General features: G+C 58.5%; 53 protein-coding genes and 1 pseudogene (1 of these 54 running past the window's edge). 25 read left to right on the top strand and 29 right to left on the bottom strand.

What is annotated here, in order from left to right:
* The 3 genes in view from ggpS to TR36_RS10510 are tightly spaced (each overlapping or abutting the next) and all read right to left on the bottom strand, a layout consistent with a single transcriptional unit that may run on beyond the window.
* On the bottom strand, nucleotides 1–1277 hold the 5' portion of the coding sequence (gene ggpS, locus TR36_RS10520) for a glucosylglycerol-phosphate synthase (RefSeq protein WP_045392164.1). The gene continues 244 nt to the left of window position 1, outside the view; the window shows 1277 of its 1521 coding nt (coding positions 1–1277); its start codon is at nucleotides 1275–1277; its stop codon lies off the left edge, out of view.
* Nucleotides 1274–2047, bottom strand: coding sequence for an HAD family hydrolase (locus tag TR36_RS10515; protein WP_045392167.1), 774 nt, complete (start codon nucleotides 2045–2047; stop codon nucleotides 1274–1276). Before TR36_RS10515 ends, ggpS begins: the two co-directional genes overlap by 4 nt.
* Complete coding sequence (locus TR36_RS10510; RefSeq protein WP_082714927.1) at nucleotides 2044–3225, bottom strand: NAD(P)H-dependent glycerol-3-phosphate dehydrogenase; 1182 nt, start codon at nucleotides 3223–3225, stop codon at nucleotides 2044–2046. Before TR36_RS10510 ends, TR36_RS10515 begins: the two co-directional genes overlap by 4 nt.
* A gap of 225 nt (nucleotides 3226–3450) precedes the next feature.
* Here TR36_RS10510 and TR36_RS10505 point away from each other — a divergent pair, with 225 nt between their 5' ends.
* Nucleotides 3451–4020 carry a DNA-3-methyladenine glycosylase gene (locus TR36_RS10505; protein WP_202814403.1) on the top strand — a complete coding sequence of 190 codons (570 nt, stop codon included), beginning with the start codon at nucleotides 3451–3453 and terminating at the stop codon, nucleotides 4018–4020.
* Here the strand turns inward: TR36_RS10505 and TR36_RS10500 are convergent.
* From TR36_RS10500 to TR36_RS10490, 3 genes are all read right to left on the bottom strand, one after another.
* The gene (locus TR36_RS10500) at nucleotides 3999–4490 is read right to left on the bottom strand and encodes a methylated-DNA--[protein]-cysteine S-methyltransferase (RefSeq protein ID WP_045392173.1); all 492 of its coding nucleotides are present in this window, start codon (nucleotides 4488–4490) and stop codon (nucleotides 3999–4001) included. The genes TR36_RS10505 and TR36_RS10500 overlap by 22 nt on opposite strands.
* Nucleotides 4490–5770: a solute carrier family 23 protein gene (locus TR36_RS10495; RefSeq protein ID WP_062763194.1), complete on the bottom strand. Its 1281-nt coding sequence runs from the start codon at nucleotides 5768–5770 to the stop codon at nucleotides 4490–4492. The genes TR36_RS10500 and TR36_RS10495 overlap by 1 nt, the downstream gene beginning before the upstream one ends.
* Before the next feature lie 86 nt (nucleotides 5771–5856).
* Nucleotides 5857–7281, bottom strand: a complete 1425-nt coding sequence (locus TR36_RS10490) for an aminotransferase class V-fold PLP-dependent enzyme (RefSeq protein ID WP_062763307.1) — start codon at nucleotides 7279–7281, stop codon at nucleotides 5857–5859.
* A 125-nt stretch (nucleotides 7282–7406) separates the two neighbouring features.
* Between TR36_RS10490 and TR36_RS10485 the strand changes: the two genes are divergently transcribed.
* Complete coding sequence (locus tag TR36_RS10485; RefSeq protein ID WP_237763561.1) at nucleotides 7407–7847, top strand: Lrp/AsnC family transcriptional regulator; 441 nt, start codon at nucleotides 7407–7409, stop codon at nucleotides 7845–7847.
* A 7-nt stretch (nucleotides 7848–7854) separates the two neighbouring features.
* On the opposite strand, the gene TR36_RS10480 is transcribed toward TR36_RS10485, so the two are convergent.
* Entirely contained in the window at nucleotides 7855–9486 is a 1632-nt protein-coding gene (locus tag TR36_RS10480; RefSeq protein ID WP_153010541.1) for a phospholipase D family protein, read from the bottom strand.
* Nucleotides 9487–9503: 17 nt separating this feature from the next.
* The gene (locus TR36_RS10475) at nucleotides 9504–12746 is read right to left on the bottom strand and encodes an L-glutamate gamma-semialdehyde dehydrogenase (protein WP_062763192.1); all 3243 of its coding nucleotides are present in this window, start codon (nucleotides 12744–12746) and stop codon (nucleotides 9504–9506) included.
* Between the two features lie 108 nt (nucleotides 12747–12854).
* Here TR36_RS10475 and TR36_RS10470 point away from each other — a divergent pair, with 108 nt between their 5' ends.
* From TR36_RS10470 to TR36_RS10460, 3 genes are all read left to right on the top strand, one after another.
* Nucleotides 12855–13322: an Lrp/AsnC family transcriptional regulator gene (locus TR36_RS10470; RefSeq protein ID WP_045392187.1), complete on the top strand. Its 468-nt coding sequence runs from the start codon at nucleotides 12855–12857 to the stop codon at nucleotides 13320–13322.
* 68 nt (nucleotides 13323–13390) lie between these two features.
* Nucleotides 13391–14632, top strand: coding sequence for an Hsp70 family protein (locus TR36_RS10465; RefSeq protein WP_045392190.1), 1242 nt, complete (start codon nucleotides 13391–13393; stop codon nucleotides 14630–14632).
* 68 nt (nucleotides 14633–14700) lie between these two features.
* Nucleotides 14701–16200 carry a CoA-acylating methylmalonate-semialdehyde dehydrogenase gene (locus tag TR36_RS10460; protein WP_062763190.1) on the top strand — a complete coding sequence of 500 codons (1500 nt, stop codon included), beginning with the start codon at nucleotides 14701–14703 and terminating at the stop codon, nucleotides 16198–16200.
* A 39-nt stretch (nucleotides 16201–16239) separates the two neighbouring features.
* Here the strand turns inward: TR36_RS10460 and TR36_RS10455 are convergent, their stop codons facing one another.
* Both TR36_RS10455 and TR36_RS10450 read right to left on the bottom strand, forming a co-directional pair.
* A complete protein-coding gene (locus TR36_RS10455; protein WP_062763188.1) occupies nucleotides 16240–18306 on the bottom strand; it encodes a TRAP transporter permease in 2067 nt (688 codons plus the stop codon).
* Between the two features lie 72 nt (nucleotides 18307–18378).
* Entirely contained in the window at nucleotides 18379–19386 is a 1008-nt protein-coding gene (locus tag TR36_RS10450; protein ID WP_045392199.1) for a TAXI family TRAP transporter solute-binding subunit, read from the bottom strand.
* Between the two features lie 290 nt (nucleotides 19387–19676).
* On the opposite strand from TR36_RS10450, the gene TR36_RS10445 reads away from it, so the two are divergent.
* From TR36_RS10445 to TR36_RS10425, 5 genes are read left to right on the top strand one after another with little or no spacing between them, the layout of a single operon-like run.
* Complete coding sequence (locus TR36_RS10445; RefSeq protein WP_062763186.1) at nucleotides 19677–20036, top strand: hypothetical protein; 360 nt, start codon at nucleotides 19677–19679, stop codon at nucleotides 20034–20036.
* A complete protein-coding gene (locus TR36_RS10440; protein ID WP_045392205.1) occupies nucleotides 20033–20644 on the top strand; it encodes a DedA family protein in 612 nt (203 codons plus the stop codon). Before TR36_RS10445 ends, TR36_RS10440 begins: the two co-directional genes overlap by 4 nt.
* A gap of 35 nt (nucleotides 20645–20679) precedes the next feature.
* Nucleotides 20680–21978 (top strand): sulfatase-like hydrolase/transferase, encoded by a 1299-nt coding sequence (locus tag TR36_RS10435; protein WP_192841345.1) that lies wholly within the window; start codon nucleotides 20680–20682, stop codon nucleotides 21976–21978.
* An 11-nt stretch (nucleotides 21979–21989) separates the two neighbouring features.
* The gene (locus TR36_RS10430) at nucleotides 21990–22586 is read left to right on the top strand and encodes a cytochrome b (RefSeq protein WP_045392208.1); all 597 of its coding nucleotides are present in this window, start codon (nucleotides 21990–21992) and stop codon (nucleotides 22584–22586) included.
* Nucleotides 22587–22607: 21 nt separating this feature from the next.
* Nucleotides 22608–23603 (top strand): YHYH protein, encoded by a 996-nt coding sequence (locus TR36_RS10425; protein ID WP_062763184.1) that lies wholly within the window; start codon nucleotides 22608–22610, stop codon nucleotides 23601–23603.
* A 30-nt stretch (nucleotides 23604–23633) separates the two neighbouring features.
* Here the strand turns inward: TR36_RS10425 and TR36_RS10420 are convergent, their stop codons facing one another.
* From TR36_RS10420 to TR36_RS10405, 5 genes and pseudogenes are all read right to left on the bottom strand, one after another.
* A complete protein-coding gene (locus TR36_RS10420) occupies nucleotides 23634–24479 on the bottom strand; it encodes an asparaginase domain-containing protein (protein ID WP_082714925.1) in 846 nt (281 codons plus the stop codon).
* 49 nt (nucleotides 24480–24528) lie between these two features.
* Nucleotides 24529–25236: pseudogene (locus TR36_RS15930) on the bottom strand (aldehyde dehydrogenase family protein); the annotation flags it as partial.
* A 62-nt stretch (nucleotides 25237–25298) separates the two neighbouring features.
* The gene (locus TR36_RS10415) at nucleotides 25299–26522 is read right to left on the bottom strand and encodes an aminopeptidase (RefSeq protein WP_062763182.1); all 1224 of its coding nucleotides are present in this window, start codon (nucleotides 26520–26522) and stop codon (nucleotides 25299–25301) included.
* Between the two features lie 52 nt (nucleotides 26523–26574).
* Nucleotides 26575–27657: a ParB N-terminal domain-containing protein gene (locus tag TR36_RS10410; RefSeq protein ID WP_045392217.1), complete on the bottom strand. Its 1083-nt coding sequence runs from the start codon at nucleotides 27655–27657 to the stop codon at nucleotides 26575–26577.
* Nucleotides 27654–28958, bottom strand: a complete 1305-nt coding sequence (locus TR36_RS10405; protein WP_045392220.1) for an AAA family ATPase — start codon at nucleotides 28956–28958, stop codon at nucleotides 27654–27656. The genes TR36_RS10410 and TR36_RS10405 overlap by 4 nt, the downstream gene beginning before the upstream one ends.
* 431 nt (nucleotides 28959–29389) lie before the next feature.
* Here TR36_RS10405 and TR36_RS10400 point away from each other — a divergent pair, with 431 nt between their 5' ends.
* From TR36_RS10400 to TR36_RS10380, 5 genes are all read left to right on the top strand, one after another.
* Nucleotides 29390–30055 carry a hypothetical protein gene (locus TR36_RS10400; protein WP_370553400.1) on the top strand — a complete coding sequence of 222 codons (666 nt, stop codon included), beginning with the start codon at nucleotides 29390–29392 and terminating at the stop codon, nucleotides 30053–30055.
* Between the two features lie 79 nt (nucleotides 30056–30134).
* On the top strand, nucleotides 30135–31040 hold the full coding sequence (locus TR36_RS10395; protein ID WP_045392226.1) for an ABC transporter substrate-binding protein: 906 nt from the start codon (nucleotides 30135–30137) through the stop codon (nucleotides 31038–31040).
* 209 nt (nucleotides 31041–31249) lie between these two features.
* Nucleotides 31250–32173, top strand: a complete 924-nt coding sequence (locus TR36_RS10390; RefSeq protein WP_237763560.1) for an ABC transporter permease — start codon at nucleotides 31250–31252, stop codon at nucleotides 32171–32173.
* Complete coding sequence (locus TR36_RS10385; RefSeq protein ID WP_045392232.1) at nucleotides 32166–33110, top strand: ABC transporter ATP-binding protein; 945 nt, start codon at nucleotides 32166–32168, stop codon at nucleotides 33108–33110. Before TR36_RS10390 ends, TR36_RS10385 begins: the two co-directional genes overlap by 8 nt.
* Complete coding sequence (locus tag TR36_RS10380) at nucleotides 33107–33841, top strand: ABC transporter permease (RefSeq protein WP_045392235.1); 735 nt, start codon at nucleotides 33107–33109, stop codon at nucleotides 33839–33841. The genes TR36_RS10385 and TR36_RS10380 overlap by 4 nt, the downstream gene beginning before the upstream one ends.
* On the opposite strand, the gene TR36_RS10375 is transcribed toward TR36_RS10380, so the two are convergent.
* Nucleotides 33826–34470 carry a TetR/AcrR family transcriptional regulator gene (locus TR36_RS10375; RefSeq protein WP_045392238.1) on the bottom strand — a complete coding sequence of 215 codons (645 nt, stop codon included), beginning with the start codon at nucleotides 34468–34470 and terminating at the stop codon, nucleotides 33826–33828. The genes TR36_RS10380 and TR36_RS10375 overlap by 16 nt on opposite strands.
* Before the next feature lie 110 nt (nucleotides 34471–34580).
* On the opposite strand from TR36_RS10375, the gene TR36_RS10370 reads away from it, so the two are divergent.
* The gene (locus TR36_RS10370) at nucleotides 34581–35663 is read left to right on the top strand and encodes an HlyD family secretion protein (RefSeq protein WP_045392242.1); all 1083 of its coding nucleotides are present in this window, start codon (nucleotides 34581–34583) and stop codon (nucleotides 35661–35663) included.
* Nucleotides 35660–37219, top strand: a complete 1560-nt coding sequence (locus TR36_RS10365) for a DHA2 family efflux MFS transporter permease subunit (RefSeq protein ID WP_062763180.1) — start codon at nucleotides 35660–35662, stop codon at nucleotides 37217–37219. Before TR36_RS10370 ends, TR36_RS10365 begins: the two co-directional genes overlap by 4 nt.
* Here the strand turns inward: TR36_RS10365 and TR36_RS10360 are convergent.
* Nucleotides 37216–37782 (bottom strand): DUF1190 domain-containing protein, encoded by a 567-nt coding sequence (locus TR36_RS10360; RefSeq protein ID WP_045392245.1) that lies wholly within the window; start codon nucleotides 37780–37782, stop codon nucleotides 37216–37218. The genes TR36_RS10365 and TR36_RS10360 overlap by 4 nt on opposite strands.
* A gap of 69 nt (nucleotides 37783–37851) precedes the next feature.
* Nucleotides 37852–39066, bottom strand: a complete 1215-nt coding sequence (locus tag TR36_RS10355) for a glutathionylspermidine synthase family protein (RefSeq protein WP_045392248.1) — start codon at nucleotides 39064–39066, stop codon at nucleotides 37852–37854.
* Between the two features lie 129 nt (nucleotides 39067–39195).
* Between TR36_RS10355 and TR36_RS10350 the strand changes: the two genes are divergently transcribed.
* Entirely contained in the window at nucleotides 39196–41364 is a 2169-nt protein-coding gene (locus tag TR36_RS10350; protein WP_045392251.1) for an esterase-like activity of phytase family protein, read from the top strand.
* 10 nt (nucleotides 41365–41374) lie between these two features.
* Here TR36_RS10350 and TR36_RS10345 read toward each other — a convergent pair whose 3' ends face one another.
* A complete protein-coding gene (locus TR36_RS10345; RefSeq protein WP_045392254.1) occupies nucleotides 41375–42076 on the bottom strand; it encodes an anti-sigma factor domain-containing protein in 702 nt (233 codons plus the stop codon).
* Entirely contained in the window at nucleotides 42073–42660 is a 588-nt protein-coding gene (locus TR36_RS10340; protein ID WP_237763559.1) for a sigma-70 family RNA polymerase sigma factor, read from the bottom strand. Before TR36_RS10340 ends, TR36_RS10345 begins: the two co-directional genes overlap by 4 nt.
* Nucleotides 42661–42830: 170 nt before the next feature.
* On the opposite strand from TR36_RS10340, the gene TR36_RS10335 reads away from it, so the two are divergent.
* From TR36_RS10335 to TR36_RS10310, 6 genes are all read left to right on the top strand, one after another.
* Nucleotides 42831–43616: a DUF4394 domain-containing protein gene (locus tag TR36_RS10335; protein WP_045392257.1), complete on the top strand. Its 786-nt coding sequence runs from the start codon at nucleotides 42831–42833 to the stop codon at nucleotides 43614–43616.
* A 93-nt stretch (nucleotides 43617–43709) separates the two neighbouring features.
* Nucleotides 43710–44405 (top strand): 7-cyano-7-deazaguanine synthase QueC, encoded by a 696-nt coding sequence (gene queC, locus TR36_RS10330; protein WP_045392260.1) that lies wholly within the window; start codon nucleotides 43710–43712, stop codon nucleotides 44403–44405.
* Complete coding sequence (locus TR36_RS10325; protein ID WP_045392264.1) at nucleotides 44405–44761, top strand: 6-pyruvoyl tetrahydropterin synthase family protein; 357 nt, start codon at nucleotides 44405–44407, stop codon at nucleotides 44759–44761. The genes queC and TR36_RS10325 overlap by 1 nt, the downstream gene beginning before the upstream one ends.
* Entirely contained in the window at nucleotides 44758–45453 is a 696-nt protein-coding gene (queE, locus tag TR36_RS10320; protein ID WP_062763178.1) for a 7-carboxy-7-deazaguanine synthase QueE, read from the top strand. Before TR36_RS10325 ends, queE begins: the two co-directional genes overlap by 4 nt.
* Nucleotides 45453–45914 (top strand): preQ(1) synthase, encoded by a 462-nt coding sequence (queF, locus tag TR36_RS10315; protein WP_045392267.1) that lies wholly within the window; start codon nucleotides 45453–45455, stop codon nucleotides 45912–45914. The genes queE and queF overlap by 1 nt, the downstream gene beginning before the upstream one ends.
* A gap of 28 nt (nucleotides 45915–45942) precedes the next feature.
* Nucleotides 45943–46338 carry a DoxX family protein gene (locus TR36_RS10310; RefSeq protein WP_237763558.1) on the top strand — a complete coding sequence of 132 codons (396 nt, stop codon included), beginning with the start codon at nucleotides 45943–45945 and terminating at the stop codon, nucleotides 46336–46338.
* Here TR36_RS10310 and TR36_RS10305 read toward each other — a convergent pair.
* From TR36_RS10305 to TR36_RS10270, 8 genes are all read right to left on the bottom strand, one after another.
* Nucleotides 46335–47153: a sugar phosphate isomerase/epimerase gene (locus tag TR36_RS10305; protein WP_045392270.1), complete on the bottom strand. Its 819-nt coding sequence runs from the start codon at nucleotides 47151–47153 to the stop codon at nucleotides 46335–46337. The two genes, TR36_RS10310 and TR36_RS10305, sit on opposite strands and share 4 nt — an antisense overlap.
* Before the next feature lie 2 nt (nucleotides 47154–47155).
* Nucleotides 47156–47914 carry a glycerophosphodiester phosphodiesterase family protein gene (locus TR36_RS10300; protein ID WP_062763176.1) on the bottom strand — a complete coding sequence of 253 codons (759 nt, stop codon included), beginning with the start codon at nucleotides 47912–47914 and terminating at the stop codon, nucleotides 47156–47158.
* A gap of 9 nt (nucleotides 47915–47923) precedes the next feature.
* The gene (locus TR36_RS10295; RefSeq protein ID WP_045392274.1) at nucleotides 47924–48775 is read right to left on the bottom strand and encodes an ABC transporter permease; all 852 of its coding nucleotides are present in this window, start codon (nucleotides 48773–48775) and stop codon (nucleotides 47924–47926) included.
* 10 nt (nucleotides 48776–48785) lie between these two features.
* Nucleotides 48786–49715, bottom strand: a complete 930-nt coding sequence (locus TR36_RS10290) for an ABC transporter permease (protein ID WP_045392276.1) — start codon at nucleotides 49713–49715, stop codon at nucleotides 48786–48788.
* Between the two features lie 20 nt (nucleotides 49716–49735).
* Nucleotides 49736–50695: an ABC transporter ATP-binding protein gene (locus TR36_RS10285; RefSeq protein WP_062763174.1), complete on the bottom strand. Its 960-nt coding sequence runs from the start codon at nucleotides 50693–50695 to the stop codon at nucleotides 49736–49738.
* Complete coding sequence (locus tag TR36_RS10280; protein ID WP_045392279.1) at nucleotides 50692–51675, bottom strand: ABC transporter ATP-binding protein; 984 nt, start codon at nucleotides 51673–51675, stop codon at nucleotides 50692–50694. The genes TR36_RS10285 and TR36_RS10280 overlap by 4 nt, the downstream gene beginning before the upstream one ends.
* Before the next feature lie 53 nt (nucleotides 51676–51728).
* Nucleotides 51729–53360, bottom strand: a complete 1632-nt coding sequence (locus tag TR36_RS10275) for an ABC transporter substrate-binding protein (RefSeq protein ID WP_237763557.1) — start codon at nucleotides 53358–53360, stop codon at nucleotides 51729–51731.
* A 167-nt stretch (nucleotides 53361–53527) separates the two neighbouring features.
* On the bottom strand, nucleotides 53528–54241 hold the full coding sequence (locus TR36_RS10270) for a FadR/GntR family transcriptional regulator (RefSeq protein WP_045392281.1): 714 nt from the start codon (nucleotides 54239–54241) through the stop codon (nucleotides 53528–53530).
* Nucleotides 54242–54382: 141 nt separating this feature from the next.
* Here TR36_RS10270 and TR36_RS10265 point away from each other — a divergent pair, with 141 nt between their 5' ends.
* Entirely contained in the window at nucleotides 54383–55090 is a 708-nt protein-coding gene (locus TR36_RS10265; protein WP_062763172.1) for a fumarylacetoacetate hydrolase family protein, read from the top strand.
* 68 nt (nucleotides 55091–55158) lie between these two features.
* Here TR36_RS10265 and TR36_RS10260 read toward each other — a convergent pair whose 3' ends face one another.
* Nucleotides 55159–56748, bottom strand: a complete 1590-nt coding sequence (locus TR36_RS10260; protein WP_062763170.1) for a gamma-glutamyltransferase family protein — start codon at nucleotides 56746–56748, stop codon at nucleotides 55159–55161.
* Between the last annotated feature and the right edge of the window lie 371 nt (nucleotides 56749–57119).

Genomic DNA, 57119 nt, shown 5'->3' with positions numbered 1-57119 from the left:
AGGATCAGGGCACCCTTGGTATCCCCCTCCTGCTTTGCCAGGCAATATTCGGCAGCCACAAGGTTGAGGCCATCGGCTAGCGGCGTGATCGAGGCCACATCCGCGGCGCGATAATAGGCAACCAGCTCGGCCAGCGGAATTGCCGTGGAAATCAACGAGACAGGCTGCCATTCAAAACTGCCATAGGTACCGTTGATCCGGCCGGTCAGTTCCTCGATCCGTTGCTGTACCTCTTCATAGGCCACCATCGCCCGGTTCGCCCCGACCGACACGAGCATCAGGCGGACCTTGCCGTGTAGATCTTCACGGCGGGCCATAAGCCGCTCGAACGCTTCAAGTTGTTCAATATTGCCCTTGGTGTAATCTGTACGGCTGACGGAAACCACAAGCTGGGCATCACCCAACCACTCGCGGATCGCCTCGACCTTCTCATCTACCTCGGGCGTGCTTGCCAGTTCGTCGATAAAGTCGGAGTTGACGCCGACGGGGTTCACCTCGATGCGAACCTTGCGACCGCGATGTTCCATCGTCACAGGGGTGAATCGCTCGGACAAGGCTGCACCGCGCGGCGTCATCGTATCGGCGGTCAGTTCATCCGTTGTAGTCCGGGCGCGGGTCAGAGAGTGCGCGACCGAGGCGAAATTCTGCGCATACCGCGGAATGTGGAAGCCTACGGAATCGCACGCCAAAAGGCTTCGCACGATTTCCTCGCGCCAAGGCAACACGTTGAACATGTCGGCAGAAGGGAACGGTGTATGGTGGAAGAAGGCGATTTTCACATCAGGGCGCAACTGACGAAGATAGCCAGGCACCAGCCACAGGTTGTAATCATGCACCCAGACGACGCCGCCTTCGGCCACCTCATGGGATGCGGCCTCGGCGAAGGCCCAGTTCACCTCGCGGAAGGTAGGCCAGTCAACCGGATCGTAATTATAACGCTCCTTGAACCCATGCAGGATTGGCCAGAACGCTTCTTTCGAGGTGACGTGATAGAAGCTGGATACCTGCGCCGGCGTCAGCGGCAAGCGGCTAACCTTATATTTTCCATAGCTGTCGTTGATCTCGATAACACGCTCGAAATCCGGGTGGGCAGGGTCGTCAGCATGCTTCCACGCCACCCAGGCCGCATTTCCCATGCGGCCCATAATCCCTTTCAAGGTCGGCACGATCCCGTTCGGAGATTTGTTCTCCTGCAATTCGGTGGTGCCATCCTCATGTTCCACCTCTTCATAGGGTTGGCGGTGATACACAACAACGAGGGCTGATTTCTCGGTCATTCTGTTACCTCTACCGGCGGGGTCGCATGGAGTTTGAAAGCACGGATGGATTCTGCAATCCCGCCGGTTCCGGGCAGTTTGCAGTGGCGTGCACGCGGCAGATCTGCGGTGGCATCCAGCAGACCCTGCTCGCTTTCACCCACAACCGCGCCGTGCAGGCCGGTCTGGAACATCGACAAGTCATTGAGGGTATCACCTGCCACCAGAACCCGCTCGGCATCAATGCCAAGCTGAGCCAGCAGCCGCAGCAGGGATGGGCCCTTGCTGACGCCCTTCGGTAGCACGTCCAGATAGCACCCATGGGAAATCAGGATATCGAAATCCGCTTTCAGCGGCTCTACGGGTGCCGGATCATAGGTTTCAGGATCCCAATGGTAGCTCACGCGGTGACGGAACGGCGTGTCCTGTTCGCTCAGGCCACCTGCGTCTTTCAGCGCGGCACGCACCGCATCTCCGCGACCACCCCAAGCCTCACGAATATGCCCTTCGAGATCATCCAGAGGGGTTACCCGGCCATTGACGATACCGGCGATCGTCGTGCCGACATCCCCGACAACATAGTCGGGCCAAGGCGCATCTCCCGAATTGCACAGGTTTTCGATGAAGGCAGGATCGCGCCCAGTCACAAAGATCAAACCGACATCTTCGCGGCGGGCCTCAATCCAGTCATACAGCTCTTTCCGCATGGCGGGCGTTCCGCCAAGGAATGTGCCGTCCAGATCGGTGGCCAGAACAAAGCTCCAGTTTTTCGGGTTCTTGGTATCGCTCATTGAAACTTGTCCTCAAAGTGGCGGGTAACGGCCTCGACAGCCGGGTGGTCGAACTCCATATCCAGCGCGCGGGGTTCGCCGCGGATGGGTCCGGCCCAATAATTTGCAAAAGCGATGGCAATTGGCTGGCCATCAGCAGTGATGGCGCGCACCATTTCGCAAATGGGCATTTCCAACCCAAGTTTGCGCGCCAGATCCGTGACGGTGACGGCGTTGTGCCGCCCCTCTACAACCACGGGTCTGCCATCAAACACGGCATCATCTCCGATACCCTGCCCGCGCTGGAACCCGTAGGAAAAATTGCGCGACTGGCGGGAAGAACATGTCAGGATCAGATCACCCAAACCGCCCAAGCCGGTTACGGTTTCACGACGGCCACCAAGGCGTACTGCCAGTTCCTTCATCTCATCCAGCCCGCGGGTAATGATGGCTGCACGGCTGTTGTCGCCGAAACCTGCCCCGGCGAGTATCCCGCAAGCAATCGCGATCACGTTTTTCACCGCACCGCCAACCTCGACCCCGGCCATATCGTCCGAGACATAGGGACGGAAACTGCCGGTTGTCAGCGCCAGTGCCATGCGGACCGCCGCACGTGAATGATGCGGAGTCTGGGCGCCGGAGGTACAGGCCACAGTTACAGCGGTCGGATGTCCTGCAGCCGTTTCGGTGGCAAAGGTCGGGCCGGTCACCGTTCCGATCGCACGTCCCGGCGCTGCTTCCTCTACAACGGCGGACATCAACAGCCCGCTTCCCGCCTCGATGCCCTTGGCACATACGAAAATCGGCACGCCGGGGGCCGCAAGCTCTCCGATCCGGCCTGCCATTTCGCGGATGGTGACCGAAGGCGTCACGAGCAGAACGGCCTCAACCCCATCAAGCGCCTCGGCAAGATCGGTCATGGGCCGGATACCGCGCGGAAGCGGCAATTCCCCAAGATATCGTTTGTTGGTACGTGTTTCTGCCATTTCGGCAGCCTGTTCAGCGTTCCGCATCCACAGGCGCACATCACGCCCCGCCCGTGCGGCAACCACAGCAAGTGCTGTACCCCAAGCACCACCCCCGACAACAGCGATGTGCTGATAGGGGCGAACGGAAAGGGCCTGTTGCGAAAGACCGGATGAATCCAGCCCCGATGATACCCCGGATGACGCCGGGGCGCGTTCTTTTTGGTTTTGCATATGTTCTTTACTATAGGCTGAATGACGCCGAAAATCTACACCTTTGCGCAGAAATTACCCATATACCCCCTTCATGCAGCCCAAGCGGTCCAGCGCTCACGATCGAAATATCGATCGCCAAACTGATAACGCACCTTCCGGGATCCGGTTCCCATGAAAGAAGATTACCTGTAAATGAGCCTTCATCCAGATAGAATTATCGAGAGTTGTAGGGCGTTGTCCCGAATGGACCCACGCTTTGCGGAAACTGTCACACGGATCGGATTTCCCCCGCCGCATGGTATCGAACGCGGGCAGTCGGCATTGCTCCGGATCATTCTGGGCCAGCAGGTCAGTGTCGCCTCGGCGCAGGCGGTGTTTCTGCGATTGCAGGCAGCACGGGGCGATCTGGACAATCCGTCATCCATCCTGCAGGCAGATGACCAGACCCTTCGCGAAACAGGCTTTTCCCGCCAGAAGATCTCGCATGCCCGCAGCCTTGCAGAGGCTATCGCATCAGGGGCGCTACCCTTGAACCATCTTCCCGCTTCGGACGAAGAGGCAATTTCCGCGCTTATGGCGGTTAAGGGGATCGGACGATGGACCGCGGAAATATATCTTCTGATGGCTGAAGGGCGAGCAGACATCTGGCCTGCGGGGGATCTGGCAGTCCGTATCGGTATTTCGCGCATTCTACAGATGAACGATCCGCGGCCACCCGAAGCCCTTTTGCGCCTGATGGCAAAGGAATGGCGCCCGCATCGCAGCACGGCCGCCCTTTTGGCATGGCATCTTTATCTGACAGCGCCGATCTGACGCTCAAGATCCAGCAGATATTGCTTGGTGGACAGGGGGCCTGCAAAACCGCCCAACCGTCCACCTGTTGCCAGAACCCTGTGGCACGGCACGATAATTGACAACGGGTTGCGGCCATTTGCCGAACCGACCGCCCGAAATGCCCTCACCCTGCCGATCTGTCGCGCAATGTCGCCATAGCTGCGGGTTTCTCCATGCGGGATACCGGCCAGTGCAGCCCAGACGGTTTTTTGGAACGGCGTTCCCTTCACATCTGTCGGCAGATCGAAACTGCGCCGCCTGCCCGCAAAGTATTCACCCAACTGGCGTTCGGCTTCATCCAGCACCGGATGCGTTTCCACGTCTTGTACCGCACCCAAGCGAATTCTCGAACCATCCTCTTCCGACCAGAGAACCGCAGACAGCCCCTGATCGCTTGCGACCAGCTGCAACCGCCCAACCGGAGAATCGTATGTCTTGCGATACAGCATCAGCGCCGGTTTTCCTTGCGGCCCAATATGCGATACAAGACCACTGCCGCAATCGTGGCCGTACCGATCCCCCCGATGGAAAATCCGCCGAAGGTCACCTCGAAGTTTCCGGCACCCAGCACCAGCGTCACCCCCACGGTGATCAGATTCCGAGGGTCGGAAAAATCCACGCGATTATCAACCCACAACCGCACCATTGCTGCGGCAATCAGGCCAAAGACCACCACAGACAATCCGCCCAGCACCGGCCCGGGGATTGTTTGCAACAGAGCCCCGAACTTCGGGCTGAAGCCGAGCGCGATGGCTGCAAATGCCGCCACGACGAACACCAGCGTGGAAAATACCCGGGTAACCGCCATGACTCCCATATTCTCTGCATAGGTGGTGACGCCCGTACCGCCACCGGCGCCCGATACCATTGTCGCAATCCCGTCACCGATGAACCCCGGACCGATCTGACGGTTCATATCGCGGCCCGTCATGGCCCCGATCGCCTTGATATGGGCCAGATTCTCGGCCACTAGAATAACCGCGACCGAGGCAATCAACGCTATTGCACCGGTGTGGAATACCGGCGTGACAAAGCTGGGCATTCCGATCCATGCGGCATCTAGAAGCGGCGCATAATCAATTGCCGGCATCAGGCCCAATCCGTTCCCAAGCAACAATACCAGAACATAACCCGATGCGATTCCGGCCAGAATGGATAGGCGGCGCAATCCGGGGCTGCCATGTGCGGCCACCAATGCCGTGATCAGGATCGTTGCTAGGGCCACGGTCATATGTGCGCCGGACCCCTGAATGCCGGATACGGCAATCGGGGCGAGGTTCAGGCCGATCGCCGCCCCCACTGCCGCCGTGACCACCGGTGGCATCCACCGCTCTATCCAATCGGTTCCTGTAGCCATAACCAAGGCGCCGATAGCGGCATAGACCGCGCCACAGGCGACGATACCACCCAGGGCGATCGCGATATTCGGGTTCGGCCCCGACCCTGCATATCCCGTTGCTGCAATGACAACGGCAATAAAAGCAAAGGATGAGCCGAGATAGCTGGGCATCCGTCCTCGCGTAGCCACAAAGAAAATCAGCGTGCCGATCCCTGAAAACAGGATCGCGAGATTCGGGTCGAACCCCATCAAAAGCGGTGCCAAGATGGTCGAGCCGGACATCGCCAGCAGATGCTGCACGCCAAGCGTAGCCGTCGAACCTGCATCCAACCGTTCATCGGGCTGGACAACAGGCCCTGTGGCGCGCTGCCAGCGGGGAAATAAGCTCATAGCACTACCTCATTCTTCTGCGCTTGCGCGGGGTGTCCTCCCGATACAGCGCATCATGAGGTTCCGCACCAATTTTTCGCAGCGTGTCAGGCGGCGGGACGGAACCGTGCGGTGCTTGCATCACAGATATACTGACGGGCAAGATCCGGGGCACGGTCTGCCAGATCGGCTACACCCGCCAGAATGCGGGCGACCTGCCCCTCATCGTGCAGATAGGACAGGTTCAGCCGGACCCAGCCGGGTTTCTCCACCTCATGTCCTTGCTGAAGACGGTTTACGATCTCGCTTGAGGCAGCCTTGTCTATCCCCATCAGCCGATGGGCATAGGGACCAGCACAAGCGCACCCCCCGCGCGCCTGGATGCCCAGATGATCCGAGAGCATCCGGCAGAACAATTGCTGATGGACCCAAGCGCCCTGCCCGTCGCGGATACGGAACGAAAAGATCGGCAGCGCCGGCGCATCGATATTTCCCAACATCTGCAAACGTGGATGATCACGCCACGCCGTCAGCGCCCGTTCCCGAAGAGACATATCGATCTGGTGCAGATAATCTGCCCCCACCGCATCCTTCACCAGCATGACCAGTGCGGCGCGAATGTCCCCCACGACATTCGGAGTGCCCCCCTCCTCACGCGCTTCAACACTGGTGGAATAGACATGCGCCCAAGGCGAAACGAAGCTGACCGTTCCCCCACCCGGGGCCGTGGGGCGCGATAGGGCGCAGACCGTATCGCGTACGACAAGCACCCCGGATGCACCCGGACCGCCCGGAAATTTATGCGCGGACACCACGATCGCATCGATCGGGGCATCGGGCGCAGGTGTCATGTTCATGGATAGGTACGGGCCGCCGCCTGCATAATCCCATATGGCCAGCGCCCCGTGCCGTTTCAGCAACCGTGTTACCGCAACTACATCCGTCAGAATGCCGGTAACATTGGAAGCGGCGGAGAAGGCTCCGACCACCAGCCCCCCAGCGGCCAGCAGTTCCGCCTGCAGCACGGCCATATCAGGGCCACCCTCCGGAGCCTCGGCAATCTCTACAACCCGCGCACCGGATTCGCGCCATGGCAGAATGTTCGAATGATGCTCATAGGGTCCGATCAGAACCGTCACATCCCGACGCGAGGGGATATCCAGCAGCCGGACGATCCGGTTGATTCCGGCCGTGGCCCCTGCCCCGGCGAAAATAACGTGCGCATCCGCCCCTGCCCCCGTAAGCCGTGCAATCGTGGCTCTGGCTTCGTCGCGCATTCGCGTCATCGTCGCCCCGACATACGAAGCTTCCGTATGGCTGTTGGCGTAATAGGGCAGAACCTCGGTCATCACGAAATGCTCAACCTGCGCCAAAGCGCGCCCCGAGGCGACGTAATCGGCGTAAAGCATCTTGCGAATGCCGAACGGCGTCTCAATTTCGAAATCGTTGCCGATCAGGCCCACCCGAAGATGCTCTACAACGTCCGGCCGGTCAAGCTTGGCGCGGAATTTCTGCAGGGCGGTGGCGGTCATAATTGTACTCCTGTGATCCTTCGTTCCATTCTGGATGATCAGCAACGCGGATTTGATCTTTTCTTCCCGCGACATCCAACGCATTTTCATGAAATGAACGAAGGATACCCATGAAGTTGGATCATATGAACCAAAAGATCCTGCAAGCTATGCAGGATGACCCAAACGCGTCGCAGCGCGATCTGGCCGTACGGGTTGGAATGTCGCAGAATGCGTGCTGGCGCCGCATCCGTCAGATGGAAGAGGCAGGTATCATCCGCGGATCCGCGCTACAGCTGGATCGCCATCAGCTGGGGCTGGGGCTGGTGGTTTTCACGCTGATCCGCACGCGTAACCATTCTGCCGCATGGCTGCGGGAATTCCGTCGCCATGTTCTGGCCATTCCTGATGTGGTGGATTTCTATCGTATCGGCGGGGATTTCGATTACATGCTGCGTATCGTTACGGAAAACATGCAAAGCTATGATCGCGTCTACCAGAAGTTGATCGAGGGGGCAGATCTGGATGCCGTCACATCGTATTTTGCGATGGAAGGTATTGCAGAAAATCGCCCGCTGCCGATCTGACGGGTGGTCATAACAACCACTGAAGCCGTAGCAGCCGGACAGTGCCCAACACCGCACGCGCGGGCAGGCGCAAGCCGGGCTCATGCTGCAACCGTTCGAAATCGGTACTGCTTCGACGCAGCCATTGCATGCGTCCATGATGCAGTTGCACTTCATACGCGCATTGGGGAATGGCCGATTCAAATGCATCGGCCACACGAGCGGCCAAAGCGGGGCTGTCGACTACAAATCCGATTTCGGTATTCAATTCCCAGGAACGTGGATCGAAATTGAATGACCCGATGAACAGCCGTTTCCGATCCACTGTGAAGGTCTTGGCATGTAGCGTGGAAATCCGGCTGCGCAGCCGTGCGGTGGAGCCTTGGCCGGTGCCTCGCCAGATACTGCCGATACCGCGGTGGCTATTCCCGGCATTCACTCCCGCATACTGATAGGCCCGCATCTCGAACAGGCGCACCCCTGCCCGCAGCAATTGACGGCGCGCGGGGGCGTATCCGGCATGCACAATGCCGGTATCCGTGGCCTCATACCCGTTTGTCATGACCGAGACATTCACACCGTTGCGCGCAAGCTCTGTCAGATGGCGGATTCCCATGTGTCCCGGCACGAAATAACCTGCGACAATGCCCAGTTCCGTCTCCGGACGGCCCATTGCTGTGAACAGCCGCCCGCCAAGCGGACTGTCTTTGGCCTTGCCCAATACCTTATCCGGGTCATCAGCCATCACGCGAACACGACCCCACTCCAGATCCAGATTTCCTGTCAGGAACCGCGCGATGATCGGCTGTGCGGCGATACGCTGGATGAATTCCATTGCGCCCGGATCAGCCGCGATTTTCGCAGCACGTCGATGCAGGCGCTTCAGCATCCGCTTCGGGCCGCGCCCGAGGATGCTTTGTGCGGGATAGGCGGAATCTGCCGACCAATAGGCATCAAAGCTATGGCTGACATCCTGCACGACCGGCCCGATTGCCAGTGCATCAAGATCGGTAAACAGTCCGCCATCGCCCGCCCCGAAGTATTCGTCCCCAATATTTCGCCCACCGACAATGGCCACCGCATTGTCCGCGATCATGCATTTATTATGCATCCGACGGTTCAGGCGTTTGAAATCCAGCAGAAACCCCAATGACTTGGGAAAACGCGGAAGAAACGGGTTGAAGATACGTATTTCAATCAACGGATGCCGGTTCATGGCCGATAGAATGCGGTCCATCCCGGAAACTCCGTTGTCATCCAGCAACAGGCGCACCCGCACGCCGCGCTCGGCGGCCCGCAACACCTCATCCAGCATCAGGGTGCCTGTCAGGTCCCCGTGCCAGATATAATATTGCATATCGAGCGTGCGCTCGGCTTGCCGCGCCATAAGAACCCTAGCGGCGAATGCATCCTGTGCATCTGTCAAAAGGTGGATGCCGGATTTACGCCCCCGATAGGCAACACGCGCCTTGGCCGCTCGACCAAGGCGCGTATCGTCCGGTTTGGGGCGTGATGGCGGGGCCGTGCACAGCCCTCGCGCTGGCAGACGCGTGGACCGGCGCAGCGCCAGCAGGGCAGTTCCTGCCACCAGCGCCACCATCAGACGTTTCCGTCGCCCCATTTGCGCCCCCAGCTTTGGCACCCCAACGTTGCGCGGCACCGTGCTGTTCCCGCAAATCAGCCGGCCAGAAGCGCGGCATTACCTCCTGCAGCCGTGGTGTCAATGCACAGATGGCGTTCATGCAGCACATAGCCGGCATCCGGCATGGCTGTTACCAGTGCCACGATCGGCCCTTCACGCCGGGCCAGAGCCTGCGCAAAGCTTCGCGCATCAGGTCCCCAATACAGAACGCAGGCCACATAGGGCATCGTTACCAATGCCTCGGGGGGAACAGCACCATCGGCGATCACCGCATGCCCACCAAGGGCACGGACAGCCTCTGCCTGCTGTTTTGCCACCCCTTCCCCCGGTCCAAGACACAGGATAGGGCCGCGCGGCAGAATTGTCAGGCGGTTCTCCTCGCCCGTCGGACCCGGCATTTGACGGCTGGTCGTCCTACCTGCGACAGGGGCACCCAATGCCCGCTCCAGCGCGGCAAGATCGGCAGGTTTTTCCCATACACCCTGTGCCGATACAGGTTCGGGTTTGCGAAAGCGGCCAAGGTAGAGTGGTCCGCCCGCCTTTGGCCCCGTACCCGAAAGCCCCTCACCGCCAAAGGGCTGACTGCCGACGACAGCGCCGATCTGGTTGCGGTTTACATACAGGTTCCCGGCGTCCACGCGGCCGCCGACGGTATCGATACGCCCCGTGATACGGCTGTGCAGCCCGAAAGTAAGCCCGTATCCCGCCTCGTTGACCGCATCGACCACGCGGTTGATATCCTTGGCGGCAAAGGTTGCAACATGCAGAACCGGGCCGAAAATTTCTTCCTTGAGGTCGGCAATACCGTTTACGCCGATCATCGTAGGCGCAATGAAGATGCCGTCCTTTGGCGCCACGATCTGGTGCAGGATACGCCCCTCGGCGCGGGCAATTGCGATATGATCGGCAATGCCGCCTTGTGCCTCCGTATCGATGACGGGGCCAACGTCTGTGGACAGGTTCGCAGGATCGCCGACAACGAGCTCGTCCATCGCGCCGCGGATCATCTCCAGCATATGGGGGGCGATATCTTCCTGCAGGTACAGGCAGCGCAAGGCCGAGCACCGCTGCCCTGCCGAGCGGAAAGCCGATCCCACAATATCTCGGACCGCCTGTTCCGGCAGCGCGGTAGAATCCACGATCATCGCATTCAGACCACCGGTTTCGGCAATCAGCGGCGCGCCGGGATCCAGTGACGCGGCCATGGCACGGCGGATCAGATGCGCCGTGCCGGTCGATCCGGTAAAGACCACCCCGGCCACCCGAGGATCGGTGGTCAGCGCAACGCCCACGGTCGGACCGTCTCCCGGCACCAGTTGCAGGGCGGTTTCGGGGACACCTGCCTTATGCATCAAGGCGAGCGAAAGCGCCGCGATGCGGGGGGTCTGCTCGGCGGGCTTTGCCAGCACCGCATTGCCGGTTGCCAAGGCGGCGCAGACTTGCCCCAGGAAAATGGCCAAGGGAAAATTCCATGGAGAGATTGCCGTTATGATACCGCGTGGCGCATTCTCACCGGCCGTCTCGGCCTCAGTGGCGTAGTAGCGCAGGAAATCGACAGCTTCGCGCAGTTCGCCGATGGCATCAGGCCAGGTCTTACCACCTTCGCGCATCAGCAATTCGATGATCGGAGCGACAGCGGCCTCATGCAGATCGGCTGCGGCACGCAGGACGCGGGCGCGTTCGGCAACAGGCGCATCCCAGGTCCGCGCGGCGTTCAGCGCCGTGGCCGGATCCGTTCCGGCAGCCTCGGGCATGGTTTCAGCACGCGCGGTGGCCAGCGCGGCCAGCACGCCCTCCTCGGTCAGATCCCAACCCCTGGAGTTCCGGCGAGCAGCACCGAACAGATCGGCAGGTTCGCGCAGCACAGCGGGCGCAGGTTCATGCAGGGACAACGCCGGATCGCCGGCCATCGCGGAGGGCGGCACCGCCGGATCAGCCATCTGGTTCACGAAGGAAGAGTTTGCGCCGTTTTCCAGCAATCGCCGCACAAGATACGCCAGCAGGTCACGATGCGCGCCGACCGGCGCATAGATGCGGCACCGTCCGCCGGTTTCCTTCAATACCAGATCGTGCAATCCTTCGCCCATACCATGCAAACGCTGGAATTCATAGGGGCGCCCGGCAGCCATTTCCAGAACAGCGGCAACGGTGTGCGCGTTATGCGTTGCAAATTGCGGATAGATGCAGTCGGAATATCCGAAAAGCTTCCGTGCAAGGGTCAGGTAATTCACATCGGTTGCGGCCTTGCGCGTGAACAGGGGAAAGCCCTCATGGCCATCCACTTGCGCCCGCTTCATTTCCGTATCCCAATAGGCCCCCTTGACCAGGCGCACCATAAGGCGACGGTCCAGCCGTTTGGCCGTTTCCGCCAGCCAGTCGATCACGGCCCCCGAACGCTTGCCATAGGCCTGCACGACCACGCCGAAGCCGTCCCATCCGGCAAGGGCCGGATCGGCCAGAACATCCTCGATCACGCGTAGTGACAGGACAAGACGGTCCTGCTCCTCGGCATCAATGTTGAAGCCGATACCAGCGGCCGCTGCCTGACGGGCAAGAGATGCCACCACGGGGACCAGTTCGGCCATGACACGGTCCTGCTGCGCCACCTCGTATCGTGGATGCAGGGCCGACAATTTCACCGAAATGCCGGGCCGGTCGGCGACACCACCTTCGCCGCCATGCTCGGCCAAGGTGGCGATCGCGTCGGAATAGGAACGGGCGTAGCGTTTGGCATCGGCTGCGGTCATCGCCGCCTCTCCCAGCATATCGTAGCTGTAGGTGTAGCCTTTCGCCTCGGCCTTGCGGGCCCGCTGCAGGGCCGCCCGGATATTTTCGCCCAATACGAACTGTCGGCCCATCTCCTTCATCGCCCGGATTGCCGCATGGCGCACGACCGGGCGCACGACCGGTGCACGAGGCAACAGCCATTGCGCCACCATCAGCCCGCGGGTGGCTGCATTGATCAGCATGTCATCGGATTGCCCCGCATGGCTTTTCCAGTCCGCCGGAACGATGCGATCCGCGATCAGGGCGTCTGCTGTTGCAGAATCCGGCACCCGCAACAGTGCCTCTGCCAATGTCATCAGCGCCACACCTTCGGCAGTCGAAAGGCCGTACTCCCCCAGGAAACGCTCCATCAAGCCGGGACGCCCCTCACGCGCGCGGCGGATGAGATCGGTTGCCCGTGCTGCCACTGCCTCACTACAACGATACGGATTATTCAGCAGACTGCCCTCGGGGGCTGTTTTTGCGGCGGGGGTAAAGGCGGAAAATGTCATCTGCGAACTCCGGGCAGGCTTGTACGCGAACATACCGCATGGTTGATAGGCGATGTGACCAAAGATATATGGTCCGATAGGCTTTTTCACATAATTTACGAGGATGTTTTGGCACAACCGCACATCGATACCCTCGATCGCAAGATCCTGACCGAATTGCAGCGCAATGCGCGGATCACTGTCGCCGAACTTGCGCGCCGGATCGGCCTGTCAAAAACGCCGGTTGCCGCGCGCATCAAGGCGCTGGAAGACAGCGGTGTCATCTCGGCCTATCGAGCAATTCTGTCGCCCATCCGTCTGGGTCTGACACATATCACGTATGTCGAGGTGAAGATGGAGGATACGCGCGAAGCTGCCCTTTCCCGCTTCAATGCCGCCGTCAAACAGATCGGCGAGGTAGAAGAATGCTACATGATCGCGGGCGGCTGCGATTATCTTCTGAAAGTGCGATCGGTGGACATGGCCGATTATCGTCGCATCATGAGCGAGCATATCTCAGGCCTTCCCTTTGTCCATTCAACCTCCAGCCATGTCTCGATGGAGGCGGTTGTGGAACAGTCGGTGATCGCGCTCTGACCAACGGCCTTGCACCTACGGGGGATTGCGCATAACCGGTCCGGTCCCACCATCCGGCAGGCCTTGGCATGAACACTGATACCCTCGCAATCGACTTTGGCACCTCGAATTCCGCAGCCGCCGTGGCTTCGCCTGAGGGGATATTCCGTATCCAGCTGGAACCGGGCCATGAAACCCTTCCGACCGCAATTTTCCTACCCAAGGGGGAGGCATTGCGGATCGGTTCTGCCGCAGGCGCGGCGCTGATCGCCGGTGACGAAGGGCGGTACATGCGTGCCCTGAAATCCGTATTGGGAACGCCGCTTCTGCATGAATCGCGATTGATCGGGGGGAAGCGCCGGACACTGGCCGACATCATCACCGACTTTCTGGTCGAAATCCGCACACGCGCCGAAACGGCGACAGGCATGACCTTTCATCATGCGCTGTCAGGGCGCCCCGCAAGGTTTCACCATGATCCAGCGCGGGATAAGCAGGCCGAAGACGACCTGCGCGCCTGCTACATCGCCGCAGGATTTCATTCGGCGGCATTCCTTCCGGAACCGGAGGCCGCGGCAATTGCCTGTGGCGCGATGGGGCAGCGCGGCGGGCTGGGACTGGTGGTCGATATTGGCGGCGGGACGTCGGACTTTTCGGTGTTCCGCACCGGTGATCATGGTGTGGAAATATTGGCAAGCCACGGCATCCGGTTGGGTGGAACGGATTTCGACCATGTCGTGTCCATGGCCCACGCCATGCCGGCTCTGGGACATGGCGGCGCCCTGAAGCGGGATATGGGGGCGGGCCTGTTGCCGGTTCCGAATGCGGTCTATGTAGAGCTATCGACATGGGCCAAGATACCCTTTGTCTATACCCCCGAAACGCGCCGGAGCGTTGCGCGGATGGTACGGCAGGCAACGCCCGAAACACGCATGGACCGCCTTGAGACGGTGCTGGCAGAAGAGCTGGGGCACGAACTCGCCTTTGCGGTGGAACGGGGCAAGATCGTTGCCAACTCCGGCCAAGATGGCGCGATAGAGATGGGCTTCGTTGAGGCGGGCCTTGCACCGGTCATATCAAGAACCAGCCTAGATGTCTCCCTATCAGGATATCGCGCCGATCTGGCCGATGCCGCGCAGGAAACAATCAACCGTGCCGGAATACGTGCCGGCGATATTGACCGCGTTGTGCTTGTAGGCGGGTCCAGCCTGATGCGTATGGTCGAAGATATCGCGACAGAACTGTGCCCGAAGGCGGAATTGCTGCGAAGCGAGGTATTTACAGCCGTTGTGGACGGGCTGGCACTGGCAGCGCAGAATACGCGGGGGTAAATGTCGACGTAGGGGAGATCGCGTGGTTATATGCCTCAAGAATGATGCGAACCGCAAAAGGATACCCTATGACCGAGATTGGCCATTTCATTGCCAACGCCCCGCTGGCTGGCACATCGGGGCGCAGCCAGCCCGTTTACAACCCTGCTACGGGGCAAAGCAATTCATCGGTCGCGCTGGCATCGGCGGCCGAGGTCGATCATGCCGTAGCCTTGGCTGTCGCCGCCTTTCCGGCATGGGGCCGGACCCCGCCGCTGCGCCGCGCCCGCATTCTGGGCAAGTTCAAGACGATGCTGGAAACGCGGGCAGATGATCTGGCCAAAGTCATTTCTGCCGAACATGGCAAGACGCATGATGATGCCTTGGGCGAAATCACCCGCGGTCTGGAAGTGGTGGAATTCGCCATCGGCGCCCCGACCTTGCTGAAGGGCGAGATCACGGAAAACGTCGGCACAGGCGTGGATAGCCATTCCATGCGGCAGGCTCTTGGCGTTGTGGCGGGTATCACCCCGTTCAACTTTCCGGCGATGGTGCCGATGTGGATGTTCCCTGTGGCATTGGCCTGCGGCAACTGCTTTGTGCTGAAACCGTCAGAGCGCACCCCGTCGGCCGCCCTGATGATGGCGGAATGGCTGGCAGAGGCTGGCTTGCCAGAGGGCGTATTCAGCGTCGTTCAGGGCGACCGGGAGGCCGTCGACCGCCTGTTGGCGCATCCTGATGTCAAGGCAATCAGCTTCGTAGGTTCCACCCCCATCGCACGGCATGTCTACACGACGGGCACGGCAAACGGAAAACGCGTGCAGGCCCTTGGCGGCGCAAAGAACCATGCGATCATCATGCCGGACGCGGATCTTGACATGGCCACAGATGCCTTGATGGGGGCGGCCTATGGTTCGGCCGGCGAGCGATGCATGGCAATTTCGGTTGCGGTGCCGGTGGGCGAAGAAACAGCCAACCGCCTGATCGAGAAGCTGGTCCCGAAAATCGAAGCGCTGAAAATTGGCCCGGCGTCAGATACTGCCACGGAAATGGGGCCTCTGGTAACGGCAGCACATCTGGAGAAGGTCCGGTCGCTGGTAGACAAGGGTGAGGCCGAAGGTGCCAAGCTGGTCGTGGACGGACGCGGGTTTGCTGCGCCACAGGGATACGAGGGCGGATATTTCATTGGCGGTACGCTGTTGGACAACGTGACCCCTGATATGACCGTATGGAAAGACGAGATTTTCGGACCGGTGCTATCCGTGGTGCGGGCTGGCGATTACAAAGAGGCCGCCGACATTGTGGCACAGCATGAATATGGGAACGGGGTCGCCATCTTCACCCGCGACGGCAATGCAGCCCGGACCTTTGCCCAGGAAGTAGAGGTCGGGATGGTTGGCATCAACGTGCCGATCCCGGTTCCGATGGCATTTCACTCATTCGGGGGGTGGAAGGCATCGCTGTTCGGAGATCATCACATGCATGGCCCTGAAGGCGTGCGGTTCTATACCCGGTTGAAAACCATCACTACGCGCTGGCCTTCCGGTGTGCCCACGGCTGCAGAATTCGTGATGCCGACGATGGGATAGAATATATCCGGCCCCGTGCAAACGGGGCCGGATATCGTATCATGCTGTGGCAGGCCGGCGGCGTGCCGCAACCTGACGCAGGAAGGGTATGGCCAGAATTGCGCACCCGATGATCGTCGGAACCAACGCAGGCGCGATCAGCAGCAGCGCTGCAATGACAAGTAGTGCACGTTCCCACGCATAAAGCGGGGCCAGCATCCAGTTTGAGATAGCTGCCGACAACGCGAAGATGCCAAGCATCGCCCCACCGGCTGCCAGAATGAATGCGGGCACGGTGAATTCGGGCGTGACCAGCAGCAATGCAGGGGAAAAGACAAATACGAAAGGCACAAGCGCCTTGCCCATCGAAAGACGGAACGCCGTATTGCCAGCCTTGAACGCATTTGCCCCCGCAATACCCGAAGCGGCATAGGCAGCCAATGCCACAGGCGGTGTCACATCTGCCAGAACCCCGTAATAGAATACGAAGAAGTGGGCAACGATAGGTTCTACCCCCAGCAGGCCGAGAATTGGTGCAGCTACAGCAACCATGATGATATAATTGGCTGTTGTCGGAATGCCGCAGCCCATCAGGATGCAGACGATTGCTGTCATGATCAGCGTGAACAGCAGCGTCAGCGATGCAACGCTCATAACCTCGAACGGGAGAACCGACAGCATGGACGAGACGTCCGTCGCCCAGCCCGTTGCAAGGCCCGTCACCATATAGGCGATCTTGAAACCTACGCCCGTCAGTGTGACCACACCGATTACGATACCGACCAATGCCGCCGCCGCCGTGACCGAAAGCGATTGCTTTGCGCCCATGACGAAACCTTCGAAAACACCGACCGCTGCATCCTTCAGGCCATCCAGAAGGCCGTGTTTCATGACCGACTGGATGACCAGCACGGCAATACAGGAGACGATTGCCCAGAAAGCCGCGAGGAAAGGCGTCCGACCGCTCATCAGCATGGCAATAAGCAGGAGGAGAGGCACGACCGACAGCCAGCCTTCACGGATGACCTTCATGGCATTCGGCAACTCCTCTTTCGTCAGGCCACGCAGTCCAAGACGGCGAGCCTCCAGATGCACCTGAAGCAGCACACCGAAGAAATGCATGAATGCGGGTACGATCGCAGCCAGAAGGATCGTTGTCAGCGGCAGGCCCAGATAGTCGATCATCAGGAAGGCAACAGCCCCCATAACCGGCGGGGTGATCTGGCCGCCGGTGGAGGAAGCCGCCTCGACCGCTGCCGCGAAGTGGCGCTGGTATCCCACACGGACCATGGCAGGGATGGTCAACGCGCCCGTGGTCACCGTATTGGCGATTGAAGAACCGGAGATAGAGCCGAGCAAGGCAGACGAGACGACTGACACCTTGGCCGGACCGCCCGCAAAGCGTCCGGTCAGGGCCGAGGCCACATCAATGAACAATTGGCCCAAACCGATCCGCGTGGCCAGCACCCCGAACAGGACGAAGTGAAACACGTAAGTAGCAATCACGCCGAGCGCGGTGCCGTAGATGCCTTGTGATGTCAGATACAGATGGTTGACGATGACCGGCCAGCTTGCGCCTGGATGCACCAGAATCCCCGGCATGGACTGCCCGAAATAGGCATAGGCCATGAACAGGATCGCGATAACGGGCAGCGGCCACCCCATGGAACGGCGAACCCCCTCCAGCAGCGTCACGATCAACGTCGTGCCCATAACCAGATCAAGGGTGGTGGGATTGCCTACGCGGAATGCCAGCTGTTCGTAGATCCATGGCACATAAAGGGCCGCGACAGCACCGGCGATCCCCAAAATCCAATCAGCCAGAGGCAAACCGAAGGGGGCTAGAATACCCGGCTTCGTATCTCGGCGCCCGAATGCGGAGAAGCTGACAAACACGAGAAACAGCGTTGTCGCCATGTGGATGCCGCGATGGGTCGCCGTACGCGGCAGGCCGAAACCGGCAGTATAGAAATGGTAACAGGACAGCAGGAAAAGGAGCAGTCCCGACAGGATCGTCAGCGCCTGCCCCAGATTCCGGAAACGGAGTTCGGGGTCGAACTTTTCTTCCAGTTCCTTAAGCTCTTCCGCACTTAACGCGCGTGTTTGTGTTGCGGTATCAGGGGGCATGACAATCTCCCATGGTCATAAAAAACGGGGCCGCGCGAAGCTGCCCCGTAACAGAAATCTATGTCGTCAATATTATTGCAGGATACCGACTTCGCGGTAGAAACGCTCAGCGCCCGGGTGGAACGGGATGCCTACACCTGCCGTTGCATTTTCCAGAACGATCTGCTTGCCTTTGGAATGGCCGGCATCGAACATCTTGCGGGTGTTGTCGTTCCACATCGCCTTTGTCACGTTGTAGATCAGCTCTTCAGGTTGTTTGGAGCTGGTGACCATCTGTGCGCCAACCGAAAGCGTGGTGACATCAGTGTCCTGACCTTCGTATGTGCCGGCGGGAACGGTATTGGCCGAGAAGAAGGGATATTCGGCACGGATCGCATCCGCACCTTCACCATCGATCGGGATTAGGCGGATATCTTCCTGGCTGGCCAGTTCGGCAATTGCACCGGCCGGGAAGCCGCCAACGAAGAAGAACGCATCCATAGCGCCGTCGCGCATCCGGTCCGACGCCTGATCGGGCTTCAGGTATTCCGCTTTGACATCGGATTCCGACAGGCCATAGCCGGCCAGAATGATCCGCGCGTCAACGAGCGTGCCTGAGCCAGGCTCATCCATCGAGACGCGTTTGCCGGCCAGATCTGCCACGGATTGGATGCCGGATTCAGCACTTGCGACAAGATGAAGGCTCTCTGGGTAGAGGTTGGCGATCATGCGCAGCTCTTCAACTGCGGGTTGGCCTTCCCACATGCCCGTACCGGTTTGCGCCCATGTGGCAACGTCTGCTTGGGTGAAGCCGCTTTCCATGGCGCCGGATTTGATGGCGTTGATATTGCCAACCGATCCGTTCGACGCAACAGCCGTGGCGATCAGGCCGGGTACACCGCAGGAGCCGCCGTCTTCGCAGGCGCGCGAACCGGGGGGATTGGACAGTGCATTCGCGATCAGGCCACCGATCGGGTAATAGGTACCCGCAGTACCGCCTGTACCGATACGGAAAAACGACATGTTCTGAGCAATTGCGCCGGTGGTCAGGACTGCTGCGGCAACAGCCACTGCAACCAGCGGTTTGAAACGGATCGCCATGAAGGTTCACTCCCCTTGAATTTTGTTCCCTTCTAAGCGATCACGCTATGGTGAGACAATGGAATAAAAGCCATCAACGATTTTGTCATAACGGGTGGTTATAGGGTTTTGCCCCGATAATCCGGCGTAAGGTGGTGAAAACACCGCCGTTCAGCATTTCACATGCCCTAAAGATCATTTTGAAAGAACGGCTCATATCCGCGACGGAAACCCAATTGATAACCGTATGGGATATAACTCATCGCGTGATAGGCTGCCGATCACAGGATAATACGAAACATTGAGGGTTCATGAAACGCCGATCATCCGCCGTGATACGTTTTGGCCGAGAGAACTGGTTACCGTTGGTCGTTTTTGTGGCCACGACCATTCTGGCGCTGTGGTTCGGAACGCATTTCCTGAAGGATCTGATCTATTTCAATGATCCGCGCAATGTCGATGTGGATCTGAAAGGCTGGATGACGCCGAAGTTCATCGTCATGACCTATGATCTGCCAAGACCGCTTGTTTTCGATTTTCTGCATCTTGAACCCGGTGCGGATGACCGCCGCCATTTGCGGCAGGTGGCGCAGGATCTTGGCATATCAATGGAGGAGTTGACGGCAGCCATTCGCGAACGCGCCGCAATCTATCGCGAGGGCCAGCCATGACCGAAACGATCCTTGCGCTGGTCCCAGAGTACGGGTTGACCCTGATTTTCGCCGTCGTTTCACTGGCGTGTCTGGCGGTTCCTGTACCGGCGTCGATCCTTGTCTTGACGGCAGGCAGCTTTGCGGCTTCCGATGATCTGTCGTTGATTGCGGTCTTCATGACAGCGTTCATGGCTTTTGTGATGGGCGACCAGCTTGCCTATGCCCTTGCCCGCACAGCAGGGCCGCGCCTCATGGCCTTTATGGGGCGATCGTCCCGTATGGCAAACGCGATGGGCCGTGGTGAGGAACTGCTGCAGCAACGCGGCACGGTTGCGGTGCTGCTGAGCCATACTATCCTGAGCCCGATTTGTCCGTATGTCAGTTATCTATGCGGGGCCGGCGGACTGGCGTGGGGTCGCTTTTCGTTCACCGCCATACCCGGAGCCGCCATCTGGACCTTTGCCTACGTTGGTCTTGGATATGTATTCGCAACCCAGCTTGAACAGCTTGCAAATATCCTTGGCCAGTTTTTCGGCGTGGTTCTGGCAGCAGCCGTGGCCATAGGGACGCTGTTACATCTGCATGGCAGATGGCGTGCAGCCGCCGATATGGAAAAACGATCATGATCTTTGCCGATTTATTGACCCGGAGAACAATCCAGATGAAAGCCAGCCTGACCGCAACCGCATTGGCAATAGGGCTGTGTCCCGCCGCAACCATGGCCGCACCCAACGTCATGCTGATCATTGCGGATGATATGGGGATCGATGCATCCAATTGCTATTCGCTAGGGGACCAGCAGGCGCCGATGCCGAATATCGAGGCGATGTGCCAAAGCGGTATGGTCTTTGACAACGCCTATTCAGCACCTGTCTGTTCACCGACACGCGCCACGATGTTGACGGGGCAATATGGCATTAAAACAGGTGTTGGCGGGGTTGTGGCGATAAGGGGAGATAACGGGCTGGACCCGGACACGCCCAGCTTGTTCGATGCGCTGGCGGGGACAGGCTATAGTGCGAACCTGATCGGAAAATGGCATCTTGCCGGCGCTGGCATGGGCTATGACCACCCACGTCAATTGGGCGTGCCTGATTATTTCGGCATATTCCGTGGCGGTGTGCCCGACTATTTCCACTGGACCGCGATAGAGGATGAGCATGAGGTAAAGGTCGACACCTATGCCACCACCGAGTTCACGGATCGCGCAATTCAATGGACCGGTGCACAGGATAAACCGTGGTTCCTGTGGCTTGCGTATAACGCCCCGCATGCGCCGTTTCATCTGCCGCCCGAAAATCTTCACAGCTTTCATGATCTGACGGATGACCATAAGGCGATCGATGCAAATCCGCTTCCCTATTACAATGCGATGCTACAGGCGCTGGATACCGAGATCGGACGGATGCTGGCGTCGATGGACGCAGAAACGCGGGACAATACTGTTTTCATCTTTGTTGGCGACAACGGAACACCTGCGCAGGTGGCCCGCAATATCTATGGCCGACACGGCGCCAAGGGCAGCATCTACGAAGGCGGTATCCATGTTCCGCTGATCATCTGGGGTAAGGATGTACAGCCCGGGCGCACGTCCGCCCTTGTGAATACCACGGATATTTTTGCCACCGTGGCCGAGATCACTGGCGCCAAAACAGATGTGGCCGACAGCATCAGCTTTCTGCCTGTCCTGCATGGGGGCCAATCCGGACGTACCTACATTTATTCCGAGCAGTTTTCCGATGACCCACCAAGGCGGGCTGACGTGTACGGCTGGATCGTGCGTCAGGGAGATCGGAAACTGGTCGTATTGCCGGATGGAACGACCGAACTTTATGACCTGGCTACCGACCCCCGAGAGCAGCAAAACCTGCTGGCAGACGGCATCAATGCATCCGAACAGCAGGAAATTGATACCCTAAGCGAAATTCATGCCAGACTGGCTACACAACAGGCCGGATAGAGGGGGCAGGAATGTTCAGGAACACCGAACACGGATACGGGCTAATCGCGATCACGCTGCACTGGATCGTCGCCTTCGCCTTTATTGCGAATTATGCGCTGATCTTCGGCCGCGAATGGTTTTTAGCGCCGAGAAGTGATCTGGGCCGCACCCTGATTTCCACGCACATGGCGATTGGCGTTTCGGTGATCGTATTTGTGGCACTGCGGATCATCTGGAAACTGGTCGATCGACAGCCGTCTCCGCCCAAGGGATCACGATTGGAGCATCTGGCCGCAAGCACGGTTCACCTGATCCTTTATGCTGTGATGATCGTTATTCCGCTGACCGGATATCTGGGTACGGGCGGCTCGGCACGACTGTTCTTCCTGTTCGACCTGCCCCCGTTCCGTGAAACCTGGATTTTCACGACAATCGTGGAGGGGTGGTTCGGCATTACATGGGAAAGTTTTGAAAGTGTGATGGACTTCATCCACAAAACGGGCGGCGCTCGTGTGGTTTGGGTCCTGATTGCCCTGCATATCAGTGCCGCCCTTTATCACCAGTTTGTTCGCCGGGATAACATCCTGCGCCGCATGACCAATCCTCGTACTTCCAGATTTGATTGAACCAACCATCAGGAGTTTATCATGTTTCGACCCTCTGCCATTGCCATGATTGGCGCCACGCTTTTGCCAATGGCCGCATTCGCGCAGGATGGCACCACAACCGACATCACCGATGCCGTACTGCATAGCCGTGCACCGGATTGCGGGGCCTACGTCGGCAATTATACCTCCAGTATGACGGATGTATCGACGGGCAACAAATTCGACGGAAAGTTTGATATCGAAGCCGACGCCGATACATGCACGATGCACGTCAACCAGATCCCCAGTCATGATGCGGGTGAAGGGGTTCATTGGCCAAACCAAATGGGCGTTTATGACGAAACGCTGACCGTGACACGGCACCCCGAAATCGCGGACGAACCAAGCAGCCTCGGGCTCGGGGCAACAGCCGTGATGTTGAACGGTGTGATGTGGGAAGCCTATCCCGCCGCGTGCTTTGGTGAGGGCCAGCAACCTGCCGGCCGGGAAATGATCGGCTGCGGTGGTGGCCCAAGTGTGATCAACCATCCATGGCGCTACAACGTCGGATCGCCGCTGAATTCGAGCTTCCGGTTCGATACGCATTACGCGCATGTTCAGGCAACAGGCGTCTACCATTACCACTCGACCCCGCGGGTTCTTTATACACCGACGGTGGATCTGGAAAAAAGCCTGGACTGCAAGGCGAATGGTGTGTCACCGGTTATCGGTTTCGCAAGCGACGGTTTTCCGCTGTACGGCCCTTGCTTTACCGATGCCGACGGCACGGTCCGCGCTGCCAAAAGCAGCTATGTGCTGCGTGAAGGCAAACGCCAAGATGTGGAGGGGTATGAGACGCCCTATAAAACCGGCAACGTATTGACCGACGATTATAATGGCCAGTTTATCGGCGATTATCGTTATGCCGAAGGATCGGGCGATCTGGATGCCTGCAACGGGATGACGATCGATGGTCAGTACGGCTACTATGTGACCGCCGATTACCCCTATGCGGTCAAATGCCTTTCGGGAACACCCAGCCCGATGTTTCCATGATATGCATGAGGGACCGGGCTGCCCGGTTCCTCATGTGCATAGCCACAGATGCATCAAGGCGGCCTCGGGTGTTTCCTTACCCCCCGAGGTCACCCCGCATTTCCATAAGGCAGCCCCCGATGCATAAGTGCCCGGCGCGATACCGCCCCCTTCGCACATGCTGACAGCCCGTATTGGTTTGCCTGCCGAGACTGCTTCTTCCAGCGCTTGATGAATGGCAGGGTCCGACATCGCGCCGCCTGCTCCGAACACACGCAATACAGCTCCGTCCAGCTCCGACAATGCAGCGCGCAATGCAGCGGCCGGGATCCCCGGGGTCAGGGTGAGAATGGCCAGACGCCGCGCATCGAAACGGGCCCGTATCGGCCGGGATAGCGGGTCCTGTTCTACCGACGCAAACGCCTCATTGGCACTGCTATGCCGTTTGACCAACCCCGCTGCAGGCCAAAGCCTACCCGCAAATGCTAGATATACACCGGGCTCGGTCTGGGCGGCGGCATTCAGCGCCAGATCCAGATTACCTTCGGCATCCCCCCCCTGCCCTAGCGGATGCATGGACCCACATAGAATGACGCGATGCCCCGTCCCCGCCAGCGCCTGAGCGATTGCAGCCGCCGTGAACGGCATCGTATCGGTGCCATGGGTGACAAGCGCAACACGATCGGGTGCGGCGGTTATGGCATCCAGAATATCGTTCCATTCGGCAGGGCCCATTTCCGCGCTATCCACCAGCGGATCGAATGTAACACGGCGCAGATCAATGCCTTGCGTGCGGTGCGCAATGGCCCGATCCAGCAAACCGGCTACGGGTGCCAGACCATCGGGACCGGGCGCCATCACTATGGTGCCCCCCGTTTCGATCAGTAGCAACTTCATATGGTCCGCCCCCGGCGTAATATGGATAGTGCCCGAAGGCGGAGCTGAATCAGATATCGAACACAACACCCTGTGCCAAGAGAAGTTCACGGGAATAGTTTATCTTGTTCGTTGCCCTGCGTATGTAGCTTCGCCACGCATCGGAGCCACTTCCCCTCCCCNGCCGGTTTCCTTTTCACCGCCAAAGGCACTGACGATTTCCGCGCCCGATGTGCCAATATTTACGTTGGCTATGCCGCAGTCGGACCCTGCCTCCGACAGGAACATCTCCATTTCGCGTAGATCTGTTGTGAAGATGGAAGACAAGAGCCGTGCACCAAAATCATTGTGCAGGGCGATGACGTCATCAAAATCCGCCCCCCCATGACATAGAGGATCGGCACAACAGTTTCCTCTTGTACCGGCCCGATCACACCCGGCATATCTACCAGCGCAAGACGGACGTAATAGGCCATATTAGCATCGGTTTCGTATCGACCGCCGCCATGAACCACCCCCCACAGCCGCTGCGGCACGAAGCGCACATTCCAACACAGCGAGCTATGCCAATGCCGTCAGCCGCGTTTTTCTAAAGGCATCCATACAACGGCATTGCCGCATACCAATGCCAAGTAGTATTCCATGCCCATACGACCACTGGAAAGCTGAATGCGGATATAACACCCACCACGCCACGCGGATGCCATATTTCCATCATCCGGTGTCCCGGCCGTTCAGGTGGGATGATCGCCTCGTACAGTTGACGGGACAGACCTACCGGTCGACTTCGGTCAATGTTATGTCTGCCCGCAGGCTACGGGCAGACGTGATAAGTCAGCTCTAGGCCCATTCGCCCTTACGCATTACGGCAACACGTTCGCCACTATGTGTAATTCCATCAATATCGATTTGATCTGATCCAATCATCCAGTCCACATGGATCAAGCTGCTATTTCCGCCCCGCCCCGCAATTTCATCAGGGCTAAGGTTTTCACGAAAACACTTCGCGTAGCATTGACCGAAGGCAATATGGGATGCCGCATTTTCATCGTAGAGCGTATTAAAGAACAACAATCCAGATTTTGAAATGGGTGAACTGTGGGCTACCAAAGCCACTTCACCCAAACGGGCAGCCCCCTCATCTGTGGCGATCATACGTTGCAGAACGGCTTCGCCCTTTGTTGCCGTTGCGCTGATGGCCCGGCCGTTCTCAAAGGTCACCTGAATGCCTTCAATCAGCGTTCCTTGGTGCGCAAGAGGCTTGGTTGCCGCGACGGTGCCGGACACGCGATGAGCATGTGGGGTCGTGAAAACCTCTTCAGTCGGGATGTTGGGGTTGCAGGTAATACCGTTTTTGGCTACCGATGCCCCGCCCTGCCAAAGATGGCCATCGGCCAAACCGACAGTAAGGTCTGTGCCCGGCCCCGTATAGTGCAACTCCCTGAAATTATGGCTATTTAGCCAATCACATCGGGCTTGAAGCGTCGAATTGTGCTCGGCCCATGCGCCAACGGGATCGGGCTGATCTACACGTGATGCCGCAAAGATGGCATCGGCAAGCCGCGTGACCGCTTCATGCTCTGGCAACTCAGGGAACATGTGTTTCGCCCAAGATGCATTTGGGTAGCTGACGATGTTCCAGTTGATATCAAAGCCCGCAATTTTTTCCAATGCTGGCTTATATGCCTGAGACTGTGACCGGTTTGCACGCGCTACTTTTTCTGCATCTTCATTTGCCAAAAGCATGGGGTTGTCCCCCGATACAGCAAGCCGGGCCGTGTTGGCATCGAATGCCTGAGCCATGCCGTCGAACAGCCAAGAAGGAGCTTTATCAAAGCTGGCATCTGACGCGTGTTCATAACGCGCAAGCATCATTTCCTCGTCCGAAAATAACGGCGTTACATTTCCGGCCCCTGCTTTATAGGCGTGTACCGCAATCCGACGCACTAATGGCAGCGCCGCAATTGGGGCGGTCAAAAGCAGATCCTGCCCCGGCTGCAGATTAAGGCCGACCTTCACTGCAACCTCAGCCAAGCGATCAAGCTTCATAGGGTCAATAGGCATTCATTTCCTCCACGGAATAGCGACGTTAATCGGTTCGGCGCCCGACATTTATTCAGGATCTTTCATCGAGTGCTTCGAGGAACGCCTCGATTGCTTGCTCCAGCCGGTGTCGGTCAATCACACTGAAATCGCGTTCCATCCTCAGTTCGACGCGGCCATGCGTTGCGACGCACCGTGCTACATCCTCACCTCGTGCGACGCGTAGCGTAGTTTTTGCACCCGGGTTTCCCGGACCCCGCGGCGTACGGGCGGGTGCCGCTTTCCCTGCCCCGGCGGCAAAATCCCGAAGAATGCGCAATTCATCTGCTTCCGTCTTTTCGACATTCTGCGTCAAAAGACGTGCGAGCATATTTGCAGCACCAGGCTCACGCTCCATCCGCTTTAGAACATCCAGGCCCAAGGCCCGCGGCATAGCGTGCGGAAACGACAGGTGCATTCCTATGCGATCAAGCAACGTTGCGAAGTTCCGGATGTAGATCCTTTTCTGCCGCCCCGCCGACTGGAACAATGTTGCAATCGCCTGATCCAGCGACGTCGCCGCAGTGCCAACATCAGTCACGTAGTTTTTTGCTAAAACTGCCATTTCCGAAAAACTGATATCCCGGCGAACAAGGTTTTCATCAACCATCCGCCGATACAGAGATTCCAATGTCTCACCCGCAGTGATGAGTCCTGCCGGGATCGTTGCGAACCGATCTTCGCCAGTATCCTCGTACAACTCGCGATAAGCCGCCAATCGCCGGAACCCTTGGACGAGTTCGTATCCACCCTTTCCATCAGCCTCCACCCGAATTGGGTTCGACAGGCCAACAGCAAGAATTGAATTCTTGAGTTCATCCAAGTCCGGGTCACGCTCGACTGCGCGATCTCTGGTCAGTTTTTCCGCATGGATAAGGTCTAGTGATATCAGATCTGTTATAAGGCCAAGCTTTTTGAGGCGCACCAATTCATGCGCCAAACGGTCGTTTTCTGCCCGGATTTTCGCTTCCGCGACCTGCCGCTCGCGCAGTGCATCTGCGTTTTCGGTAATGGCAGTTGCCATGGGGCCCCGTCGCACATCGCGATCCTTGGCCACATCTGTCCCCGCGGGGACAGACGGTTCCGGGAAATCTATGTCGAATGTGCGTCGTTTCATGCTTCATCCTCCAGTTTATCCCATGCGGTGACGAGATTATCGCGGAACTCTAGATATGCACGATCAAACGAAGCTCGTGCGCGTCGCCAGGTCTCGCGGGTCATTTCTCGGTAGTCAGTTTCATAGATTGAAGCGAGGAAACGGCCCGACTGCTCGACCGCACGGGTCATCTCAATCGGATGCTCGGCCACGCGGCCCTCGAATACCTTGCGGAATGCCTGGTGCATGGCGCGATGCAGATCGTTGTTGGGTTCGAACCGTGTGAGAAGGAAACGCAAATCAAGAAACGTTTTTGGCAAAGTCATTGTCCCCGCGGGGACAATCCCTTGGAATTGGCTCAGGTCAGCCAACGCCTCAGCTAGCTGTCCGATAAATGACGTTGTGGAATCATACTCCCAATAGCCAGGGCCTGACGGGACATAGAGAACGTCCGCCGCAAAAACGGCGTTCATGGACTGGTAGCCAATGGCAGGTGGGCAATCAAAGATGACGAGGTCATAATCATCGGCAGGGATGGTATCGAGATACCGCGAGACCGCAGCAAAAAATGACCACTCTGGGTTAAGGTTACGATACTGGGCGCTTGCAAACTCGACAAATGCAGCATTCGCACAAGAGGGGATCACATCAACCGTTGGCCAAGACGTTGGCTTGATGAAGTCCTTGGTCCTCAACTCGGTCAGGCCCATGCCAGTAATAGAGCTTGGCAATTTACGCTCGGGCAGGGCCACGCCACTTTCCGCGCCGCGCGCGGCATTATTCATACGCTCTGTTTCGCGAATGAGATCGCGCGCCATGATACCCCAGACGGTCACCTCCTCCGCGACATCCGAAAGACCCATCGAATGGGACAAGGTTGCCTGCGGATCAAAATCGACGGCCAATACACGGTATCCATCCAAGGCAGCGGCATGTGCAAAGTGAAGCGCAACGGTCGATTTGCCTGCCCCCCCTTTGAAATTGGCAATTGCCGCACGGATCGCCCGCTTGCCTTGCGGGCGAGGGGGCAGGAGCGACTTCCTGTTGATCTTTAACCGACGACGGATTTCGTTGATTTCCTCTAAGGTGTACCAACGCTGACGCCCGTCTTCTTCGACCAGACCCTGCGGCAGGCTAGGGTCCGTCGCCATGCGGCCTCGCAGCGTTGACTGGTTCACCCGCAAAATCAGTTCTGCCAACTCCCAACTCGAAAACCGCCGCAGGGTTTTTTCCATATCCGGGGAGTATGTCTGCTGCCGGATCCAGCCCTGCATTTTCAATGACTGCCCCTGCAGCCGCGCCAGATCTTCGTGAGTAAACATTCGTGCTCCTGCCAACGCTAAAATACGGTAAGTACCGATTTAAGCGTGTTTCAGAAATAACGCAAAGAATATATACATTGATATGGAAATTCTGTCCCCACGGGGACATATGGGTCCGAATATAGGACAAACATTTACATAACTAGCGCAACTGCGGGACAGTATCCGTCCTATAGGGGGACACTCATGGTGTCCCCCTATACCTATATTACCTCACTTATTGATTTTGATGACACATGTCCGCTTGCTATCAACAAAACCGCTTGATCCAACGCTAATAAATTTTGGCACAGAAAAAGCGTTGTCATCAAAGGGCGGGGTGAAGTAAGTTATTCCAAACCGGGACGAGACGATTCTGGGCGTAACGAGGGAACGGCCTTACCGATGTCATGTCGGCAGGCTTTAAGAGTGAGTGGGCATAAGGCATGGCGATGGCACGGCTTGTGGGGCAGGGGGCTTCATCAAGAAAATACGATCTCCTCACCGCGCTCGGCGCTGCCGGTCTTGCCGGTGAAACCACCGACCGACAAACTGCGCTGCGATTGATGGTACTTATCACAGCAAGATATGATTGGCGCGCTGATCGCCTTTCAACAGGACAACGGGAAATTGCTGCTCTGTGGTCTGTAGACGAACGGACTGTCAAACGCCAAATGGCGAAGCTGCGTGAAAAAGGGTGGTTGGTACTTCGCAGACAGGGTGCCAGGGGTAGGGTGAGCGAATATAGTCTGGGTATTGCAAAGTTACTCGAAGACACACGCGCCCATTGGCCTGCTGTGGGAAGCGATCTCGTAAACCGTCTCTCCGAAACGTCTGTCCCCACGGGGACGCTCAATGTTATTCCCTTTCCTGCTCCAGAGGGCAGCACCCCATGGGACCGTTTGCTGCAGGCCTTAGCCGCAGACTCGCCCCTTCTCTACACCACTTGGGCCCGGCAACTGCAGCCCATGGTGTTAGAGGCGGGTGAGATGAGGCTACTTGCACCGTCGCGTTTCCATGCATCATATGTTGAAACACATCTGTCGTTACGATTGCTCAGCCTCAGCAGGCTGGTTTCGCCGGAAATTACCAGCTTGAGGATTGAAGTCGCCGGTTGAGCCCATCTGCCAATAATACTGGTCGAATGTGGAACGCGGTATATTTCTGTACCGAGTGTATCATTAGGGAAACCAGAACATGCGCCTTCTTCATACCGCAGGCTTTGTCTTCATGCTGGGGGCCGCCCATGCTTCCGCCCAAGTTGTCGTTTCGTCAAAAATTGATACCGAAGGCGGGGTCCTTGGCAATATGATACTCGAGGTACTGGAAAATGCCGGTATCAATACGGAAAATCGTTTGCAGCTCGGGGCAACACCAGTAGTCAGGCAGGCAATCACTGCCGGAGAGATAGATATTTACCCGGAATATACCGGAAATGCCGCATATTTCTTCAATAAATCTTCAGAGCAGTATTGGAAGGATCCATCCACAGCATATGCAGCGGCACGGGATCTCGATCTTGAGGCCAACAACATTGTATGGCTCCAGCCAGCTCCGGCGAACAATACCTGGGGTATCGCATTGCATGGTGATATTGCCGGGCCGAATGCCATAATTACCCTCAGTGACTTTGCCGAATGGCTGGCACATGGCGGTGAGGTCAAACTGGCGGCGTCTTCAGAATTTGTAAATTCCGCATCTGCCTTACCTGCATTCCAAGACGCCTATGGCTTCACTCTCTCCCCATCACAGATGGTGGTTCTCTCGGGCGGGGATACGGCTGCCACGATTCAGGCTGCTGCAAACGGAACCAGCGGGGTGAATGCGGCCATGGTATATGGAACCGACGGCGCCATTCCATTCGCCGGCCTCAGCGTGCTGGAGGATGATAAAGCTGTTCAACCGGTATACCAGCCGACTCCTATCATACGGGCGGATGTCCTGACCGAACATCCAGAGATTGCAGATATCCTTGCTCCCGTGTTTCAATCACTAACGCTGGAGACACTGCAGACCCTGAACGGGCGTGTTCAGGTCGAAGGCGTTCCGGCCGCGACGGTGGCGCATGACTACCTGACCGAAAACGGGTTTGTTGAGGGGTGAGAATGCTGGATCGCCTCAGCGTGGTCCTGGCGGTTCCAATCGGGGTGGGCATGTGGCTGCCATTACTAGGGCTCCGGGCAAACCGGATTGCACCGCCCCAACCGTTCAGTACTGCTGATGTATTCGGGTTCTGGCCCCCGTTTCTGATCCTGCTTGTCCCGATTGGGCTGATCTTCATACGTCACCCTTTGATCCGAACCGTCCTGAGCATGGCGGGTTTGATTGCGGTTCTGATAAGCGTGGGGCAGGGGGCAGTGCAACTCTCGTCTAATGCGGCCTCATTTGCCCGGGTGTCTCCGGCCGTAGGGGCCTGGATTACGACGGCGGGGTTTGCGCTGTTGCTGCTGGACGCACTGACCCGTCTCCGCCCTGGTCCGATGCTGCGCCTCGGACTACTGTCCTGTGCCATACTCCTGACATCGCTTCTGATGATAGGTGGCGCATGGGACCGCATTTCGATCATGCAGGAATATGGCAACCGTAGCACGCTGTTCTGGACAGAGGGACAGCGCCATCTCGTACTGGCATTCGGATCATTCGTTGCTGCGCTACTGGCGGGAATACCGCTGGGTATAGCCTGTCATCGGATACGGAACCTCCGCGCTCCCGTTATCGACCTGCTGACGATGATACAGACCATCCCATCAATTGCGCTGTTTGGAATGCTGATCCTGCCCCTCGGCTGGTTGGCACAGAATGTCGATTTCGCCAAAGCTCTCGGGATCAGCGGAATTGGAACGGCCCCGGCCATGATCGCACTATTTCTATACGCCCTCTTGCCCGTGGTCGGAAATACGGCCGCGGGGCTGGATACAGTTTCTTCGCATGTCATCGAAGCGGCCGATGGCACCGGCTTCTCCCGCTGGGGTCGCCTGTGGAAGATAGAGCTGCCACTGGCAATGCCGGTAATCCTGACCGGTGCGCGGATCGTTCTGGTACAGAACATCGGTCTTGCTACTGTCTGTGCCCTTATCGGGGCAGGGGGCTTCGGCAGCTTCGTATTTCAGGGCCTTGGGCAAACCGCGCCCGATCTGATCCTTCTTGGGGCCTTACCTACCGTAGCCCTGGCCTTTGCCGCCTCAACGATCTTTGGCGCGCTTATCGACCTGTCAAAAAGAGGATCAGATGATTGAACTGATCGGTCTCTCCAAACACTATGACACGGTCCGCGCGGTGGACGATGTCACGCTGACGATCCCGACCGGTACGGTGACCGTCATCGTCGGCGCCTCCGGTTCGGGGAAATCAACACTTCTTCGCCTGGTCAACGGGTTGGTCACGCCCACCTCGGGGCATGTGGAAATCAATGGACGGGATACGCGGAAAATCCCTTCACATGATTTGCGCCGCCGTATCGGTTACGCCATTCAGGACCATGGGCTGTTTCCGCATTGGACTGCTGCGCGCAATATCGCGACAGTTCCTGATTTGCTCGGCTGGCCAAAGGCCCGGGTGAAACAGCGGGTACAGGAGCTGATGACGCTATTGCAGCTTGATCCGGCGGTCATAGGCGCACGTTATCCGCATCAGCTGTCAGGCGGGCAGGCGCAAAGGGTCGGGGTGGCGCGTGCGCTTGCCGCCGAGCCTGAACTGTTGCTGATGGATGAACCCTTTGGCGCCCTAGATCCCGCCATTCGTGCGCAGGCTCAATCCGACCTCAAGGCATTGCAGGTCCGGCTTGGTACCACAGTGCTGCTGATAACCCATGATATGGCCGAGGCAATTTTTCTTGCAGACCATATAGCGGTGATGCGAGCTGGCAGGATCGAGCAATATGGCACCCCCGCAGATATTCTCGCGCGTCCAGCCAATTCATTTGTAAGCGGACTCGTGGCAGTGGCTGACCGACCATTCCGTTACCTTTCGCTATTCTCAGTTGCGGATTTCGTAGAAGACGGGCCAGCCGATGGCCCTCCAATTCCTGCGGATGCCACTTTGTCCGAAGCCTTGGCCCGAATGATCTGGTCAGGGCAGGACACACTTCCGGTTGCCGGTATGGCGGACCATTGTATCCGGCGTCACTCGCTTATCGGGGTCGCTGGACCACCGCGCAGCGGGGCGGTCAGATGATACGGAGGATTTCGGTCGCGTGCCTTTGCATTGTGGTTCTCGCATTTCTGTTGATGCCAGATATGTTCAGACCGGTGCTTCAACCGCTGGTCGCAGAGGGGATGCCGCCCATTTATGATCGTGCAAACCTGTTAATGCTGACGTTGGCCCATCTCGGCTTGGTCGTCGCGGCAATCATACCATCGGCTATACTCGCCGTTTCCTTGGCAATCTTCGTCAGCCGACCAGCGGGCTCCGAGTTCCTTCCCCTTTCCCGCGCCCTCACCAATTTCGGGCAAACTTTTCCGCCGGTCGCAGTGCTTGCGCTGACGGTGCCGCTTCTGGGATTCGGATTATGGCCAACATTACTTGCCCTGTTTCTCTACGGCCTGTTGCCGATCTTTGAAAATACGCTCGCAGCTTTTGTTACATTGTCACCGTCAGTCCGCGAAGCTGCTGCTGCCATGGGTATGACCCCTCGCCAGCGTTTATGGCGTGTGGAATTGCCGTTGGCCCTGCCGCTGATCCTTGAAGGAGGGCGTATTGCTACAATCATCGCACTTTCGACGGCAACAATCGGATCAACAGTTGCTGCGCGAAGCTTGGGAGAGGTCATCATCGCGGGCCTCAACTCAAACAACCTCGCCTTCATCCTGCAGGGCGGAATACTTACAGCCGCCTTGGCCCTCCTCATATCCGAAGTTTTTTCTTTCGTGATCCGTCGTCTGCAATACACTCAGCAGGCACGATAGGCCGCCAGCATCATTGTGACCGCAGATTGCACAGTGCTGCGTATCTCGTCATCGGTCGGGGGATTTAGGCGCGCCCCGAACAACCGGCGTCGCCAGATACCTGCGGTCAACAACTCCAGAAATTGCGCGGCGGCAAGCGGGATATCCGGGACAGACATTTCTCCTTCATCCACGGCCCGCGACAGCATCTCCCCTATCTCCCGAAGGGTCGGCGCTGTGACCGTATCCAGAAAGCTTGGCCCGAAAGCCGGATTCCTTTCCATCGCACCTATCACGATGTGTTGTGCGCGCAGCGAGGCGTCTGAACAGATAGCCGACGCAACGCGACATCCATACCATTCCATGCGTTCCGGCAACGGACGATCACTGTGCAGAATGCTGCTGCTACCTTCAAGCATTTTGCTGCGCCGCTCCTGGATAAGTGTGCGGAACATTTCCTCTTTATCACTGAAATATACGTAGATTGTGCCCTTCGACACGCCGGCGGCTGCTGCGATCGCGGCCACGCTTGCCTGTTCAAACCCCTTCTCTAGAAAAACGGTCTCGGCACCCGCAAGGATCTGCGCGCGCTTCTGCGGATTGGCCCCTGCCGGATGGCGGCGGGGCGAGGGGGGCGTCTTATCACTCATGGTTATGATATAATCGAACCGGGTGGTTCGATAAAGCCTTGATGTGTCCGTCGCACTCACCTAATTGCCGGATGAACGGACCACCGGGTCCGCACCGGAAGGATTCTGTCATGGCCGAACAAACGTCTCAGGGAACACCCGAAGGCAAAGGCACTAAGAAGCGCCTTATCCTCACAATCATCATCGGGCTCGCAATCCTGTTGGGCGGTTATTTCGGATATAAATATATCACCGAAGGCCGGTTCATGGTTGAAACGGATGATGCCTATGTCCAGGGTGATGTTGCTCTGATTTCCAGCCGCGTCCAAGGATATGTCCAGGACATTCCCTTTGATGATAACCAGGCGGTAAAGGCGGGCGATGTCATCGTGCGTATTGATGACGGAGATTACCGTATCGCACTTGATACGGCCCAAAGCCGGTTCGAAACGGCCGACGCCACCCTTGCACGTATCGATGCACAAATTGACGCGGCCCGCGCGGCCATCCGGCAGGCCGAGGCTGATCGCACTTCTGCCGAAGCGCAGGCGACAACCGCGCGCACCAATGCAGAACGGACACGCAATCTTGCGGCGAACAATGTCGCGACCCAAGCGCAACTGGATACCGCGAACGAGGGTGAGGCGACTGCCGCAGCCAATCTTGCCCGGGCCGAGGCTGCGGTCACCAGCGCCAATGCCCAGGTTGCCGTCATTCAGGGCCAACGCGCCGAATCCGAAGGCCAGCGTCGCCAATTGGAACTTGCTGTCGATCAGGCGCAACGCGATCTGGACATGACGGTTCTGCGTGCTCCGATGGATGGCACGCTTGCCAATTCCGCAACCGAAGTGGGCGATCTTGTGACTGCGGGCACACGTTTGGCCGCCGTCGTTCCCGCGAACGGGCTGTATATCGAGGCCAATTTTAAGGAAACACAGATGCCCGGTGTCGTGGTGGGCGCGACGGTCCATATCACATTCGACGCAATTCCCGATCATGAATTCGAGGGCCATGTGGTATCCATCGCCCCCGCGACCGGCGCGGTTTTTTCGTTGCTGCCCGCCGAAAACGCGACCGGCAATTTTACCAAGGTGGTACAGCGCGTGCCCGTCCGCATTTCCATCCCCGATGATGCGCAGGCAATGGACCAACTGCGCGCAGGTCTATCCGCCGTCGTTTCCGTTGACAGCCGTACCGCCCCCGACCCGTCATGAGCGATGAGGATCAGCCCCTTACGACACGCCGCGTCATCGCCTTTCTGGTGATGGTGTTCGGCATGTTCATGGCCATTCTGGACATCCAGATCGTTTCGGCCTCACTGCCCGATATCCAGGCAGGGCTTGCGGCAAGCCCGGATGAAATCAGCTGGGTCCAGACTTCCTATCTGATTGCCGAGGTGATCATGATCCCGTTGTCTGGGTTTCTGGCGCGGGTCATGTCCACCCGCTACCTCTTCGCGCTGGCCGCGGCCGGTTTCACGATGGCCAGCTTCATGTGCGCCACCGCCAGTTCCATCGACCAGATGATCCTGTGGCGCGCAGTGCAGGGTTTCCTTGGGGGTGGAATGATCCCCTCGGTCTTCGCGGCAGCCTTTACCATCTTCCCTCCATCGCGCCGTGGCATGATCTCGGCAATGATCGGATTGGTCGCAACGCTGGCGCCCACCATCGGGCCAACGGTCGGCGGCTATCTGAGCCATACGTTTTCATGGCACTGGTTGTTTCTCGTCAACGTGATCCCCGGTATCTGCGTTACGGTCGGGGCCTATTTCCTTATCGACTTTGACAAGCCGAACTGGAAATTGATGCGCCTGTTCGATTGGTGGGGGTTGCTCGCACTGGCGGCATTCCTAGGGGGGCTGCAATATATCCTCGAGGAAGGCCCGACCAATGACTGGCTGGAGGACGAAGCAGTGGCCGCCCTTACCGTGGTGATGGTGGTCGGTGCGCTTATCACCTTCTGGAGGGCATTGACGCGGAATGAACCGATTGTCGATCTGACGGCCTTTCTCAATGGAAATTTCGCGCTTGGGTCGATTTTCAGCTTCGTCCTCGGCATCGGACTTTACGGGCTGACGTATCTTTACCCGCTCTATCTGTCAGAAGTCCGCGATTACGATAGTCTGATGATCGGCAAAACGGTGTTCGTTTCGGGCTTGGCGATGTTTGCCACAGCCCCCGTTGCAGGTGCGTTGTCCGGGCGTGTCGATCCACGGTTCATGCTTCTGATCGGGTTTATCGGCTTTGCAGGGTCTACCTGGATGCTGACAGGGATGACGGCCGATTGGGATTTCTGGGAACTGCTGCCTCCGCAGGTGCTGCGCGGTGTGTCGCTGATGCTCTGCATGGTGCCCATCAACAATCTCGCGCTAGGGACAATGCCGCGAGAAAAAATGAAAGGGGCGTCCGGCCTCTACAACCTGATGCGTAACCTTGGCGGTGCTGTGGGGCTGGCGTTGATCAATACCGTGCTGACGAACAGGAATGTCCTGCACTACGAGCGACTGGCGGAATCCGTAACGTGGTCCAACCCCGAAGCGTTGCGCCAGATGGACCTGCTTAGCCAATCTCTTGCGGCCAATGGTATTGTTGATCCGGCGGCGGCTACGATGCAAATGGCGGCCAGGGTCAGTCAGCAGGCTACGGTCATGTCGTTTATCGACGTCTTCTTTCTGCTGGCGGTTCTGTTTGGCGGTCTGGCGCTAAGCGCCGTTCTCATGCGGAAACCCAAGCCTGCGGCGGGGCAGAAGCCGGCGGGCGGCGGGCATTAACCGCCGTAGCTGGACCGCGCCGCAGAGCTGGATCCGAACCCGCCGCGGGATGCGACATCGGCCCTGCTCATGGCAGGGCGCCCTGCTGTGGTGGGGGCCTTCTGGAACGCTTGGGCATTCATCTTGCCCGTTCCACTGTTGGTTGCAACGGATGTGCCACCCGGGGTGGAGAAGCGACCGTTAGGGGTCTTGACCAACGGCTGGCTCATGAACCCACCCCGGCCACCCAGCATCTGTCCGATCATGAATCCGGCCAGAAGCGGCATGAATGAAAACCCGCCCCCTGATTGCGCAGCTTGCGTGCAGTTGCCTGCCCCATGCTCTTCCTCGCACACGGCCAGTGCATCGTAACGGGGAGCTGTCTCGGCATAATCCGCCTGCGCCGTGGCGAAGGCATTGTCACAATCCGCAGCAGTAAAGTTCAGGTTGCCGCGCTCTGCTTCGGCCCGGCAAGAGGCAACATCGGGAAAAGCCGCGGCGTCCGTGGTTTCTTCCTTACATCCGGCAAGGATGAATGCAGTCCCCATCAGTGTCAGGGCCACAGTGCAAGAGCGTTTCCGCATGAGGGTCACCTCGATTAAGATAGTCGTATTTATAGGGCGGCGGGGGCCGGAATGAAAGCAGCTTCCCCCTCAGCCACGAATGATGTGTGGCTTGAACCGTGACAGGTTCTGCGTAATTCGCGACCTGTCCTCGCGGATCCCGAGGCCCACGCAGGTGTGCCCGACCACCCATGCACCCATGATGGGGTGGAACCCGTCGAACAGGGGCAGGGGGGCATAGGCCTGCACGATCTTCGGATGATCGTCATAGGCACGATCATCCGAACGTTCCAAGGGCTTGCCGCCGGTCAGGATATCGACGCCGGCCCCTTCGCGGGAAAACACAGGCTTCACCACATGCCCTTCAGACAGGATATCCCGCGACCGGTCGAACAGCGCACTGCCGCCCGTTCCTTCGCGCATTGCGGCACCGATATCATCCAGAAAGAACGCCGGCAGAAGGTTCGGGTGCCCTTCGAACATATCCCATAATACGGGCAGGATTGCCTTGTTGGATACCAATGCCTTCCATGCCGGTTCAATGAACCGGCATCCTGAGGGCGCGATAGCCGCGCCGAAGTCATCAGAAAATATATCTTCCCATGGATACAGTTTGAACAATGTCCCGATCACGCGGTCTTCGGCATCGGCAAACTGGCCTTCGTCGGTCAGACCGATCTTTTCCAGATCGGTATAATGCGCGCCCATCCCCGCCTCGCGCGCGGCCCATGCCATCGCCTCGACAGTGGCATAATCCTCGGCGTTCCCTTCAACTGCGGCAAAATGGATATCGGTGGCAGGGGCAAACACTTCGGCAAAGCGCTCGACCAATGCCTCATGCACGCGGTTGAACTGGTCATCCCCTTCCTGCAACACGCCCCGCTCGACTTGTTGTTCCAGCCATTCCCATTGAAGGGAGGCCGTTTCATACAGCGAGGTCGGCGTATCGGCATTATACTCCAGCAGCTTTGCCGGGCCGTTGCCATCATAGACCAGATCCATCCGGCCATAGATCTCCGGCTCCTCATTTCGCCAGCTTTGGGCTACCAGATCCCAGCGGGCACGCGGGATGGCCATGCGTTTCATCCGCTCTTCGGAGCCCACAATCGCCGCGACGGCTTCGCGGACCATTCCGTGCAGTTCCGTCGCAGGGTCCTCAATGCCACCTTCTATCTCGGCCAGTGTGAGGGCATAGGCCGAGGTTTCGTCCCAATAGGGTTCGCCATGCATATCGGCAAAGGTGAAGCCATGGGCTTTGGCCGTTTCGGGCCAATCGGAGCGTTCGGGAAGGGCAATTTTTTCCATGACACTCTTGGGCCCGATCCCCTGCGCCACGTCAAGGCGACAGTTTGGCGCGTCGTATAATTGTCACCGCAATATTACGCCCCTGTCATGATCCGGTGCCAGACCCGCGCCAACGCATGGGGATCACAGATGAACAAAATCGCACTCACCTCCGTCCTGGCATTGGCAACAGCATTTCCCGCATTTGCCGATACGACGTTCAATCGCATTGCTTCCTTCGCCACGACCGAAAACATGGCCGAGGGGGAGGATCGGACCGTAGCCTCTTCCGCGGAAATCATATCGGTTTCCGATGATGGCATGACGCTTGTGTATTCCGATAGCCCCCACGGTGTACTCGGGTTCGTAGATATCACCGATCCGGCTGCCCCCGCTCCGCTGGGAAATGTGGCGATGGAGGGGGAGCCGACAACGGCCGTCATTATCGGTAAACGTGTATTCGTGGGGGTTGATACTACAGACGGGAATTTTACCGCTCCATCAGGTGCATTGCGGATGCTCGACCTTGATTCCGAGGAGGTCCTCGAAAGCTGCGATCTGGGCGGGCAGCCGGATTCCGTTGCCAAGGCGCCCGACGGCAGCTTCCTTGCAATCGCCATCGAAAATCAGCGGGACGAGGATCTCGGGGACGGTGGCCTGCCACAGATGCCCGCAGGTTTTGTGGTCAAGCTGCCGATAAACAATGGCGCTATCGATTGCGCCGATATGCAGCGGATCGAGATGAGCGGCCTTGCAGATATTGCACCCGAGGATCCCGAGCCGGAATATGTCGACGTGAACGAGGCGGGTGAGATTGTCGTAACGCTTCAGGAAAACAACCATATTGTCGTCATCGACGATCAGGGCGCGGTTTCGGGCCATTTCAGCGCTGGCACTGTCAGCCTGACCGCCGTCGACACGCAGGATGACGGTGCCCTGCATTTTACAGATGATGCCCGGGATCTGCCGCGTGAGCCTGACGGGGTACAGTGGCTTGGCAATGATTACATCGTCACGGCAAACGAGGGTGACTGGAAGGGCGGCTCACGCGGTTGGACGATCTTTGATCGTAACGGAGGTGTTGTTTACGATTCCGGCAACAGCTTCGAGCATGCCGTCGCGATGATCGGGCATTACCCGGACAAACGGTCCGATGCCAAGGGTTCGGAGCCGGAAACGATCGAGATCGGTACCTTCGATGGCACGCCCTACGTCTTTGTGGTGTCGGAACGCGGCTCGGTGGTCGGGGTCTATGATGTGACCGATCCGGCTGCCCCGGTTCTGACGCAGATGCTTCCCTCGGGGATCAGCCCCGAAGGGGCCGTAGCCATTCCATCGCGCAACCTTATGGTTACGGCGAATGAGGCTGATCTGGGTGAGGACGGTGGCGCACGTGCGCATGTGATGGTGTTTCAGGCAGGCGACGGGCCGGCAACCTATCCCATGCTGACCTCAGAAGGTTCGGATCCGTTGATCGGCTGGGGGGCTTTGTCCGGGATGGTTGCGGATGAGAATGTTGCAGGCCGCTTTTATGCCGTCTCCGATAGTGCTTATTATGCCGAACCTGCCATCTTCACGATCGACGCCACGGAAATGCCAGCCCGCATCATCGGCAAAACGGTCGTAAGCCGCGACGGTGCCGCCGCGCACAAGCTGGATCTTGAAGGGATCACCACGGATGGCAAAGGTGGTTTCTGGCTCGCGTCCGAAGGAGATGCGGCAAAGCTGATCCCAAACGCCTTGTATCACGTGAATGCAGACGGCGTAATCATGGAAGAGGTTGGCCTGCCCCCATCTATCGTTGCCGGAGCCACACGCTCGGGGCTGGAAGGTGTGGGGCGCGATGGTGATACCCTGTGGGTTGCCGTGCAGCGCGAATGGGCAGATGATGCCGAAGGTCATGTAAAGCTGCTGGCCTATGACACCGATGCCGAAGACTGGCTTGGAGGTGTCTCCTATCCGCTGGAAACGACAGATCAGGGATGGGTCGGATTGTCGGAAATCACCATCCACAACGGAAATGCCTACGTGTTGGAACGCGACAATCTGATTGATGAAGCTGCCAAGCTGAAGGTCATCACGCGTGTGAGCCTGGCCGATATGCAGCCCGCACCGTTGACGGAAAAGCTGCCAGTGATGCCCAAGGAAATAGTTCACGATCTGATCTCGGACCTGGGCCGCACAAATGGATACGTTGTGGATAAGGTCGAAAGCCTTGCCATTACCCCCGAAGGGGATGCGTGGATCGTGACGGACAACGACGGTGTCGATGACAGTTCCGGTGAAACGCTGTTCTTCACCATCGGCAAGCTGAACTAAGCAGGGTCCCTCAGCTCCGCTGCAGCGCGGCCAGCCCTTTGCCCAGAATGGGTCCGGTTGGCCGCCCTGTGGGGGAGCCGCCCTGTGGTTCCAGCGTGATTTCATACAACTGCTGATCGGCGGGGGGCGGCAGTTCCGGCCCCTGCAAACGGCCTGCTGCTGCATCCGCCAATAGACCCAGCGATACCGGGCCGCGTTCTGCAGAAGGTAGCGTCCACACCTGCATCACATGACCTTCGGGCACATCCACAGGGGCCACGAACCGCACCTCGGCAGTGTCATTTCCAAATCCTTCTACCACCGCTTGCGGTACGCCCTGTGCATCCAGCAGAACCGCCACAACCTGCGGATCCTGCGTTGAAAGGGTCCTGCCCACGCCAAGCCCCGCCCCAAGGCTCAGCCCGGCTGTCAGGAAAATCGCCGCGGCTGTTTTCCATCGTATCGGCGCATGCGGCAGGTTCGCTGCAAATGGTGTGGGAATTGGAGGGGGCGTATCTTCCAACACGGCGCGCCGGATCCGATCGGTCAGATCGCCCGGCAAGGGTTCAGCCGGTACACTCAGATCCAGCGCCAGCATGTGATCGCGAAAATCGTTCATACGGCCACGCAGTTTCTCATCGCGCGCCATCTCGGCTTCGAACGCCGTCTGCTCGGCAGCGTCCATCAGGCCCAGAACATATTCGCCCACAGTATCCAGTCGATCTTGGGTCATGTCAGACATCCCCGCAATGAAACCAGTCCCCGTCGTATCCATGCCTTGGCCGTTCCAAGCGGCACACCCTGAAAGGCAGCAACCTCGCCCTGACTGTATCCGGCAGCATAGGCCAGCAGGATCGCATGACGGCTGCGTGCATCCAGTTCTGCCAGACATTCGCGTAGGCGGCTTGAACCGGGCAGCAATTCCCATGCTTCTGTTTCAGCAACATGCTGGCGCGCATCCTGAAGCGTGGAAAGGTCGGTATGGCTCAGCGTACTCAACCGGCGTTCATCGCGCAAAATATTCAGGCAACGGTTCCGCAGGATAGCATAGACCCAGCCACGCGCCGATCCTCCATCACCGCGAAACGCTGCGGCCTTGCGCCACACCTGAACCATGGCGTCCTGTACCGCTTCCTCGGCCAGAGCGCCCCGTCCCAGCATCCGGCGGGCGACGCCCAGAAGACGTCCTCCCTCTTCGGCCATGATCTGGTCGATCCCTGCCGGGTCACCCGCCGCACATACCCCAAGGGCTGTTGCGACGCGGCCCTCCACAGGGTCAATGTGCTGGTCGCGACTGTCCTCTAATACTGCGGTCACGCGTTCGGTCCTCCATCAATCCCTGCCCCAAAGACAGCGCGGATTACCCTACGGATGCAAGCGCGAAAGTTTTTTTCGTTCGGCTTGCGTCCATTTGCCCGACACGCGTGTCATTGAGGTAGAGCGGGGAAGATTGCCCGCCAATATTCATCGTTGAAGAGGATATTCGCATGACACGCTTCGCACTTCTGACCGCGACATTGATGGGCACAGTCGCACCCGCTGCATTTGCCGCACCTGCCGTGGGCCTTGTGGGTGACAAGACACTGGTGATGTTCGATACGGAGACGCTGACGGTATCAGGGACAACAACCGTGTCCGGCGTGGATGCGCTGGTGGGGATCGACCTGCGTCCGGCGAACAATTCGCTGGTAGGTGTCACCCCTGACGGCGAGATCGTGACGATCGACACCGCAACGGGTGCGGCATCGAAGCTGTCGATGATGGATACGCCCCTGCCAATGGTCGAAGGGGCGCCCGTCATCGTCGATTTCAACCCGATGGCTGATCGCCTACGCTTCATGTCCGGCACCACAAATCACCGCGTGAACGTGGATACGGGCGAAGTGACGGTAGATGGTTCGCTGGCGTTCGAGGGCAACGACATGCACGCGGGTGAAGCCCCCATGATCGCCGCTGCGGCCTATATCAACAGCCACGGCAAGCCGGATACAACCGCGATGTTCGATATTGATAGCACAATCGTCGCGTTGATCCAGCAGACCTCGCCGAACGACGGGACACTGGCCGCTGTCGGAAAGCTGGGCATTGAAACCCCCGGTGCCGTCTATGGCTTCGACATCGCATCGGATGCCGAGATGAACAACAACGCATGGCTGGTCACGAACAACATCCTTTACGAAGTTGATCTGGAGACCGGCGCAGCTGAGGCTGTTGCAGAGATCGGCGGCCTGTCTGGCGAGATCCGCGATATCGCCGTCATGCCCGCAATGTGATTTCACCCGCTGCTTGTAACTTTGACCGCGCGGGTATATCGCGCGGCCATCCGGTCGCAGCCTACCCGGATCATCAAAACAAGGGTTATAAAAATGGGTACTATTGTTATCTGCTCCGGCGGGTTGGATTCCGTGTCTTTGGCGCACCGCGTTGCTGCGGACGGGCAATTGCACAGTCTGCTTTCCTTCGATTACGGACAGCGTCACCGCAAGGAGCTTTCATTCGCCGCGCGTGCAGCACAGCGGTTGAATGTCCCGCATCAGATCATCGATCTTACGGCCATTGGCGCCGCCCTCACAGGGTCGGCATTGACCGATGATCTGGACGTACCGGACGGCCATTATGCCGAAGAATCGATGCGTATCACCGTGGTGCCGAACCGCAACGCGATCATGCTGACGGTGGCCTTCGGTGTGGCCGTCTCCGCCGGGGCCGATGCTGTGGCAACGGCAGTTCATGGCGGCGATCATTTTATCTATCCCGACTGTCGTCCGGCATTTACCCAAGCTTTCTCTGCCATGCAGAACGCGGCGCTTGACGGGTATGCAGCGGTGGAATTGCGCACACCCTATGTCCATCGCACCAAGGCCGATATCGTGGTCGATGGGGCATCGGTGAACACACCCTTTGCCGATACATGGTCCTGCTACAAGGGTGGTGTGATCCATTGCGGACGGTGTGGAACCTGCGTTGAGCGGCGGGAGGCCTTCGATCTTGCTGGTGTGCCGGACCCTACCGAATACGCGGATAGGGACTTCTGGAAATCTGCCATCGCGGAGCGTGGCTGATGTTCAGGATCACCAAGGAATTCGCGTTTTCGGCCTCACACCAGCTGATGGATCTGCCGCCCGAGCATCAATGTGCGCGGTTGCACGGTCATAACTACATCGTGCTGATAGAACTGTCGGCCCGGGATCTGGATGCAAACGGGTTTGTCCGCGATTACGGGGAATTGGCCCCGCTCAAATCTTACATTGATGATCGTTTCGATCATCGCCATCTGAACGACGTTCTGGATGATCCGATGGTCACTGCGGAAAAACTTGCGCGCCATCTGTACGAATGGTCCGCTGCCCGCTGGCCCGAGGTTTCGGCCGTACGCGTCTCCGAAACACCGAAAACCTGGGCGGAGTACCGGCCATGATCCGCGTTGCCGAAATTTTCGGCCCCACCATTCAGGGAGAGGGCGTTCTCATCGGTTTGCCCACGGTATTCGTGCGTTCGGGCGGATGTGATTACCGCTGCTCGTGGTGTGACAGCCTGCACGCGGTGGACAGTGCATTTCGTGCGAATTGGGCACCGATGGATGCTGTCAGCATCATGGCGCGGATACGTGAGCTGTCCGGGAACAAACCGATCATGGTATCCCTGTCCGGGGGTAATCCGGCAATCCAGCCTTTCGGGCCGCTTATTGATATGGGGCATGCGGAAGGCTATCGTTTTGCATTGGAAACCCAAGGCTCGATCGCCAAGGACTGGTTTGCAAATCTCGATACGCTAGTGCTGTCACCCAAACCCCCCTCGTCGGGGGAGGTGACCGATTGGGCCGCTTTTGATGAATGCATCACAAAAGGGCCAGATATCGTAATGAAAATTGTAATCTTTGACGATGCCGATTACGCATATGCCCGTGACGCAGCGGCTCGATATCCGCAATTACCGCTTTATCTGCAGCCGGGAAACCCCATGACAGACGAAGCAAGGGCAGTGGACCAGAATGGCATCGTCGACCGGATGCTATGGCTCATTGACAAAACTGTATCGGACGGATGGTTTACCCCGCGCATCCTACCGCAATTGCACGTTATCCTATGGGGAAACAAAAGAGGCGTTTGATGACCAAGACGATTTATGACGGGCTGATCCAGCTGGGTGGCGCAACCATCCTGCCGGAGTCTCCCGAAGAGGCCGAACTGGAGCGGGTTCAGAACCCGCAGGATGTGCCATATATGGTGCGTTTTGCCGCGCCGGAATTCACGTCGCTGTGCCCGATGACGGGGCAGCCGGATTTCGCGCATCTGGTGATTGATTACGTGCCGGGTGAATGGCTGGTCGAAAGCAAATCGTTGAAGCTCTATCTCGGCTCTTTCCGCAATCACGGGGCATTCCACGAAGACTGCACAATTTCGATCGCGCGCCGTCTCGTCGAGTTTCTGGAGCCGCAGTGGCTGCGCATCGGTGGATACTGGTATCCCCGTGGCGGTATTCCGATAGATGTATTCTGGCAGACCGGTGCGGCGCCGACTGGTGTCTGGATTCCGGATCAGGGCGTACCACCCTACCGTGGGCGCGGGTAATCCCGTTGCCTACCTGCGCCGACGGGGCATGGCCGATCAGATGAACGATATCGTCAATCTTGCCGGTCGCATTCTGCTGGCATTGCTGTTTCTTGGGGGAGCGGCCCAGAAAATGGCGGATCCTGTTCCGGTGGAGGCGATGATCGTCACCCTCAGGCTGCCTTCAGCCATCATCTGGCCGGTGGCAATTTTCAACCTGCTTGCGGCTGTGGGGTTGGTTTTCGGTCCAGGCGTTCGGGCCTGGGCGTTAGTTCTCGCAGCTTATTGCATCTTTACCAGCTGGTTTCATTGGCAGCTGCGAGCGGACCCGTGGCAGATCACGATTTTCGTCAAGAATTGGTCCATCGCGGGTGGTCTTCTGGTACTGGCGGCTCAGGGGCCGGGGCGCTTTGCTATCGGGCAACGCCCCGGACGAATGTCTTAACGCGCCAACCCTAGGTCATTCAGATATTTGACCGAAGGTAGTATTCCTGCCTTATCCCGCAGTTCAAGGATCAGGCGGGGCTTGGACGTCAGCTCTGCCAAGGCACTGAAGACCGAAGCCCACAGGATATTGCCGTGGCCAATGGCCCAGTGGCGGTCGGCGTGGCCATCTGCGTCCTGCAGGTGAATGTGCTGTAACCTTTTGCCGGCCCGACGTACGAAGTAATCGACCGGTGGTGCGCCATTCGTTCCATGCGCGTAATGGGCGTGGCCTGTATCGACCGACAGTGCGATTTGCGCCGATCCGAAGCTGTCAGCGAGTGCGGCGCGCAGATCGGGGTTCATGTCATCGATATTCTCGATCACCATGGTTGCGCCGATCGCGGCTGCATATTCCACGGGTCCGCGCAATGTTTCATGCGCCAAGGCATGAATGCGTTCCAGCGCATCCGGCTGGTTATCCAGATTGTTGTTGTCCCAGGCAGTAAAGGGCGAATGGACGACCATCTGCGTGGCGCCCAGATGGTCGCAGACTTCCAGCCCCTGCATCAGCCGACCGGTCACGATGGTACGTATATCCGGATCGGGGTTCGATATGTTCAGCCCCCAGAACGGCCCATGGATACCCAGTCTGCCCTCATATCCTTGCAACAATGCGCGCGCCTCGTCTGCACGTTCCCGCCAGCCGCCATTGAGCAGATCGACCGTTATGAAATCCTGTAACTCAAGGTCGCGGTTCTGCTCCAGAATGAAACCTTGCAGGGTAGCAAGCGTGGAAACCGGCATTGCGGCCCCCAGAAGTGGAAGATCGGTCATCGTCAGTCCTTTTTGAGAGCAAGTGCGATTTCTGTTGCAAGAATGGGGTTGTCGGTCGTGAGATATCCGGGCTTGCGTTCCAGCCACATACGGATGCGTGTAGGATCATTCACCGTCCAGACACACAACCGATCCAGCGGCCAGCGGGCGGTAATGCGATCGAACTGCGCCTCGAACAGCCGGTCTTCGACGGCCAGATAAGTCGCCAGGCCCTCGGCGCTATCCATCACGGCGTCGAGGCCGCTCTGGTGTTCTGCCCATTGGGTGTCAACCGACAGCAGGCGCGGAATGTCAGGTGCCACATCCCGACAGGCCTGCAGAACGCTGATGTCGAAACTTGTCAGGACGGCTCTGTCCGCCAACCCGCGACGTGCTAGTGCCTCTGCGGCCAGGCGTGGCAAGGCAGGATAGGGGCGACCGCCAGCCCCTGCTTTCAGTTCCACAAACAGCTTCATGTTGTTGTGCGGCCCGAGGATCTCCAATACCTCGTCAAAGGTCGGAATGCCTTCATCAATTTTGCCGCCCGGGCCGATCAGGCGCAAGTGGCTGCGATCGTTGCCAGTAAGCGCGGATACGGGGCCGCTGCCACTGGTGCTCCGATCCAGCGTAGCATCATGGATCACCAGAATCTGGCCGTCGTCGGTGAGATGGAGATCGAATTCCACCGCATCGACCCCCAGGGCGGCGGTACGCTTGAACCCGAGTGCCGAATTTTCGGCCCATAGGTCACGGGCCCCACGATGGGACAGGATATGTGTCATCGGTCTTCCTTAACGAAGGGTAGGATCAAGGCGATCGCGCAACCAATCCCCGCAGAGCGAAATGGCGAGGGTTGTCAGCATGATGACAAAAGCCGGCGCCAGCATGATCCATGGTGCGCGCGTGAGGTAATCGCGTCCGAAACCAACCATGTTTCCGAGCGAGCTTTCCGGGGGTTGCACGCCAAGCCCCAGAAACGAAAGCCCGCTTTCCATAAGAATGACTTCGGGGAATGTCAGGGTCATGGATACGATAAGGGTGGAGGCGACATTCGGCAGAATGTGGCGCAGATAGACGCGCGATGGCCGCGCACCCAGTTGCACCACGGCCGAGGCATATCCCTGTGCGCCGGCAGAGATGGCCAATCCGCGCGCAATCCGCGCGTAGCGTTCCCAGCCGTAGAACCCCATCAGACATACAAGCAATGTCATGGAGCTGCCAAAGAAGGCAAGGACCGCCAATGCAAGGATGAGAAACGGCAGTGCCGCCTGAAAATCGGCCAGGACCAGAATCGTGTGTTCCACGCCGCCGCGAAACTGCGCAGCCAGAAACCCCAGTGTCGTACCGAAGACCGCGGAAAGAATCGTGGCGCCAAAGGCGATCAGAAGCGAGACGCGTATGGATTGCAGCAGACGTGACAGCACATCACGGCCCAGTTCGTCGGTGCCCAGCCAATGCCCGGCAGTACCGGGGGCCGACAGCCTGGCTGATAGGTCCATCTGCGTAATGTCATAGGGGCGCAGGATATCCGACCCGAATGCGATGATGATCATCGCCAGCAGCCATATGGCGGCCACCGATACAAGGATCGGCATACGGGGCATGGCACGCGGAAGGCGTATCAGTCGGGGAATTGCAGTCATGATATGCTCCTCAAGCGGCAGTGGTCCGGGCGCGCAAACGCGGGTCCAGCAGGCCATAGGCAATGTCGACACATAGATTTGCCAGCACCATGGTGGCCGCGATGACCATCAGAATGGCCTGCACCACGGCCAGATCACGGTTCGCGACCGATACGATCAGCAGCCTTCCCACGCCCGGCCAGGAAAAGATGCTTTCAACCACCACGGCCCCTGCAACAAGCGAGCCAATCATGAAACCGATGATTGTGACGATGGGTACCGATGCATTGGGCAGCGCGTGTTTCCAGACCACATCCCGCCAGCTTACGCCTTTGGCAAGGGCGGTTCGGATATAGGGCTGGCCCAGCACCTCGATCATGGCAGAGCGTGAAAACCGGGCAAGGATACCGATGCCACCGATAGAGAGCGTCAGGACCGGTAGAACCGCGTGCCGCCAGCTATCCTGGCCGCCTGAAGGAAACCAGCCAAGCTGCACGGCAAACACCAGAACCAGCAACAGCCCCAGTACGAAGGATGGCAGGGTAAAGCCCATGACCGACAGCAGGATCACACCCCTGTCCGCAATCGATTGACGGTGCAAGGCAGCATAGACACCTGCCGGAATGCCGATGGCGACTTTCAGGATCAATGCAGGAATGGTCAGGGCCAACGTCGCTGGAATGCGTTCCAGCACCAGATCCAGCGCGGGCGATCTGTCCCGCATGGAAACGCCGAAATCAAGGGTCACAATCCCATGTAGATATGACAGGTACTGGCGCCATAACGGATCATCCAGTCCCCATGCCGCACGAAAAGCCGCCACGGCTTCGGTCGGGGCGTCGGGCCCCAGCATGATCAACGCCGGATCACCCGAAAGGCGCAGAACGAAGAATGCAAAGGTCATCACCAGCAATACGGTCAGAACGGCGCGAAGCAGGCGGATCAGAACAAAGGAAATCATGGGATCATTCCGAATAGGGGTCAGGCCGCTACGACCGGACAGGCGCTGCGTCGGGTAGGTGTAGTCGGCAAAAGCCGGGGTACCGCGCCCGCGCAACCCGGCCGCATCAACGTGCAACGCGGGTGAAAGGCACAGCCCTCTGGCCGACGTGCCGGATTGGGCGGCTCCCCCTGTAGTAGCGTGCTCGGATCCAGCCGGGCCCCCGGGATCGGTACGGATGCCGCCAACGCACGGGTATAGGGATGGCGTGGGCTAGAGAATATGTCATCGGATGACGCCTCCTCTACGATGCGCCCCAGATACATGACGGCGACACGGTCGCAGATATTGCGGACTACCTTCAGGTCGTGACTGATGAAGACCATGGCAATGCCATGCCGGTCCTGTAGGTCGCGCAGCAAATTGACCACCTGCGCCTGAATGGACACATCAAGCGCCGAGACAGGTTCGTCACACACCAATAACCGGGGGCTGGTGGCCAGCGCCCGTGCAATCACCACGCGCTGGCGTTGTCCTCCAGATAGTTCGTGCGGAAATCGGCCTGCCTGATCAACCCGAAGGCCCACCTGTGCCATCAACGATCTGGCACGGTCGTTGCGCTCCGAGGCGGTGCCGATCCCGTGGATTGCCAGCGGTTCGGCAATCTGTTCGGCTATGGGCAGGCGCCTGTCCAAAGCCGCCAGCGGATCCTGAAACACCATCTGCATCTGCGCCCGCAATTTGCGCCAGCTTGCGGTACCCAATGCGGGCATGGGCGCGCCGTTGAAGCGGATTTCACCCGCGTCAGGTGGATCGATCCCTAGAAGCATTCTGCCCAAGGTCGATTTTCCCGATCCGCTTTCGCCAACCAGCCCGAGTGCTTCGCCCGGAGCGAGCACCAGATCCACGCCGTCCACCGCGCGAACGGCCTCGGGGGGGGTAAACATGCTTTTTCGTGTCAGATAGGTGCGAACCAACCCGTGCGCTTCCAGAAGCATCATGCGAACACCCCTTCGCGAGAAACGAGCGTGGCTGCGGGGACGGGGTGGAAACAGGCCAATGCCCGCCCGTCGGATTGGGGCAATAATGTTGGGCGTTCACTTGCGCAGAGGGATGTGGCACGGGCACAGCGCGGCGAAAAGGCACATCCCGCCGGGGTATTTTTTGGATCGGGCACGGTGCCCGGAATGGGGACCAATCGACTGCGGGGACCGTCAAGCCGTGGGATCGCGTCAAACAATCCGCGGGTATAGGGGTGTCGCGGTGCGGCAAACAGGGGTTCGCGCCGCGCTTCCTCTACGATGCGGCCGGCATACATCACCGCAACCCGATCGCATACCGCCCCGACCGCGCCCAGATCATGACTGATGAACACCATCGCCATGCCGGTTTCACGCTGCACTTCGGTCAGCAACGCAAGGATCTGGGCCTGAATCGTGGCGTCAAGCGCGGTGGTGGGTTCATCGGCAATCAATAGATCGGGTTGCCCTGCAAGCGCCATCGCGATCATGACACGTTGGCACTGGCCACCGGAAAATTCATGCGGATAGAGGTCCAGCCGTCGGGCCGCGTCCGGGATGCCCACACGGTCCAGCAGGCTGATGGCTTCGGCGCGGGCTGCCGCCCCACGCAGTCCGCGATGGAGGCGCAGCGCCTCCGCGATCTGCTGCCCTACACGACGCACGGGGTTCAACGCCGATGACGGGTCTTGGAATATCATTGCGATCCGACCACCGCGTATGGTTTCAAGTACGCTGCGTCCGCCGCTGACCAGATCGCTGCCTGCGGTTTCCACCGTTCCGGTAATCCGGGCCTTGGCTGGCAAAAGCCCCAGTGCGGCAAGCCAGGTCACCGATTTTCCGCATCCGGACTCCCCAACCAAACCCACCGTTTCTCCGGCGCTGATATCAAGGTTGATCCCGTGGAGTACGGGCACGCCATCAAAGGCGACGCGCAGATCGCGGATACGGACAAGGGTCATTCGGTATTCCTGCAAATTCAGGCGCGGCAGGAATACCGCCGCGCCAAGGGGGATCAGACGTTCCAGTTGCCGGAGCGGAAATCCATTGCGAAGGCGGGTGCTGCCTTCCAGTTGAGTTCGGATTTCATGCCGGTGAAAACCGCGTTCTGGTGCAGAACCTGATAGGCCGGGTCCTCGCGTTCGGTGATTTCCAGCATCCGTGCAAAGGCCCGCTTGCGTTCGGCATGGTTCGTGGAGGTTTCCATGATGACCGACATCTGGTTTACCTCGTCATTCCAGTAGTCGCGGTTCTGCTGCACCTCACCGTTCGGGCCGAACTGCACGACCATCGGTGTAATCGGGTCGTTGATGGTGTTTGAGGCGGACCAGTCGCGGACCCCTTTCACGCCGCTGTTTTCGTGGATCTGCGCCCAGTTTTCGCGCATCTCGATTTCCACGTTCAGGCCGACCTGCTTCCACATCTCCACCATGATCATCGCGGTGGGCGTCTGGTTGGTGTAGTAGTTGTTCAGCAAACGATAGGGGATTGCATCGCCCTTGTAGCCGGCCGCAGCCAAGAGTTCACGGGCGCGGGCCGGATTGAATTCGGGCACGGTCCATCCTTCGATGAACATGTCGGATGTCTTGAAGCTATCGAATTGCAGACCTGCGGGAACGACGGTCTGGTCATCCCACAGCGCCTTCGTGATGGCATTGCGATCGATTGCATGTGTCATGGCCTGACGGACACGCGCATCTGCCAGAATCTCGTTCTGCTTGTTGAAAACCGAAATCCGGTGGTTCCAGATGGTCGAGGATTGCACCTCGAGCCCCGGCGCATTGGCTACAGCGCCGATCTGGTCCGGCGGCAGGTCGCAGGCAAAATCGTATTCACCCGACAGCAGGCCGTTCACGCGGCTTGCAACCTCGGGCACCTCGACAAAGCGGATCTGCTGCAGCGGCGGTGTACCACCCCAGTAATCATCAAAGGCTTCGAGGGTCAGGGATACATCGGGGCGGAAATCGGCGACGCGGTAGGGGCCTGTGGTAACGGGCTTCGAGGCCCATTCGGCATAACTGCCCGCCTCATCCCATGCACGTTTGTTCGTGATTTGCGAACCGCTGGAATAAAGGCGGCCTTCCATCGTGACGTCGGGCGTGGCGTTGACGAAGCGGACGGTATATTTGTCCACCGCTTCCACACCGCGCAGGGCCGGCCAGATGCGACGCGCAACACCGGGGATGTTGGCCGGCAATTGTTTCGCATTATCGGGGCGGAAATTTTCGGCATAGAGCGTCTTGCCCCCGGCAGGCTCGCTGCCTCCGAACAGGCGTTCGTCGGAGAAGGAGAAAACCACATCCTCAGCGGTCAGCTCGTCACCATTGTGGAAACGCACACCTTGCCGCAGCTTCAGCTCCATGGTGCGATCGTCAATCCGCTTCCACTCTGTAGCAAGGCCGGGCAGGGGGCCTTGATCGCCCATCCAGTTGCGCAGGATCAGGCCTTCCCACAGGTTTGGCAGCATCACGCGCTCGGCGACGTTGGACTGTTCGTTCCAGATATCCAATGTGCCGTTGATCGTGATTTTCTGCACCGCGATCGTGATCGATCTGCGGCTTCCTTGCGCGCGCATGCCACGCGGCAGGATCAGTGTTCCGGCAGCTGCGCCCATCAGGCCCAGTGTATGGCGACGTGTAAAGTGCATGATTTTTCCCTCAGGCGGGGCGCTGTGGCCCAATTCTGAGGCGCACACTGCGTATCGTTCTTGAAAGTTTGACGACACGACGGCCAAGGTTTTATGTCAGCCAAGCAGGGTGGTTGTTGCGGTATCGTTATCCGGTCAATCCGTGCCGCAGTTTCGAGCCGGAAAGATCACATCTCCGTTTCGGGATGCAGCAGCTTTCGGGTCACCGTCTCCAGATGATCCCGCATCGCCTTTTCACTTTTTGCCGGATTTCTTGCTCCGATAGCGGCGACGATGCGGGCGTGTTCGGCAAAGCTGTGGTGATCCGGCGGTGGTCCGTCAGGGTTTGCTCTTTGTCTTGCCCACGCCATTGTCCGCCGTACGTTGTTCAGATTGTCGAACATCATCAGCAGAACGCGGTTGCGGGTCCCATTGGCGATTGCGCGGTGAAACCGGTTATCCCATGTTTCGTACTGTCGCCAGCTATCTGCACGCTGTCCGTTTTGCAGACTGGTGGTCATTTCCTGTATGTCCGCCACTGATGCATGAAGCGCGGCCTCTCTGGCCAGCATGGGTTCCAGCAACAATCTGGCACGCAATACCTCAATCGGGCTTGCCAGCAGTGCGATACCGGACTGTTCTGTTTCCTCTGCGGCAGATCTTGGACCGAAGAACGTTCCCTTTCCAACATGCCGCCAGATGCGACCCTGCGCCTCGGCTTGGGCCAGAGCCTTTCGCAAGGCCCCGCGCGACACCCCCAACATCTGGCAAAGGTCACGTTCGGGGGGCAGCCTGCCCTCTACACCGGCGTCGAATTGCGCCAGAAACGCCTGAAGTTGCGTATAGGCAGCATTTCCATCAGACCCGAATGATTTGCCTGCCGGGTTCGGATCATTATCCATAGGGCTTCCAAAACAGATAGCAGGGACATCCCATTCTAATGGGAAAAAGCGTATTGAATCAATCTTTCGATCTGACCATTGAACCAATGATAATATTGGTTAGCATTGGTCATAAGGTAATATTGGATAAGGAATCCGGTCTTGGCTCTTGATAGCAAACGCACTGATTATGTCCTTCCGCCGCCCCAACCGGTTCTCATTCCTGTGGCAGGCAGTGATGCACTGTTTCCCGTTCGGCGCATCTATTGCATCGGGCGCAATTTTGCCGCTCATGCCGTGGAAATGGGGCATGACCCGGACCGCGAACCGCCGTTCTTCTTTCAGAAGAACCCCGACAATATCCTGCTCGAGGGGCAGGACCTTCCTTATCCGCCAAAAACCGCTGATCTGCATTTCGAGGTGGAAATGGTTATCGCCTTGGGAAAGGGGGGCGCGAATATCGCCCCGGATGAAGCGCTTGGCCATGTATTCGGCTATGGTGTCGGGCTGGATATGACGCGCCGTGATCTGCAGGCCGAAGCCAAGGAGATGCGCCGGCCATGGGAAATTGGTAAGGCCTTCGAACATTCGGCCCCATGCTCCGCGCTTGTTCCTGCGTCTGAAATCGGCCATCCGGCTGAGGGGGATATCTGGCTGGCGGTTGATGGGGAACGGAAGCAATCCGGGGATCTGAACCAGATGATCTGGAAAACGCCAGAAATGATCTCTTATCTCTCGGAGTATTTCGTTCTTGCACCAGGAGATCTGATTTTTGCAGGTACACCGGCTGGCGTAGGCCCTGTTAGCAAAGGTCAGGTTATGGAGGCCCACGTTGCAAATGTAGGCACTTTGAAAGTGGCTGTTATCTGACGGGCTCTTCGGACATCAGGCAGCCCGGGCTTCCTGATGTCCGATGTCTTGATGATACGCATGGAAGGTCAGAATCCAGCAGCCTGTCCATCCTTGCGATGATCCGAGCCTGCTGCATATCCACCGCCCGGAAGGCGGTGAACCAGTTGCGCGCCGCCAAACCCGAAGGCGTTATCGGGCGTTTCTATAGTGATCCTGTGACCGTATGACCGCAGCCCTTCGATGACATCCGCAGGTAGCGTCGGTTCGCAGGCAACGTCCAGCCCGTCCAGCATACGCCAGCGCGGCGCGTCTGCCGCCGTTTGCACATCCTGACCCCAAAGCTGGGTACGCAAGAACAGCTGGACGTGGCCCTGCGCCTGAATCGGGCCTCCCATCATCCCGAAGGCCATAACCGGTTGCCCCTTGGACATCACAAAGCCCGGAATGATCGTATGAAAAGGCCGCTTGCCCCCCGCCACGCAGTTGGGATGGCCGATGGCGGTGTTGAACCCCGCCCCCCGGTTCTGCATGGAAATGCCACAGCCGGGGATGGTAACGCCGGACCCAAATCCAGCATAATTGGACTGGATGAAGCTGACCATCATGCCGGAAGCATCGGCTGTATTAAGCAGAACCGTACCGCCCCGTTTGGGCGCGCCAACCGCATGGTCAACGGCCCGCGCCGGATCGATCAAGGCCGCCCGCGATTTCAGGTAGGCAGGCGAAAGAAGCATGCTTTCGTCGACATCAGTCATATGCCCGGCATCGGCCACATAGGCGTGAAGATCACGGTAGGCGAGCTTGATGGCTTCGATCTGCAGATGTATGGACTGGAGATCATCAGGGCCGTATTCCCGAATACTCGTTTGCTCCAATATCCCGAGTGCCATGAGGGCGGCAATTCCCTGACCATTGGGCGGAATTTCATGCAACTCTGTCTCACCAAAGCCTTGGCTGATGGTCCCGCACCAATCGGCACGATGTGTGGCCATATCATCCAAGGTCATCGTGCCGCCGTGCTGTTGCATGAAACTGATGATTTCCCGCGCAATAGTGCCTTCGTAGAAATCCTCGCCCCCGGATTGTGCAATTGCACGTAAGGTGCGCGCAGCTCCGGGATTGCAGAAACGCTCACCCGCAAGCGGTGCGCGGCCATCCGGCAGGAATGTGTCTGCAAACCCTGGTTGATTCCCCAGTGTTCTGGCGGCATTTGCCCAGAGTTTGGCGATGACAGGGGAAACGATAAACCCGTTTTCGGCATAATGGATAGCAGGGGCCAGGACCGTAGACAGATCCAGCTTGCCGAACCGTTCCGACAGGGTGATCCATGCGCTGATCGCGCCGGGTACTGTAACGCTGTCGATGCCGTTTTTAGGCATGCCTTCGGGAAACCGCTCGGGGCTCCAAGCTGCAGGCGCGCGGCCAGAGGCATTCAATCCATGTAGCTCCTTGCCGTCCCACAGGATGCAGAATGCATCCGATCCCAGCCCGTTGCCCGTAGGCTCAACGATTGTCAGGGCCGCCGCAGTTGCGATGGCAGCATCAACCGCATTGCCGCCCTGCTGCATAATGCGCAGTCCGGCCTGTGTCGCCAACGGCTGTGAGGTGGCAACGACATTATCAGCCAGAACCGGAGAGCGGCGGGACGGATACAGCGGATCATGGCGGAAATGCATTCGAACGTCCTTATGGAATGGCAGTGATTGCGGATATCCTGCGCTGCGTGGAGCGGCCTGCCGGATTGCGGCACCGATTTTCCGGCTATGCAGTAGTGCGGTCCCACAAGTTTTACAAGGCGATGGCCAATTCACGACGCGCTGACCCAAAAGGATTGTCATAATCTGGATATGAGGGGGGCAGTCACAGCAGACCTCTGCCGCATTTTGTGTGCGAGCACTGTATACAAGCCGTGGTAATTTTCAGTCCGGTTGGACAGGTCCAACTGAGCTTTCGTATCAAGTTTCATCGGCGCGCATGCAGAGGTCTGGTGCGGTACGGGGGCTGTCCCTTATACAAATCTTACGCGCGCACGAAATAGCGTAGGCGA

This window comes from Falsirhodobacter sp. alg1, assembly GCF_000739715.2.
Taxonomy (GTDB): domain Bacteria; phylum Pseudomonadota; class Alphaproteobacteria; order Rhodobacterales; family Rhodobacteraceae; genus Falsirhodobacter.
This window is presented reverse-complemented; position numbering and strand designations above follow the sequence as displayed.

Bases quoted from the DNA above. Each gene is read 5' to 3' on its own strand.
- TR36_RS10515 (WP_045392167.1), bottom strand. From the start codon at position 2,047: ATGAGCGATACCAAGAACCCGAAAAACTGGAGCTTTGTTCTGGCCACC.
- TR36_RS10510 (WP_082714927.1), bottom strand. From the start codon at position 3,225: ATGCAAAACCAAAAAGAACGCGCCCCGGCGTCATCCGGGGTATCATCG.
- TR36_RS10505 (WP_202814403.1), top strand. From the start codon at position 3,451: ATGGACCCACGCTTTGCGGAAACTGTCACACGGATCGGATTTCCCCCG.
- TR36_RS10500 (WP_045392173.1), bottom strand. From the start codon at position 4,490: ATGCTGTATCGCAAGACATACGATTCTCCGGTTGGGCGGTTGCAGCTG.
- TR36_RS10495 (WP_062763194.1), bottom strand. From the start codon at position 5,770: ATGAGCTTATTTCCCCGCTGGCAGCGCGCCACAGGGCCTGTTGTCCAG.
- TR36_RS10490 (WP_062763307.1), bottom strand. From the start codon at position 7,281: ATGACCGCCACCGCCCTGCAGAAATTCCGCGCCAAGCTTGACCGGCCG.
- TR36_RS10485 (WP_237763561.1), top strand. From the start codon at position 7,407: ATGAACCAAAAGATCCTGCAAGCTATGCAGGATGACCCAAACGCGTCG.
- TR36_RS10475 (WP_062763192.1), bottom strand. From the start codon at position 12,746: ATGACATTTTCCGCCTTTACCCCCGCCGCAAAAACAGCCCCCGAGGGC.
- TR36_RS10465 (WP_045392190.1), top strand. From the start codon at position 13,391: ATGAACACTGATACCCTCGCAATCGACTTTGGCACCTCGAATTCCGCA.
- TR36_RS10460 (WP_062763190.1), top strand. From the start codon at position 14,701: ATGACCGAGATTGGCCATTTCATTGCCAACGCCCCGCTGGCTGGCACA.
- TR36_RS10455 (WP_062763188.1), bottom strand. From the start codon at position 18,306: ATGCCCCCTGATACCGCAACACAAACACGCGCGTTAAGTGCGGAAGAG.
- TR36_RS10450 (WP_045392199.1), bottom strand. From the start codon at position 19,386: ATGGCGATCCGTTTCAAACCGCTGGTTGCAGTGGCTGTTGCCGCAGCA.
- TR36_RS10445 (WP_062763186.1), top strand. From the start codon at position 19,677: ATGAAACGCCGATCATCCGCCGTGATACGTTTTGGCCGAGAGAACTGG.
- TR36_RS10440 (WP_045392205.1), top strand. From the start codon at position 20,033: ATGACCGAAACGATCCTTGCGCTGGTCCCAGAGTACGGGTTGACCCTG.
- TR36_RS10435 (WP_192841345.1), top strand. From the start codon at position 20,680: ATGAAAGCCAGCCTGACCGCAACCGCATTGGCAATAGGGCTGTGTCCC.
- TR36_RS10430 (WP_045392208.1), top strand. From the start codon at position 21,990: ATGTTCAGGAACACCGAACACGGATACGGGCTAATCGCGATCACGCTG.
- TR36_RS10425 (WP_062763184.1), top strand. From the start codon at position 22,608: ATGTTTCGACCCTCTGCCATTGCCATGATTGGCGCCACGCTTTTGCCA.
- TR36_RS10420 (WP_082714925.1), bottom strand. From the start codon at position 24,479: ATGAAGTTGCTACTGATCGAAACGGGGGGCACCATAGTGATGGCGCCC.
- TR36_RS10415 (WP_062763182.1), bottom strand. From the start codon at position 26,522: ATGCCTATTGACCCTATGAAGCTTGATCGCTTGGCTGAGGTTGCAGTG.
- TR36_RS10410 (WP_045392217.1), bottom strand. From the start codon at position 27,657: ATGAAACGACGCACATTCGACATAGATTTCCCGGAACCGTCTGTCCCC.
- TR36_RS10405 (WP_045392220.1), bottom strand. From the start codon at position 28,958: ATGTTTACTCACGAAGATCTGGCGCGGCTGCAGGGGCAGTCATTGAAA.
- TR36_RS10400 (WP_370553400.1), top strand. From the start codon at position 29,390: ATGGCACGGCTTGTGGGGCAGGGGGCTTCATCAAGAAAATACGATCTC.
- TR36_RS10395 (WP_045392226.1), top strand. From the start codon at position 30,135: ATGCGCCTTCTTCATACCGCAGGCTTTGTCTTCATGCTGGGGGCCGCC.
- TR36_RS10390 (WP_237763560.1), top strand. From the start codon at position 31,250: ATGGCGGGTTTGATTGCGGTTCTGATAAGCGTGGGGCAGGGGGCAGTG.
- TR36_RS10385 (WP_045392232.1), top strand. From the start codon at position 32,166: ATGATTGAACTGATCGGTCTCTCCAAACACTATGACACGGTCCGCGCG.
- TR36_RS10380 (WP_045392235.1), top strand. From the start codon at position 33,107: ATGATACGGAGGATTTCGGTCGCGTGCCTTTGCATTGTGGTTCTCGCA.
- TR36_RS10375 (WP_045392238.1), bottom strand. From the start codon at position 34,470: ATGAGTGATAAGACGCCCCCCTCGCCCCGCCGCCATCCGGCAGGGGCC.
- TR36_RS10370 (WP_045392242.1), top strand. From the start codon at position 34,581: ATGGCCGAACAAACGTCTCAGGGAACACCCGAAGGCAAAGGCACTAAG.
- TR36_RS10365 (WP_062763180.1), top strand. From the start codon at position 35,660: ATGAGCGATGAGGATCAGCCCCTTACGACACGCCGCGTCATCGCCTTT.
- TR36_RS10360 (WP_045392245.1), bottom strand. From the start codon at position 37,782: ATGCGGAAACGCTCTTGCACTGTGGCCCTGACACTGATGGGGACTGCA.
- TR36_RS10355 (WP_045392248.1), bottom strand. From the start codon at position 39,066: ATGGAAAAAATTGCCCTTCCCGAACGCTCCGATTGGCCCGAAACGGCC.
- TR36_RS10350 (WP_045392251.1), top strand. From the start codon at position 39,196: ATGAACAAAATCGCACTCACCTCCGTCCTGGCATTGGCAACAGCATTT.
- TR36_RS10345 (WP_045392254.1), bottom strand. From the start codon at position 42,076: ATGACCCAAGATCGACTGGATACTGTGGGCGAATATGTTCTGGGCCTG.
- TR36_RS10335 (WP_045392257.1), top strand. From the start codon at position 42,831: ATGACACGCTTCGCACTTCTGACCGCGACATTGATGGGCACAGTCGCA.
- queC (WP_045392260.1), top strand. From the start codon at position 43,710: ATGGGTACTATTGTTATCTGCTCCGGCGGGTTGGATTCCGTGTCTTTG.
- TR36_RS10325 (WP_045392264.1), top strand. From the start codon at position 44,405: ATGTTCAGGATCACCAAGGAATTCGCGTTTTCGGCCTCACACCAGCTG.
- queE (WP_062763178.1), top strand. From the start codon at position 44,758: ATGATCCGCGTTGCCGAAATTTTCGGCCCCACCATTCAGGGAGAGGGC.
- queF (WP_045392267.1), top strand. From the start codon at position 45,453: ATGACCAAGACGATTTATGACGGGCTGATCCAGCTGGGTGGCGCAACC.
- TR36_RS10310 (WP_237763558.1), top strand. From the start codon at position 45,943: ATGGCCGATCAGATGAACGATATCGTCAATCTTGCCGGTCGCATTCTG.
- TR36_RS10305 (WP_045392270.1), bottom strand. From the start codon at position 47,153: ATGACCGATCTTCCACTTCTGGGGGCCGCAATGCCGGTTTCCACGCTT.
- TR36_RS10300 (WP_062763176.1), bottom strand. From the start codon at position 47,914: ATGACACATATCCTGTCCCATCGTGGGGCCCGTGACCTATGGGCCGAA.
- TR36_RS10295 (WP_045392274.1), bottom strand. From the start codon at position 48,775: ATGACTGCAATTCCCCGACTGATACGCCTTCCGCGTGCCATGCCCCGT.
- TR36_RS10290 (WP_045392276.1), bottom strand. From the start codon at position 49,715: ATGATTTCCTTTGTTCTGATCCGCCTGCTTCGCGCCGTTCTGACCGTA.
- TR36_RS10285 (WP_062763174.1), bottom strand. From the start codon at position 50,695: ATGATGCTTCTGGAAGCGCACGGGTTGGTTCGCACCTATCTGACACGA.
- TR36_RS10280 (WP_045392279.1), bottom strand. From the start codon at position 51,675: ATGACCCTTGTCCGTATCCGCGATCTGCGCGTCGCCTTTGATGGCGTG.
- TR36_RS10275 (WP_237763557.1), bottom strand. From the start codon at position 53,360: ATGCACTTTACACGTCGCCATACACTGGGCCTGATGGGCGCAGCTGCC.
- TR36_RS10270 (WP_045392281.1), bottom strand. From the start codon at position 54,241: ATGGATAATGATCCGAACCCGGCAGGCAAATCATTCGGGTCTGATGGA.
- TR36_RS10260 (WP_062763170.1), bottom strand. From the start codon at position 56,748: ATGCATTTCCGCCATGATCCGCTGTATCCGTCCCGCCGCTCTCCGGTT.